Source organism: Corynebacterium kozikiae (assembly GCF_024580965.1).
Taxonomy (GTDB): domain Bacteria; phylum Actinomycetota; class Actinomycetes; order Mycobacteriales; family Mycobacteriaceae; genus Corynebacterium; species Corynebacterium kozikiae.
In genome coordinates this window covers 1-49338 of the sequence record NZ_JANIKJ010000014.1, presented here as the reverse complement: position 1 = coordinate 49338, position 49338 = coordinate 1, and the positions used below count along the sequence as shown (strand labels likewise).

The following is a 49338-nucleotide window of genomic DNA, read 5'->3' as shown; positions in this document are numbered from 1 at the left end:
CAGGTTCGCGGCCTCACGCCGGTACTCCGGCGTGTACTTCTTGCGCTGTTGACTCACAATGAACATCCTCTCCTACGGACACAAGATCCGTACAAATAGGGTGTCCACTAAACGAGGGTAACCTCAGGGGCAACTACGCCAAGCGTAGGTTGTGCAAGCGGTGCGACAAGTTATCCCCGAAGACCAGCCAACCATAAACTATTCAGGCCATCATTCCTATCACGGGGTGGTGGCCTTTTTGCTGCCTGAATCGCGACTAGACCTAGTGGGTGTCGAACCCGCGTCACCAGCGACACCACACTTAACACAAAAGTCTAAAAGAAATCTTTCTGACCAGGTCTTTTAGAGCTTCGTTGTGGGGTGAGATGCTGGAAATGAAAAAGGACTACCTTCGTGCATTTGTATCACAAAGGTAGTCCTAATAGTTGTTTGCACTCAATAAAGGATACAAAGCCCCTGGCAGCCATCGGGTGCTCGATACCCGTATTTTCCCTTGAAAACAAAGGTTTTAACGCAGTCGTTAACTGCCTGCATCTCACTTGTAGTTGCTTGCCATTCCGTTCGGCACCACGACGGCTTTATCGCACCTCGTGTTGAGTGAACCCACGCTTGTTAGACCACGCGAACATCGTGCAATGGTGAACCTTCAACTGTTTGATGCTCTGAACTCAAAATGGTACGAACCAGCTCATAACCAAATTTCCGAGTCCCACTGATATAAGCCTCAAATACATCTTTAGCAGGAATCATCCACTGACCGATCTTTGATGGCATCGGCGATGATTCATCAAACAGTCCGGGAAGTCGAACCTCAGCGGGGCGCTCCATACAATCACCGTAAGAAGGAAACACGAATACATTTGCAATTTGCTTAATTTTGTTCTCGTTAATAAATTTCGCAAACGCTCTTTGGTAGAGAAACTGTTTTGTAATGGATTCGATTCCCGGTGCATTCTCGACTGAATCTTCAAAAGTAGGAGCATAGTACTTTGCGTCCACAATCAGCATGTACCTTCCAAGTCCCTCAAACGCACCAATCTTCACCGTATCCGGAGTCAGCGTATGAGCAGCCTCGTTTTCGGAGCCGTCGGTAAGTACCCAGACAGGTTTAGGAATCTCGTCAATGAGCGTTTTGTTGTCTTTGCCTGAACTGGTGAACTGCTGCGCATCCTTGTTCGTAGGCAGATTGGTCTTGAGGTCATCACTAAAAACAAACTTGCATGCACGCTCCCACACCAAATTGAAAGCAGTGGTGCCGAGTGAAAAAATGGATGACACAGAAGATTCCAAACCTGAGCCCTCGACATATGCCAAAAGCAAGTTCAGAGTTTCTTGCTTCCAAGTTACGAATTCCAGCGAAAGCGAACGTTTAAGTGCTGAGATAAGGTACTCTCTGTCCCCAATCTCACTTAAACAGCGAGGAGCCTCAATCTTGTCATCGATTCCTACTATTTGACCGATAAATGACTTATCGACAATGTCAAGGCATTCTGCAACTACAGCTTTGTGAATATCACTGACCAAATCATCAGTTACCACAGTCGATTGATGGGTTACTACGTCCAAATACAAAGGACGTCCATTCTGAAAAATAGGTTCACAACGGCTAATAGTTTGTAGCCAATTGGTCACTCCATTGCCGTTTAGTGCAAGATAGTTTTGAGTTCTGGAAAGCAACCCATGCTCAAGATAGCTCTCAACAAGCGCCAGTACCAGAGCACTACGACTAGTGCCAGATTCCATAAGGTCTTCTGGTTCTCCAATCTGACTCAGATAAGCGTGCTCCTTTTGAAGCACCTTTAAGATCAGAGCAAAATGGTCTTCATCGAATCCGTATTCTTTGAGATACTTCGGCCCAAGCAAAAACACAAAGTCCTGAAAAGCTACGACACCACAAAAGTTGTAGTAAAACCTGTCTTGTTCACTAACCTTTGCCAGCAATCCGAAACCAGAGCTTTTATCGACTTTCCGGATTACATTCCTGATTGCCAGTTCCTTAATGACTTCTACAGTTTCACTAAATGGCAGATCGAGAACATTTGAAAGGTCAGAGACAGTGAACTGATTAAGCTCAAGTTCCTTGATTATCTTCACTAGCGGAATCCTCCACTTGAACGGCTAAAGTGTCGACATCAGTCTCATCGATTTCTTCAATCGAAGGGAGATCATTAAAAATCTTGTGCCCGAAGGCATCGAACTCCGCCTGCAACATAGCAAAAGTTTTCCGACCGCCATCGACGAATACCGCTTCTCTTCTAGACTTAGCGACATCTTCGAACAGATATAGCAGAACTTTGTTCTTGAAGGCTTTGTTGAAGACATCTGCATCTTCAAAAGTTCGAGGCGGTAGGAAGAATGTTCCAAGCAGCTTATCCTCATTGATTCGCAGATCAATAAGGCGCTGATTTATAGCCTTTCGCAGATCGTTCCAGCGTACACGCACCCGCTGAGCTCCAAGCTCCACCACATACTCAAGAATGTCTGATTCATTCTCGTTTACATTTAGATATTGAAAATCCCACCTTCGCCTAAACGCGGTATCCATGGGGAATACCCCCTGGTCTGCACTGTTCATCGTTGCCCAAAGATACAGATTTGAAGGTAACTTGAGCTCCCCACAGCTAAGTAGATTCTTCAAGAGAATTGAGTTCGTTTCAGCGCCGTAACGAGAACGCACATATTCAAGTACTTCAGCTGCTACACGAATGCTATAGGTGCTCTCTTGGGTAGGGCTTCGATCTAAGAGCTGGAAGACATCGCCAAACACCGAGGCGGGGTTAGAACGGTTGATCTCCTCTACTATTAGAAGAAAATCCTGCTCAGGGGTGGCCAATGCTTGTAGAGTCGCCTCGAAAAGCGGACCCGGAACAAAGCGGTATTGAATTTCTGTTGCTCCCGACGACGAATCATCGTTCGCGACGCTAATCGGCTTATATGACCCAAAAAATTGTGGATAGCCGTAGTCCGGATAGAACGTGATGCGGCGGATGTTCTCACTTGAGAAGTGGGTATTTGCCAGCTTTGACAGCGTCCTGGACTTACCGACACCTGGAGCGCCAAAATAAATCAGATTCCTACTTAGGCCACTAACTTGCGCTGCTGGAATAATGTCAATTTGCTCCTTTGCCCCAGTCAGTCTCTGCAAAAATGGTAGAGGATCAATACTCCCCGAGAATTCAGATGGATACTGCTGAGATAGCCCTTGCAATAGCTCCGTACGGGCCGTGTTTAGCTTCTCAAAGTCAAACTGATCCTCGCCTGCGAAGTACTTTTGAAACTTTATGATCGCATTTTTAGCGGATTCAGAGATTGCGAGTTGCTCAATATCCAAACTAAGCAAATCAGTGACACGAGCTTGGATATCAAGTTTAAAGAATCTAAATTCTTCTGCTGTTTCCCCTTGGAACTTCTTACCGGAGACAACAACATCGCGCACGAGAAACTGAAATGCATTAGCGGAAAGCTGATCGACGCCTAACCACATTGAACGAACCCAATAATTTTTGTGGGCAAGCGGCGAGTGTTCTACAAAACTACTTTTTCCGACTCCTGTTGGTTCCGGGAGCAGCAGCGCAACGCTCAACAATCGACTAGGGTTCGGTCTGCCATCGACCTCCAATTTTACAGATTGGCTCCCCTTACCTCTTGGCTTAATGAGGTAGTTGACGCCCGCGCTTCCGCCGAGACTGATGGTTTGAGACTTTCCATCCCCATCAGTGAATTGCAATGCAAACTGTGCGGTTGCACCGTCCAGCTCACGCGGCGAAGTTGCCTCACCGTCCAGCTCAAAAGTTCCGCCAAGAAACGCTTGACCCCCACCACTGTTTGCGTTGTAATCGAAGTGAAAATCAAAGTCTTTACCTTCATAGGTTTTATAGCTCTGAACTTCGGCGAAGTAGCCGTGTTTTACTGCCATAGTCGCACTACCTTTCCTGCTCGAAACTCAAAATAGATGACGCTACTGCTTTCGCGAGAAGCGGGGGAACGGCGTTCCCAATTGCAAGTTCAACGGAAGTTGTCGCTCCCTGCAATACAAAATCGTCAGGGAAACTCTGAATTTTTGCTCTTTCTCTTGTTGTCAGAGATCGAACACCTTCTTCAATCGAGGCAGCATCTGCTGTATGTTTACGATAGTTTTTTGGGATCGGCCGATTTATTCCCCTAATCGTTGCTGCGGGCTCATTCACAGAGAAGACAGCCCTACGGGCGTAACTTCGAGGATGCATGTAATAGAAGTCAGTATTTAGACTTTCGCCAAAGTACTCTGCCACCGTCATAGGCTCTTCGAAAGCGTATTTTTGAAAATAGGAATCGAAGAATCCGTCAGCTTCATCCATCCGACCTACAAGAAAGTACCTTTTCCGCTTTTGGGGAACACCAAAATAGCTTGCATCAAGTACTGTTTCACTCAACCCGTAGCCGGCATCTTTCAATACTTCTTTCAACCGGCTGAGAGTTTTAAATCGCTGAATGTTATACACGTTTTCGAACAAAACCCATGTCGGCTTAACGCTCGCTACGATTTCACCAAACCTGATTGTTAGGTTTGCCCGCTCCCCTTCTTGGCGCTTACCGGAAATAGAAAAGTCCTGGCAGGGGGGTCCACCAGCAACTATTTGTGGAGCAAATGAGGATAAAAACTCTTCAGACTCTGGTTGGGAAAGATCCAAGTCCAAGATGGGATGTTCAAAATTTGCTTCATAAATTTCTCGAGCTGCTTTCCAATGATCCACAGCAGCTACTACTTCAATGCCGGCTAGTTCTAGCCCTTTTGATAGGCCACCACATCCAGCAAAGAGATCAATTGCTTTCATGGCGAGTCACCTCCTGGACGCAGATGTGGTTACGAAGTGTTTCAGCTACGTAGGCGGCAAGATTAACAGGTACCGCATTTCCGATGAGTTGATTCTGATCGGATTTGCTACCGCAGAATTTAAATCCCTTGGGGAATGTTTGAACCCTACTTCTCTCGGAAACAGTCAGTGTTCGCACTGATGAGATCGGGGCGCTGTCGTTTGGGTGCCCTTTATACCCAGGAGGAATGGGGCGTTCTACACCGCGAATAGTCATTGAGGGTTCATCGACACTAAAAACACCTCGTCGCGAGTAGTTTGTCGGAACCCTGAAATAATGTTCGATTTCTAGCTCATTGCCGAAGTATTCCCTCATAGTGAGCGGCTTCGTATCCTGACCTTCAATTAGGGCTTTTTCTAGACGGGCATTCTCGCCGCCAAGTTCGCCAATAACAAACAAACGCTTTCGCTTCTGAGGGACGCCACACAAGGCTGCGTCTAGTGTGACTACTGAGAGGCCGTATCCGTTTGACGAAAACAGTTGTAGTGCATTTTGAAATGATTGGTAGCGATAAGCTGTCGCGACATTTTCCATGACAAACCATGCTGGTTTAATCGCTGCCACTGTTTCTGCGAAAGAGATCGACAGAGCCGCACGTCCACGAGTCTCATCTTGGTGACCTGCGGTTGAGAAGTCTTGACATGGTGGACCGCCGATAATCAGATCAATGTTGTAGTCTGCAAGAACGGACAGGGTGCCATCAACATCCGACAGGTCATGCTGAAGAACTACATGATCAAAGTTGGCTTTATATGTGTCTACAGCCGGTTGCCAATGGTCGATACCAAGCTGAATATCAAAACCTGCACGCTGGAACCCCAACGACATGCCTCCGCACCCAGCAAAGAGGTCGACTACCTTAAGACTTTGTCCATCTGAAATCCGACTCACACCCGATCTTTGAAGCTAATTCCGGCAATTGCCTAGTCAGCAATTTTACCTCAGGATGCCACCAAAGTCTGGCTTCGGCGCGGGCATGAAAAGCAGCATCGACATGTGCCTGATAGCGAGTCAACTATTTGCCGCGCAGTTCAAAAACTATTTGAAAAGCTAGACGGAGTCTCGCTCCATCTTTGCCCTAAGGCGAATCCTAAGATACACTTGTAAGCATGTTAGCGAACAAGAGTAATCGGAGCCGCCGCCATGGATAGTCACCTAAAGTTTGGGAAGTTCATAGAGACCAAGCGCAAGGCGGCACAGCTGACCATGCGTGCCTTTGCCGAAAAGGCAGACATGACTGCACCGTACCTCTCTGACATCGAGAAGGGCCGCCGCGCTGCCCCTGACAGCAAGCTCGAAACCATCGCTACCGCCCTGGCGCTCACCCCTGCCGAGCGGGAAGAAATGTACGATCTGGCGGCTCTGACCCGGGATGATCAGACTCCTACTGACCTAACTGAGTACATCCGGGAAACCGATAACGCTCGAGTCGCGCTTCGTCGCGCTAAGGATCGCAACTACTCTGACAAGGACTGGCAGAAGATCATCGACATCATCGAAGGCGACGGTGGCCGCCGTTGACCAATGTCCACATCCCTTACCTCGAGCGCTTCACCATCGAAGCAATGGCAATGAACCTGGTCAACGCAACTTTCGGTAAAGACGCAGTCCATGAGCCCTGCATCATCGACATCCATTACCTGGCCGAGTTTCAACTCAACGCCACCATCGACTACCACCGCCTCTCGACTGACGACACCATTCTTGGGCTATCCGTCTTGCGTGATGGCAAGGTGAACACTTTTGGGCCGCGTGGCGGCAAGCGTCGAGTGCAACTCTCTGAAAACACCATCGTTCTGGACAGCAAGGCGCTCGCGGACTCACCTGAATGCAGGGAGCGATTCACGGTGGCGCACGAGTGCGGGCATCTGCATTTACACAAGAAGTGCTTCGAGCATACAAACTCCGTGCTCGCTCCGATTCAGGAGCATCGTGTTGACCCGCTTGATGGGTGCGAGATGCCACAGAAGTATGCCAGTTCTGCTGAGTGGCAGGCTAACCAGTTTGGCGCAGCCCTACTGATGCCGCAGCCTGCGTTTCGCCTAGCGTTTAAAGACCTCGCCCCTGGTGGGTGGTTTTCCATTGAAGATCAATCAGAGAAGGAGGATATCGTGCAGGCACTTGCCGATTTGTTTGGCGTTTCGCGTCAGTCGGTTGCTATTCGTATTGACACGTTGAAGCTCGCCGCATAAAGGGTATGCCCACCTGAATGGTTGGCGTACCATTTTTTTACCCACTTTGTTCACAAGTTTGCTAACAAGTAAACACATGATGAAAGGACCGGTGACAATCGGAAGTTGAAAACCATCAAGAACGCAAAAGGCAAAACAATCTGCAAGGTCGACGAAGACTTGGAACTCATCGAAATACAAGTCAAAGGATGCCGCACCTACCTCTGGTTCGAACAAGGCCACGTCTTCAGCCTCAACGAACCCATCCCGCAAGACAGACTCCACAAACGAGCCTGACGAGCAAACACCTTTTTCATAACTGAATAACTAGATCACTTCATTCGATCCGTTAGAACCGCAAAGACGGGCAAGGATCACGCAAACCACTACCTCAGAGCAGGTAGATGCGTGATTCTGCCCGTCTTTCGCATTCTTGCGGACCGGCGCTTCTTTCGGATCCCTACCGAAAGGCACAAGCGCCATGGAAATCACCATCCGCGACAACGACAACCTCATCACCCTCGATATCCCAGAGGGCGACTTCACCGAAATGATTAGGCGCGACCAAGAAACCCGCGCCGCCGAAGCTGGCCACCCCGTTGAGCCACGCACAGCACAAGTCATCATCGATGAGCTGAACCGCAAGGAATACAACGGCTGGCACCAGCACAACCGTCAAGACCGACAAACCTCAAACATCAGCCTCGAGGCATACAACGAACACGGCAACCAGGCCGACATCGCCACCCATGGCGCAGACCGCTCCTGGGAGCTGATGGAACTAAGCCGCGCAATCAACCGTGTGGTCGCAGATCTCCCACCGCGCCAGCTGCAGGCTTACCAGCTTGTGGTCGAAGAAAACCACTCTGTCACCGAGGTCGCCCCAATCATGGGCATCTCTAAAGCTGCTGTCTCCACGCTGCTTGGAAAGATCCGCGAAAAAGTCGCACAAGAAATTTCAGAACAGGGGCTTAACAAATGAGCGCTCAGTGGCCTACTAGTGAGAACAATCCGGTTCTCACCTACAGATTCGACCGGAAGGAGCCCCACACGATGGGTTCACGACTCAAGCTCAAGGTCACCAAGACCCCCGCACCTGACGCCATGCTTGCGGCAAAGAAAACCAAAGTAACTGGCCGCATGATGCGCCGCATCTTCGGCACCACCACCCCACAGCACCAAATCGCTGTCCTGCTCCCAGGCAAAGACATTGATGCAGTCGAGGTGCAGGTAACCCGCAAAGATGATGACCTGATGGCGTTGGCTGACGCGATCAGCCGCCACCCCTCCACCGTTGCACGAAAGGCTGGTGAATAAACCATGGCGAACTTGATGGAACTCAACGCCCGCATTGATGCGTTAAACAAGCTGGCCGAAGCAGCCTGCGCAATCGCAAAGTCACTCGAGAACGAAGCCTGGGAACATTGCGACCACGGCTTTGCACCAACCAGCGCAGCAGAACTCTTAACCCCAGCAATCCTGGAACAGCTCACCCCTGAAAACCGCCCAGCACCCAAGCAGCCACCAGCACAACAGACACCTGCAGAAGAGGCAGCGCCTGAGCCTGTAGTGCCAGAGGTTTCTTTGGTTCAGTTGCGCACCGCTCTGGCGGCAGCTTCGCAGGCAGGTCACACCGATAAGGTGCGAGCACTGATCGAGCAGACTGGTGTCTCGAAACTCAGCGAGGTTGACCCTGCAAAGTACGGGTGGCTCCTTGAACAGGTTCAGGAGATCTCCTCATGAGCCCCACCCAGCATGCAACCTTGAGCGCGTCTGGGTCGCACCGATGGCTGAACTGCCCGCCCTCAGCTCTGCTTGAAGCTGCCTACCGTAGCGAGCACGGTGATGATTCATCACCTGCCGCCGCTGAAGGCACCGCCGCACACGCCTTGTCGGAGTGGAAAATCCGCACAGCACTCGACCACCTCAAGCAAGATGCCGGCAAACGCCCGGTCTCTGAGTGGGACGGCCCAGAGATGGAAACCCATACCGATGACTACGCCCAGTTCGTTTTAGAGCGCGCGAAGCACGCCTTTGGTGAGGATGCGTCTGCGGTGGTGGCAATTGAGCAGCGGCTGGATTTCAGCCACCTCGTCCCAGGCGGTTTTGGCACCGCAGATTGCTTGATTATCAGCGGTAACCGCATGGAGGTCATCGACTTCAAATACGGACAAGGCGTGCTGGTGGAAGTTGAGCACAACCCGCAGGCCATGCTCTATGGGCTTGGTGCGCTGAACGTGTTTGGGCAGCTCTACGACATCGACACCATCACGCAGACCATTCACCAGCCAAGGCGAGAAAACATCTCCTCTTGGACGCTCACCCGTGCTGAGCTCGAGCACTGGGGCGAGACCACGGTCAAGCCAGCCGCAGAGCTCGCCGCGAACGGTGAGGGTGAATTCCAGGCCGGCACCTGGTGCCAGTTCTGCCGTATCGCCGCAACATGTAAGAAACGAGCAGAAGCAAACCTTGCCCTTGCACGCCATGAGTTCAAACCCGCAGTAGAGCTCACTGATGCGGAAATCAGCGAGATACTCACCCAGATTCCGCTCCTGACGAAGTGGGCGTCCGATGTGGAGGCCTACGCGACTGGGATGGCGGTCAATCAAGGCAAGAAGTGGCCTGGCTTCAAAGTCGTGGAGGGTCGCTCGATCCGCAAATACAAGAGTGAAGCAGAAGTCGCTGCCGTTCTTGAAGCTGCCGGGCACACCGATATTTGGATGAAGAAGCTCGCGACCATCACCGCCCTGGAAAAGCTCCTGGGCAAGAAACAGTTCAACGAGCTGCTCGGTGACCTGGTCATCAAACCTGCAGGCAAACCTGCACTAGTGCCAGAGGCCGATAAGCGCCCGGCAATGAACATTCAAACCGTGAATGACGAATTCACACCAATCACTAACGAAGGGAAATAACACCCATGTCTGCAACCAAAGTAATCACCGGTGAAGTACGCCTGTCCTACGCTAACGTGTGGGAGCCAGCCTCTATCCAGGGCTCAAAGCCGAAATACTCGGTGTCGCTCATTATTCCGAAGACCGACACTGCAACCATCCAGGCAATTGAGAACGCTATCGATGCCGCCATCGAACAAGGCATCGCAAAGTTTGGTGGCAAGAAGCCAAACAAGGCAGCCCTCAAGCTCCCGTTGCGTGACGGTGACACCGAACGTGATGACGAGGCTTACGCAGGCAGCTTTTTCTTGAACGCGAATGCGAACGAGAACAAGCCGCCACAAATTGTGGACGCACAGGTGCGACCAATCCTTGACCGCGCAGAAGTGTACTCCGGCTGCTACGCCCGCGTCAGCCTGAACTTCTACGCGTTCAACACGAACGGCAACAAGGGCATCGCTGTCGGACTCGGCAATATCCAGAAAACCCGCGACGGCGAGGCTCTTGGTGGTGGTCAGGCTTCTGCTGAAAGCGAATTCACCGCATTCGGCACCACCGCCCAGGACGATTTTCTGAGCTAACCACTCACCGATTTGGGGGTGGCATCACAAATTCCTGTGGTGTCACCCCTGCTCTTTCTTTTTCTCTGACTTCGTTAGGTAGCTTCATGCATCAGCTCTCCATCGACATCGAATCCTACGGCCCAGAACCACTCTCCCGCACAGGCGTATACCGCTACGCAGAACACCCAGAATTCCAACTTCTCCTGTTCGCCTACTCGATTGATCACGCCCCGGTGCAGGTAGTTGATATTGCAAACGGCGAACAGCTCCCTTCTGAGGTGGTCGATGCGTTGTTTGATACGAGCGTGGTGAAGTCGGCTTTCAACGCGACTTTCGAGCGCATCTGCATCTCCGCCTACCTGCGCAAAACGCACCCAGAGCTTCTGGACGCTGGGTTTTTGGATCCTCGCGGGTGGCAGTGCTCGATGGTGTGGGCAGCAACCCTCGGCCTGCCACAGTCACTAGATCAGGTCGCTCAAGTGCTTGGTTTGCAGGCTCAGAAAATGGTTGAGGGCAAGAAACTCATCTCCAAGTTCTCAGTACCAAATCGCAAAGGCCAGCAAACCACAGCCGCAGACGACCCAACATCATGGCTCTTGTTCAAGCAATACTGCAGCAGAGATGTGGAAGTTGAACTGGAACTTCAAAGTGCTCTCTCCTCCCGCCCGGTACCGGCAAGTGAGTGGGAGACGTATTGGCTTGACCAAACCATCAACGACCGCGGCATTCTCATCGACCGCAATCTCGCAGATAACGCAGTCGTGGTTGATGATGCCTACCGCGAGCGCCGCCTACATCATGCTCGGAGGTTGACTGGTTTGGAGAATCCGAATTCGCCGATTCAGCTCAAAGAGTGGCTGGCTGAGAATGGGTGTGAGTTGGAGTCGCTGACGAAGGATGCTGTGGCTAAAGCCCAGGCTGAAGCGAGTGGTGTGGTGGCTGAGGTTTTGGAGTTACGCGGTGAGTTGTCGCGTTCATCAGTGAAGAAGTACCAGGCTATGCAGAACGTGGCAGGTGGTGATAATCGTGCGCGTGGGCTCATTCAGTTCTATGGCGCAGGGCGCACAGGCAGGTTTGCTGGCCGTCTTATTCAAGTGCAGAATCTGCCACGAAACTATCTGCCTGACCTGGCTGAAGCTCGGGCACTGGTTTCTGTTGGTGATGGTGATGCTTTGGAGCTGCTGTATCCCTCCGTGCCGGATACGCTCAGTCAGCTTGTGCGCACTGCTTTCATTCCGAAACGTGGGTGCAGGTTTGTGGTTGCAGACTTCAGTGCGATTGAAGCCAGGGTGATTGCGTGGCTTGCTGGTGAGGATTGGCGGCTAGAGCTCTTCGAGCAAGGCGGCGACATCTACTGCCAATCAGCATCAGAGATGTTTGGTGTGCCGGTTGAAAAACACGGCCCAAATGCGGAACTTAGGCAGAAAGGCAAAATTGCTGAACTAGCCTGTGGCTATGGCGGCTCAGTTGGTGCGTTGAAGGCTATGGGCGCTCTCGACATGGGACTCAAAGAAAATGAGTTGAAGCCGCTGGTTGACGCTTGGCGTTCCGCCAACCCTGCCATTGTGAAACTTTGGTGGGAGCTGGAAGCAAAAACTATCGAAGCGATCCAAACTCGCACCCCACAACACCACGCAGGACTCATCATCACCGCTACCCGCGAACTACTCACAATCCAGCTGCCCTCTGGTAGGAAACTCGCGTACCAACAGCCCAAGCTCGAGGTGAACCAGTTCGGCCGTGATGCGATCACCTACATGGGTCTCACCCCATCGCGAAAGTGGGGCAAGTTGGAGACCTACGGTGGAAAATTGACTGAGAATGTGGTGCAGGCAATCGCCCGCGATCTCCTCACCCATGCTCTCCACAATGTCAGCAGAGCTGGGCATGAAATCGTGATGCACGTACATGACGAAATCGTGGTCGAAACCGCAAGCGCCACCGTCACCGAGATTTGCGAGCTGATGAGCCAAACACCAAAGTGGGCAGTTGGGTTACCGCTTACCGCTGACGGGTACGAATGCGGTTTTTACCAGAAGGATTAGGTACCGAAGTCACCATTCTCTGCTTGTTTTGAGTTGCCGTCCGCCCGTTTTCGCATTTGCGATCTGAGTGATTTCTTCCTTGTTCAGTGGGGTGTATGAAAATCCCCGTCCATTGAGGCGGCGAGCTTCCATGACTGCGTTGTATTCTCCAAGCATTGCTTGATACATGGGTAGGCGCTGACCGTGAGAGTTTCCGCCCGTCTCTTTAATCATCTTGGCGTGCTCGACCCAGCGACCTTCTTCCACGAAGTATTTGACGAGATCCGCCATTGCTGCTTCCCGTTCAATTTGGAAGTCGAACCCGTCGAAGGTGAGCATGAACTTGTTGTCGATATCTAGGGTTTCGCCGTCTTCTTCAAGCGCTTTGAGCCCTGCATCGATCATGCGGAACATATCGAGGATATCCATTACAAGCGTGCAGTCGGCTTGGGAGAGTTCAGGTGAGATCCCGATGAACTCTTGACCGTATAGGCCAGTGAAACCACTTTCTAAGATTTTGGCTTGGCGTAGCTGGTATTCCTTGTCGCCGTCTTCCAAGTTATCGTCACCAACTAGGCGGGCAAGGATACGGTGCAAAGTAGCCAACGATTGACGCTCGTAAGCGGTCAGGGTTTTTGGTGCGAGCACTGTACCCGGTCGATCCACCTCACCTGGTGAGAGGAAATCTTCGATCAGTTCGCGTACTAGTTCGCTGACGTTTTGGTTTCGACCTGCTGCAACTGCCTCAAGGTCTTTCTTTAGTTCGTCCTCTAGACGAATGGTCACGGTAGCCATGACGCTCCTTTCAACAAAATCTTTGAACAAGTACAACGATAACACATTCTGTCTTACCGTATTACAGTTCGCAAGTTTGTCTTGCGCAGTCACCAAAATGCCATGCGCTTGAAAGCAATATTTGCAATCCCAAAAATCTTGCTGCCTGGGGGTTAACAAACCACGTGCAACTGGCCTACCTGTGAGCACCCATACCCAATTTCCTTTGTTCTCGACCCGGGTGCCCAGGAAGGCAAGAACCTACATGTCTCGTTCCAGTTTCTACAACAGTGAGGGCTACCCAGACCCCACCGCCTATATGGCAACCCGCCACCTAGACCACCCACTCCTAACTGTCCTGGATAAGCCGGTGGTCTACATTTGCTCACCCTACTCAGGTGACATCAAAACCAACGTGCGCCTAGCCCGCTCTTTCTCAGCAGTCGCCGTCGCCAAAAGCACCGTACCCATCGCCCCGCACCTGGTGTTTCCGCAGTTCATGGACGACGAAGACCCCTTGGATCGTGAACTTGCGATGCAGATGAACCACATTCTGCTTTCTCGCTGTGACGAAATCTGGGTCTACCAGCCACGCATCAGCGCCGGGATGAAACTGGAAATCACCTGGGCGAAAGACGCTGGATTGCCTGTTCGCTTTTTCGATATCGACTTCACCGAGGTGACCCGATGAACCAGACTGCATTCACTATCTATACCAGCCACCAGGCAGGCAACGCGCAAAACGTGCAGTACCCACACGACCACCACATAACCAGCGAAACCGACCTAAAACAGGCGGTCGCGTTCGACCATGTCGTTGCCGAATACCAAGGCGGCAGACGCAGCGCCACCGGGTTTATTGGCTCTACCTGTGTGGTCATGGATATTGATAACGACCATACTGACCGGCAGCTCGAATGGGTCACCCCAGCAAAACTCGCAGAACTCCTGCCAGACGTGGAGTTTTACACGGCCACCAGCCGCAACCACCTGAAAACCAAGGGTGCGAAGTCTGCCAGACCGCGATTTCACGTCTATTTCCCAATCCCACGCACCCCTGACGTCACCGGCTATGTGGAGCTAAAGAAAGAACTCGCAGGCCAATACGCCTTCTTTGACGCTAACGCGACCGACGCTGCCAGGTTCATTTACGGCAACCCGGATGCTGGGGTGCAGTACTTTGCTGGCAGCACGGATGTTGGGGCGTGGCTTTCCAAGCGAGACTTGTTCGCAGAGTTCGATGAGGCTAGTGAGCTGATTCAGGAAGGCTCCCGCAACGCGACCCTCTCTAGGTTCGCTGGCAGGGTTTTGATCCGTTACGGCAACAGCCCAGAAGCCCGTTCCCTTTTCGACCGCAAAGCTGACCGCTGCAACCCACCACTACCAGAAGATGAGGTGGAGCGGATCTGGCATTCAGCGCTCAGGTTCGCCCGTGAGGTAGCGAAAAACCCTAACTACATTAGCCCTGAAGAATACGCAGAACTATCTGGCTTAAAGCCTGATGACTACACCGATGTTGGGCAGGCAACTGTTTTCGCTACCGACTACCTCGGCCGTGTGCGCTACTCGCCAGCCACCGACTGGCTCGTTTACCGTGACGGGATTTGGGAAGAATCCGACCCGATGGCCCAGCTCATGACGCAGCAACTCACCACCCGCCAACTCGAACAAGCAAAACTTGAACTAGAAGACGCCCGCGAACGTTTAGACGAAACCGGAGCAACCACGCTCCTGCTCACTATGAGTCGCACGAAAGCACAGGGCATGTTCACCCCAGCACAGCGCCAAGCGTTCCAGGCGTTTGAGGAAGCAGAAGCCTTCCACAAATATGTACTCAAACGCCGCGAATCAAAAGCCATCAGTGCCTGCATGCGAGAATCCCGCACCCTTTTGCAGATTGATCCGACAGAGCTTGACGCAAACCCCTACCTGCTCAACACCCCAGGTACCACCTTCGATTTGCGTGAAGGCATCACCAGCGGCCGAGGAAATGAAGCAAGTGACCTGTTCACCAAGCAGACCGCTGTTACTCCTAGCGATGAAGGCGCACGGATTTGGGAGGACGCTTTGAATGTGTTCTTCCAAAACGACCCAGAACTCATCTCCTATGTGCAACGCATCGTAGGTCTCGCTGCTTTCGGGTATGTGCGGGTTGAAGCGATGATTATCGCCTACGGTGACGGCCGAAACGGCAAATCCACGTTCTGGAACACTCTCGCCCGAGTGCTCGGCACCTACTCGGGGAACATTTCAGCCGATGTCCTCACCGTTGGGATGCGCAGAAACGTGAAACCCGAACTCGCTGAAGCCAAAGGCAAACGGCTCTTGATTGCAGCCGAGCTTGAAGAAGGCGTAAGGCTCTCGACCAGTCACGTAAAGCAGCTCGCCAGCACGGATGAGATTTATGCGGAGAAGAAATACAAGGCTCCGTTTGCTTTCACCCCAAGCCACACGCTCGTGCTCTACACCAACCATTTACCAAGGGTGGGTGCGATGGATGCTGGTATTTGGCGGCGTCTGATCGTGATCCCGTTCGAAGCGAAAATCGAAGGTAACGCAGACATCAAGAACTATGCGGATTACCTGTTTGAGAACGCGGCCGGTGCGATCTTGACCTGGATTATCGATGGCGCGGAGCTCATCCACGCTGAAGGCTACAAACTGCGGCACCCACAAAAAGTAGCTGCCGCAATCGCCGCGTTTAGGGACAACAATGACTGGTTTAGCCGGTTCGTTGAAGAATGCTGCGACGTCGACCCATCACTCTCACAGCCCTCAGGGCAGCTTTACGAGGAATACCGAGCCTGGGCAGCACGTACTGGTGAATGGGCCAGGAATCAGTCAGACTTCTACGCCCAAATTGAGCAGGCAGGCTTCACCCGCTCTAGGACCGCGACCGCCAGGCTCGTCCATGGTCTTGCTCTCACTAGTGAGTTTTCTGCCTGACAGGGCTTCTAGTGACACCCTATGACTACTGATTGCAAAAGTCTCTATAAGAGTGAAAAAAATAAAGCCTATAGAGAGTATTGGGAACAGGCGTCAAAGGGTGTCACAACCAAAAAATTCAACCATTTCTTGATTGGACCCCAAATGCTTGAAAAACATTTAGAACAACAGCTGAAAAAAGCTGTCGAGGATGCTGGCGGCTGGTGCATCAAACTAGTCAGCCCAGGAAACGCTGGCATGCCAGACCGCTTATGCCTAAAAGCTGGACGAGCTGTCTTCGTTGAAGTCAAACAACCAGGCAAACACCCCAGACAATTACAACTCCACCGGATGAACCAACTGCGCCGCCACGGCTTCACCACCCTGGTAGTTGATGAACCAGTACGGATCAAGGAGGTGCTTGATGCGCTCAAAGATTAAATGCGACTGGTGCAACGCAGAACTGTTTCGAAGCCCATCAGGAATCAAAAAGCACAACTTTTGCTCGAAGAAATGCCAAGGGAAATTCAGCTCCAAGAAGCATAACCCGAAGCGCTACACAGAGATGAACGCGGTTGAAAAGCAGTCTGCTTGGATGAGCGAACTTAATCGCAGATTAAACCCGACTCGAATGAATCTCGAAACCCGAACCAAGATACGAGAGAAACGCTTAAGCAAATCTTCGTCAACTGGCTATCGCAAACAATTCGGCCGCCATGAACATCGAGTAGTCGCGGAAGAAAAGCTTGGAAGACCGCTCAGAGCTGACGAGGTTGTGCACCACATCGATTGCAACAAACGAAATAACCATCCCGACAATCTCATGGTTCTGACCCAATCAGAGCACGCCAAATTGCACATGAGGCTCAACAAATTCTTCGGCTTGAAAGGACTAAACAGTGAAATATAGCCCACACGCTTATCAGTCTTTTGCCGCTGACTTCATCCTCAAACACGATGAAGCGGCGATATTTCTAGACCTTGGCATGGGTAAGAGCGTAATTACCCTAACCGCCCTCTGGCAGCTCCTACTGGATGAGTTCAAAACCCACAGGGCCTTGGTGATCGCGCCACTCAGAGTCGCGAACTCAACCTGGGCGCAGGAACTTCAAAAATGGGATCACCTGGAAGGACTCACCATGGCGGTCGCCACCGGCACCAAGCAAGACCGCATTGACGCTCTCACACGGGGTGCGATGATCACCGTCATCAACCGCGAAAACGTGCCCTGGCTGGTCGACTACTACGGGGAAACATGGCCGTTCGACACCGTCATCATCGACGAGCTCAGCTCCTTTAAATCCCACACCGCTAAGCGGTTCAAGGCGCTGGTGAAAACCAGGCCACACATCCGCCGGATGGTAGGACTCACCGGCACCCCAGCATCCAACGGGCTCATGGATCTTTGGGCACAGTTCAAACTCCTGGACGGCGGCAATCGCCTGGGCTACTACATCAGCCACTACCGCAACCGCTACTTCACGCCAGATAAACGCAACGGTGCCCAGGTCTACTCCTACAAGCTACTGCCTGGCGCGGAAGAACAGATCTATCATGCAATCAGCGATATGACGGTGTCGATGAAAACCAGCGACCACCTGCAATTACCGGAACTCACCACCACCAACATCACCGTCGAACTAGATGCCAAGGAGCGCAAACTCTACGAGCAACTCCGTGACGAAATGGTTGTGGAACTCGGCGATGAAGTCATTGATGCGGCGAGTGCCGCCACGCTCTCAGGCAAGCTCCTGCAACTCGCCTCTGGCACGATCTACAACAGCGAGGGTGAAGCCCTGATGGTTCACGGCAGGAAACTCGACGCTCTAGAAGATCTTGTCGAGGCGGCGAACGGTCAGCCACTGCTTGTGGCGTATTGGTTCCAGCACGACCTCGAGCGAATCAGCCGCAGATTTCCAGAGGCTCGACAGCTCAAGACTGATGCTGATATTCAGGCGTGGAACCGTGGCGAGATCCCGCTGGCGCTCATTCACCCAGCCTCTGCTGGGCACGGCTTGAATCTGCAGGCTGGCGGGAATCTCTTGGTGTGGTTTTCACTGACCTGGTCGTTGGAGCTGTACCAGCAGACCAACGCCCGCCTATACCGCCAAGGGCAGGAAAAACCAGTAACCATCACGCACCTGGTAACTGGTGGGTCGATTGATGAGAACGTGCTCACCGCGCTTGAGAACAAGGACATGACGCAGGCCGCGTTGATTGAAGCGGTCAAAACCCAACTAACCGAAAGGACACCCCACTAATGATGCATCCGATGTTTGACTACCTGGACTACAAGAAAGCCGCCATCGCAGCGCTACAGGATTACGGCAACCAAGCCATCATCCTCGAACACGCAGACGACCTGACCGCCCACACCAGGATGCGGATGACCGCAATCCCCACGCCCTCCTACTCAGGGATGCCGAGCGCTCACAACCCTCGCTCTGCTGAGAACAAACTGGTTGGGGCGATCAGAAGGTTGGAGGAGCTTTCTGATCGTAAAGCTCGCGCGAAAGCCTACATGGATTGGTTCACCCCGATGTGGGAGCAACTAAGCGATGAGGACAAGTTCGTACTCGACGCTTTCTTCCTCGACAGCGCTACCAGTGAGGATGCGGCAACCAGGGTGGCTGAGCATTTCTATGTTGAGCGCAAGACCGCCTTCCAGAAAAAACAACGGGCAGTCGCCAGGCTCGCCAAGCTGCTTTACGCTCAGCCGGTTGGTTAGAGCTTCGTGCAAGGGGTGTAGAGATTTGGGTATGACTTTAGGGTTTTGGGCTTGAGATGATGTAAGTGGTTGAAATGTAGGTCCAACCACCTGGCCCCGCCACCAAGACTTAGTTCAGGTGTGCGGGGCTCACCCATACCCAGACCGAAAGAAGGGAGCCAAAGGCGATGCCGAGACGACCTGCATCTGCATGCTCCCACCCCGGCTGCCCGCAGCTTTCCACTGACCGCTACTGCCAGGTGCATGCGGCTGAACATGAGCGTAGCTACCGTCGCTACCAACGCGACCCGAAGATCAACAAGCGTTATGGTCATGCCTGGCGAAAGATCCGGGGCCGCTACATCGCCGCCCACCCACTCTGCGAACAATGCCAAGCAAACGGCAGAGTGACAGCGGCGCAGGAAGTGCACCACGTTCTACCGCTTGATCACGGCGGCACCCACGACGAGACCAATCTGCAAGCGCTCTGCAAGCCCTGCCACTCAAGGCAGACCGCTAGGGACGGCGACAGATGGAATAAGACCAAGGTCTACACCTACTAGCAAGGCCCCTCATGTAGGGCTGTGTGGCGTTCTAAGGCGACCTATTTCACGGTGGCAAAAGAAGCCAACCTACTCGAGTTAGGCGCGCACAGGGAAACTCGAACCCCCTAGGGGCGGTGTTATCTCTACGCTCTCGGTGGCCGCGAGCGGGCCTGGGGCTCCGTGTGCAACAAAGCCAAATCAAACACCCTATTGACCCCAGCCGCCCGATTCGCGGCCAAAACTAGACCCATATTGGAGGTGAAACTTGTGGCAAGAGACGGTACTAACCGTGGTGGCCGCCGCGTGAAAGCTGGCCGAAAACCAGACGCTTTGCATGAAAAACTCGCAGACGGCAGACCCGCCACCAGGCTCACCCCACCAGAGCCGCAAGATCTCGACCTCTACGACTTCACTGGCACTGATGTTGGCGACGGGGTTGAACTATCTGGTTCTTCGATGCCACCACCAGCTGACTACCTGTCGGCTGAGCAGCGCGACGGCAAACCACTCGGTGCAGACCTCGTCTATCGAGAGACCTGGGCGTGGCTTGATGAACGCGGCTGCACCGACTTCGTCTCCAAACGACTCATCGAGTCCTACGCGCAGGCGTTCGCCCGCTACGTCCAATGCGAAGAAGCCATCTCCAAGTTCGGCCTGCTCGGTAAGCACCCGACCACTGGCGCTGCTATCGCTTCTCCTTTTGTTGCCATGAGCCAGTCCTTCTCGAAGCAGGCGAATGTGTACTGGTACGAGATTTACGAGATCGTGCGCGCCACCTGCACCACCGACTTCACCGCCAGCACCTCACCACAAGATGACGTGATGGAAAAGCTCCTGAAAGCCAGAAGCTAACTCTTGCGTTTCTTCTTCGGTTTTGGAGCTGGTAGCGCTTCGGCTGTGAGTTCAAGCAGTTCGGTCAACCATTCTCGGTCTTCCCAAAGGTCTGCGGTGATGCGGTACCAGTCTTTTGCGCCTGGAAATGGCGGTGCAAGATCTAGTTCACCAATGAATTCGGCTCCGGGTTCTGTTGGTTTGACGAATAGCTCGTCGTCGCAGATGAGGGCGACGGTTTTGCCGTCCAGGTAGAGGCAGTATTCGCCAAACATTTTGCGGTGATTGATTCCTGGGTGGTCGTAGAGCTGGTCGAGCAGAAACTCCATGGTCTCGACGCTCGTCCCCACAGTTCACTCCCGTCTTAACAATTCGTTTTGGTGCTGGTTTCTACAGTACCTGCCGCACAGCCCCAATCGGCTGTGTTTACACACCCACCCCGACACGGTGGGTGTTTCTTTTTGCCCTGAAATTACACACCCTTTTTCTAGTTGGAAGGATCTACCGTTGACGATCAAAACTGCTGAAGCCGTCTGCATCGGCCACCCCGACAAACTCTGCGACCTGATCGCAGAAACCATCCTCGACGACATCACCCACGACGACCCCGCCGCCCGCGTAGCTGTCGAGGTCACAGCTAAGGGCAGGCATATTCATGTGTTTGGTGAAATCACCACCAAAGCCCGCCTGCGTATTCGCTCATCTGTGGCGTTTGCTTTAGAGCAGGCTGGCTATCAGCCGTGGCGGTTCCGCACCCACCTCAACATCAAGAAACAATCACCAGAAATCGGCGCAGGTGTCACCACCAGTCTTGAGGCACGCGCCGGTGATGATGATGCTTTCGTGCTGCTGGGGGCTGGTGATCAAGGCACCGTCTACGGGTACGCAACCTCTGAGAATGATGACATGCTGCCTACACCTTTGGTGGTGGCGCATGAGATTTGCCGCCGTATCGACCAAGCCCGCACCGACCACCTCATCACGGGGCTTAAGCCCGATGGCAAAGCCCAAGTCTCTATCCGCTACAACGGTGACGAGCCGGTTGAGGCTACCGCCATTGTGGTTTCCGTCCAGCACGACAAAAACAAAGACCTTGAGGTGCTGGAGCGTGAGCTGCGCTCCTTGGTGATTGAACCAGCCCTCGGCAACATCCCACTCGCCCCAAATGCGCTGGTGCTCATCAACCCTGCAGGCACCTTCATTAAGGGCGGCCCCGCAGCAGACGCTGGTCTTACCGGCCGTAAACTCGCTGTCGACACCTATGGCGGTCTTGGTGCGCATGGCGGTGGCGCGTTCGCTGGTAAGGACGTGTCTAAGGTTGATCGCACCGCAGCGCTCATGGCGCGCAGGATTGCGAAAACTATCATCGCCGCTGAACTCGCCACCGAAGCAACCGTTGCCATCTCCTACGCCATCGGTAAGGCAGACCCTGTCGCTTTCAGTGTTAACACTCACGGCACCGCAGTAGCCGATGATGAACTCATCACCCGTGCGTGTGAGCAGTTGTTCCCGCTGCGTCCTGCGGCGATGATCGACTTCCTGCATTTGCGAGGTACTCGTTTTGCCAGGTTTGCCACCTACGGGTATTTCGAGCTGCCAGCTAGGTGGGAGCACCACTATTCGAACGCCAGGGATTTGTTTAAGGCGGTGAAGAATCTTGAAATTGCAGAGACTCTCCGTCGATAAACTCACCCCCGCCACCTACAACCCCCGCAAAGAACTCAAACCAGGTGACGCAGAGTTCGAGAAACTCACCAGGTCACTGTCGGAGTTTGGGTATGTGGAGCCGGTGATCTGGAACAAAACCACCGGCAACATAGTCGGAGGCCACCAACGCCTCACGGCGCTTAAGCACCTGGGTCACACCGAGGTTGACTGTGTGGTCGTTGAGCTGGATGAAACCCGTGAGAAGGCGCTGAATGTTGCTTTGAACAAGATTAGTGGTGATTGGGATGAAGCAAAGCTCGCCCTAGTCATCGCCGATCTGGATATTGCTGATTTCGATGCGGAACTGACCGGTTTCGATGAAAAGGAAATCCAGCAACTCATCGGCTCCCTGGACGAAACAGAAATCGAGGATGACGGGTTTGACCTCACCGCAGCCCTTGAAGCAGCCGCCTTTGTGAAGCGTGGCGATGTCTGGATGGTTGGCCGTCACCGTCTGGTCTGTGGTGACGCTACGAATGCTGATGATGTGGCTGCGTTGATGGATGGCAAGCAAGCCAACCTGGTTTTGACTGACCCGCCCTATAACGTGGCGTTTGAGTCGAGCAGTGGCTTGTCGATTAAGAACGACAAAATGAACGGCGGTGCCTTCCGGCAGTTCCTGATCGATGCCTTCACCCAGATGGCAGCCCATAGCGAGAAGGGCGCGTCAGCCTATGTTTTCCATGCTGACACTGAGGGTTTGAATTTCCGGCAGGCCTTCCAGGACGCGGGCTTCTACCTCTCAGGCACCTGCATTTGGGTCAAAGACTCACTGGTGCTCGGGCGCTCTCCTTATCAGTGGCAGCATGAACCGGTTCTGTTTGGTTGGCTCAAGGGCGGCAAGCACTCCTGGTACGCGGATCGTAAGCAGACCACAGTGTGGAACTTTGCCAAACCCCGCAAAAACAGCGACCACCCAACCAGCAAACCCCTCGACTTGCTCGGGTATCCAATCACGAACTCCACGCAGGCCAACGCGATCGTGCTCGACACTTTCGCAGGCTCCGGCTCAACCCTGATGGCCTGCGAAGCCTTAAACCGGATCGCGTACTGCATGGAGCTGGACGAGAAATACGCCTCAGTGATTCTGCGCCGCTACGCCGATCACACAGGAGATGCCGCTGGTATCACCTGCCTGCGCGACGGAAAAGAGTATGCGTATTTGGATTTGGTGAAAGAGGTCGAACGATGAACCACCAGCCGCTCACACTCGGTTCGCTGTTTGATGGCTCAGGTGGATTCCCACTCGCCGCCAAGAACACTGGCATTTGGCCGGTGTGGGCAAGCGAGGTCGAGCCGTTCCCCATCCTGGTCACCAGCCGCCGGCTCAAGTACCTCACTCACGTTGGTGATGTGAGCAAGTTGGATGGTGGCCGGGTGGAGCCGGTGGACATTATTACTTTCGGCTCACCCTGCCAAGACCTCTCCATCGCAGGCAGGCGGGCAGGTTTAGAAGGCAACAAATCTAACCTGTTTTTCGAAGCGATCCGCGTCATCAAAGAAATGCGCGACGCAACCGGCGGCCAATACCCTCGGTTTGCGGTGTGGGAAAACGTGCCGGGTGCTTTCAGTTCTAACAAGGGAGATGATTTCCATGACGTCCTCAAACACCTCACCGCCATCATCGACGAGCAAGCAGCGGCTGAACTTCCTCGACCTCAGCGTTGGGAGCGAGCAGGAGCCATCGTGGGTGACGGCTACTCACTTGCCTGGCGAGTCCTCGACGCCCAATTTTTCGGAGTGCCCCAACGCCGCCGCAGGATCTTCCTTATCGCAGATTTTGGAAGCCAACGCGCACCCGAAATTCTCTTTGACCCCCACCAACTGTCAAACTCTGCTGGTCAAAGCGAAGAAGTACAACAAGCCACTACCACCCCTGCTGGAAACGGCGCTGAAGGCACAAGCAAGGCTTACTGTTTGAGGATGCGCCAGGGTAAACCTGGTGGCGGGAAAGGTCCGCTGATCCAAACAGAGCTGTCTGGCACGCTCGCTACCGGCAACGACCAGACGGTGTTTGCCCCGGTTGCTTACGGGTTTAACGCGATTCGCCCGAAATGGGGTCGTGTCGGCAAATACGGCTACCCGCTGGATATTGCCAAGACGCTGGACACGAAAGGCACCTGCCCTGATGGTGCTCAGGGCGGTATCGCCGTCGTCGATGAACATGAGCGCACGCATGTGGTGCGGCGTTTAACCCCTGTAGAGTGCGCGCGCCTGCAAGGGTTTCCTGACGAATGGGCTGAAAACCTCGGCTACAGCGACCCTACGGATGAGCAGCTGGTGTTTTGGCAGCAGGTCTTTGACACCTGGGGCACGATTTGTGGTTTGAAGACCCGGAAGACCAAGAAGCAGATCAGGGCATGGCTGGCTGACCCGTTCTCGAAGACTGCAGTGTTCAAACTTTGGGGCAACGGTGTCGCCCTGCCAGTGGTCGAGCATGTACTCACGGGGATCCGGGAACTCGTCGAAGCAGAGCAAGCAAGCACCTGAAAAATGGTGGGCGGAAGTAGTTGATAACCGTGTGGTTCTAGGGCTGTATGTACATGACCCAAACACCACAAAATGAAAGGAACGAGGAAGCCTTGAACAGCAACTACTTTCGCCCACTAGCCACCAAGTTTGATACCCGAACAAAGAAGCGCCTGCACACCCTGGCACAAACTATCGCGCATTTCGCTGAAGAACCCGCCATCCAAACCACAGGTGAAGCACACGCTTACAAGTGTCAGGGCACGCTCATCTACCCGGATGGCACAGTCATGTGGGGCGATGAACTCGACACCGGACTCATCAGCTACATCACCCGCTACCTCCAGCACGACGAGGACATTGAGGGCGAGGAAATCACCGGCTTCCCGGTGAGCATTACCGTTAAGGAGGAGCAGCTGGAACTGGAGCGTGAGTGGTGGGCACCGCGCCATGTGCGCAATATTGAACGAATCCTCACGGCCAAACAGCCACTGCTCGCAAAAACCCTCGGCATCCACGAAGAACAGGTACTCCCAGTACGCGATGGCAATAAGCTGATTTTCCGCTGGCTCACGGGCAACACAAGCGAGTCTTTGCGTGTGGCGCTGCCGATGCTGCTTGGCGCGATCCACGCTCATGCTGCTACCAGCCGTAAACTCCAAGCCACCTCAAGCGCTACAGGTAACGAAAAATACGTGATGCGCTGCTGGCTTCTACGACTGGGCTTCAACGGGAGAGAACACCACAGCCTGCGAGTGGCACTGGGTGCGAATCTTTCGGGCTCTGCCGCACACCGCATCACCCCAACTGATGGCGAGGTGGCATAAATGGTTAGGCCTGGAACCTGGATCAAACTCAAGCGCATGAGCGACCCGTATGCGCCGGTGCCTGCTGGCACCTATGGCATCGTGACCTTTATTGACTCGATGGGCACGATTCATGTGGCGTGGAATAACGGCTCCAGCCTGGGGCTGATCCCCGAAGTTGACGAGTTTGAAATAGTGGCGGATTTGGCTGAAATAAAGGGCAAACCGACTGGATAGTGTGCCAAAGCTATGGCTGTATGTAAGTAAGCAAACAAGCACACAAGCCAAGGAGAAGGCCCAATGTTTACCACCCTCGAGCAGATCCAGATGGAACACCCAATCGCGATGCGCCACGGCGACCGAGTAATCGTCGCAGCCCACACCTGGAAGAAAGACCAAGGCCTGGGAGTGCAGGGCCGGATCTACGAATTCATTGACGAGCCCAGCGTTGAATTCAGCGCACTTGAATGCCGCCTCGAGCTGGTAGCTGAAAGCGACGAGCTTTTCTCAGACGAGGGAACCGCAATCGCATGGACCATGAACAACTAACCTACAGCCCCAAAAGGGCTGAAGCCACCCCGCCAGATAGTGCGGGGTGCACCTCGTAGAAACCCGCCTCATTCAAGAGATGTAAATCGCTGAAAAATAGTTTCTGATCTGGGCAAATACGACTGGATAGTGTGCACAGCGTATGGCTATATAGACATAACAAAACAGCACAAACCGAAAGGATCCAAGCCATGAACCTAGATCAAATCTTCCGCGAAGAAAACACTGCCCGCCTCGTAGCCCGCGGCAAGAAACTCGGCTACGACATCTACCGCATCGCGTATACCTTCGACCGTATGGAAATCAGCATCGCCAACGACCGCACCTGGGACTACACCCCAGAGATCTACTTCGAACGTGGCACCGGCTGGGTTATCCAAACCACCGCCTACGGCATGAAGAGCATTGAAGAAATCGAGAAGGTCACCGACGGCTACCAACGAGCCATCGCCATGGTGAAAGAACTGAATTCTTACAACAATGGCGACCTGAAAGAGCTCAACGCCTAACAAGTCCAAACAGCTTCAAGCTCGAATAGAAAGTGGAGTTTATGACAGTTATCAAACCGCTCGATTTTCAAGTGACGGTAAGCAATAAAAATAGCTCCCGATCTGGGCAAAAACCGCCTTCAACACGAGATGAGCCAGTACCGAGCAACTATCCTCTTCCACGAACTGTAAATCCTCAAAGCCGAATTCACCGAGTTCGACAATGACATCAAACCCCAAAGCAACCCGACAGATGCGGAGCGCTGTTCTATACACCCCGCACCCAGCACCCATCACTCCGGGTGTTTTTCTTTTACAAATTGGAAGGAGCCAGCGTTGCGCAAACTTGAGACCTACACGCCCAGCACCTTCATGGCTCCCACCTCCCACTACGACAAGAAACGCGCCGACTATGCCGTGGCCTTCATCCAGGCCCTCAAACACACTAAAGGCCGCTGGTCCGGCAAAAACTTCGAACTGATCGACTGGCAAGAACAAATCGTGCGAGACATCTTCGGCACGATCAAACCCGACGGCTACCGCCAATTCACTACCGCCTACGTCGAAATTCCCAAGAAACAAGGCAAAAGCGAACTGGCCGCCGCCATCGCCCTCCTGTTGACATGTGGCGACGGTGAAGAGCGAGCCGAAGTCTACGGCTGTGCAGCCGACCGCCAGCAAGCCTCCATCGTCTTCGAAGTCGCAGCAGACATGATCCGCATGTGCCCGCCACTGGCCAAGCGAGTCAAAATCCAAGCCTCACAAAAACGCATCATCTACACCCCAACCAACAGCTTCTACCAGGTTCTTTCCGCAGAGGCCTACTCCAAGCACGGCTTCAACATCTCCGGGGTGGTCTTTGATGAGCTGCACACCCAACCCAATCGCGCCTTGGTTGATGTTATGACCAAAGGCTCCGGTGATGCACGCACCCAGCCCTTGTATTTCTTCATCACCACCGCCGGCACCGACACCCACAGCATTTGCTACGAGTACCATCAAAAAGCCCTCGATTTGATCGCCGGCAAAAAGCACGACCCGACCTTCTACCCGGTCGTTTATGGTGCTGCCCCTGAGGATGACTGGACCGCAGAGGAAACCTGGCTGAAAGCAAACCCGTCGCTTGGGATCACGGTGCCGATTGCGAAAGTGCAGGAGGCTTGCAACTCGGCCAAGCAGAACCCGGCTGAGGAGAACGCTTTCAGGCAGCTACGGTTGAACCAATGGGTAAAGCAGTCGGTGCGGTGGATGCCTATGCACGTCTGGGACACCAATAGCCATCCCGTTGATTTGAGTGCTTTGGAGGGCAGGGTTTGTTACGGCGGACTCGACCTCGCCAGCACTACTGACATCACGGCTTTCGTGCTGGTTTTCCCACCCGAAGATGAGGATGACAAGTATGTGGTGGTGCCGTGGTTTTGGATCCCCGAAGACAACCTCAAACTTAGGGTCGCCCGCGACCACGTCCCCTACGACACCTGGGCAGCCCAAGGCCACCTCAACACGACCGAGGGCAATGTGGTGCACTACGCCGCTATCGAAGCCTTCATCGAAGAACTAGGTGCCCGGTTCGATATCCGCCAGATCGCCTACGACCGTTGGGGCGCTGTGCAAATGAGTCAGAACCTCGAAGCCTTGGGGTTTACGGTGGTGCCGTTTGGTCAGGGCTTCAAAGACATGAGCCCGCCATCCAAAGAGTTCATGAAGCTCGCCCTGGAAGGAAAGCTCGCCCACGGTGGTCACCCGGTCCTCAGTTGGATGGTGGACAACATTCATATCCGGCAGGATCCGGCTGGCAACATCAAGCCCGACAAGCAGAAAAGCACGGAGAAGATTGACGGCGTGGTCGCCACCATCATGGCCTTAGATCGCGCCATCCGCTGCGGCAACGTTTCGACGAGTACCTCGGTGTATGACGAGCGCGGGCTATTGGTCTTGTAAATCTTCGTTTGAGACAATAGGAAAAGCCAAAATTCCTAGGAGAACAATGGATTTACCACTTACGACGCAACGGCTAAAACTGCGTGCCCACACTCCAGAAGATGTGATTGCCCTACAGAGGTTCTACTCTCAACCTGAAGTGGCGCGGTTCCTGCTTGATGAACCCTGGAGCCAAGAGGATGCCACTGCGAAAGTCGAAGAAAGACTGCCCAAAACTGACCTAAACGGACCAACTAACTCATTGGCTCTTGTTATTGAGGTTGAAGGTCAGGCCATTGGTGATGTTGCACTGTGGTTTACAGACGTTGAAAACCGGGTTGCTGAAATCGGCTGGGTTCTCGACCCCGCTTACGGCGGCAAGGGGTATGCAACGGAAGCCGTCAAAACAGTACTGGATCTCGCCTTTGACCGCTACAGCTGCCGCAGAGTTGTGGCCCAAATGGATGCTCGCAACAACGCGTCAGCCAAACTTGCTGAGCGCCTAGGCATGGTTAAGGAAGCCCATCACCGTCAGGATTGGTTCTCCAAGGGTGAGTGGACAGACACCCTCATTTACGCGATGCTCACCTCAGACCGGTAACTACTGAAGCACCATCCTTCGAAAGCACTTCTTGCTCAAGCGAGAGGTGCTTTTCTCATTTCTTGAAAGGAGAACCCTGATGGGATTCTTTGACTGGCTCAGGCCACGCCCAGCCGAAAACACGGCCTTCACCACGGGGCATTCTTTCTTCTTCGGCAACACCACCAGCGGCAAACCCGTCAACGAACGAACCGCCATGCAAATGACCGCCGTCTACTCCTGCGTGCGCATCCTCGCTGAAGCCATCGCGGGACTGCCATTGCACGTCTACGAAACCCGAGAAGATGGTGGCAAAGAGAAAGCACTGACGCACCCGCTTTACCGTTTGTTGCATGATGAGCCGAACCCGGAGATGACCAGCTTTGTCTTCCGTGAAACCCTCATGACCCACCTGCTTTTGTGGGGTAACGCCTACGCGCAGGTGATCCGCAACGGCAAGGGCGAAGTCCTCGCCCTCTACCCACTAATGCCAAACCGCATCAAAGCCGGGCGGGATAAGAACGGCGCGATCTACTACGACTATCAAACCACCAGCAATGACCCAGGCAACCCCAGCGGCATCGTCACCCTCAGCGCCGCAGACGTGCTCCATATTCCAGGGCTGGGCTTTGACGGGCTAGTTGGCTACTCGCCGATTGCGATGGCGAAAAACGCTATCGGTCTAGCCCAAGCTACTGAAGAATACGGAGCTTCGTTTTTTGCTAATGGGGCTGCTCCTGGTGGTGTGCTCGAGCACCCAGGCACAATCAAAGACCCATCACGGGTGCGGGAGTCCTGGCAGAAAACCTTCGGTGGAGCAAGGAACGGCAACAAGGTCGCTGTGCTCGAAGAAGGCATGAAGTACACGCCGATCGCAGTGTCGCCGGAGCAGGCGCAGTTTTTGGAGACGCGGAAGTTTCAGCTCAACGAAATAGCCCGCATCTTCCGTATACCACCGCACATGATCGGCGACCTCGAAAAATCGAGCTTCTCCAACATCGAGCAGCAGTCCCTGGAGTTCGTGAAATACACCCTGGATCCCTGGGTGATCCGCTGGGAACAAGCAATCACCAAAACCCTGCTCACTGCCCGCGAGAAGCCGCAGGTGTTTGTGAAGTTCAACCTCGAAGGACTCCTGCGAGGCGACTACGTGTCTCGCATGAACGGGTACGCGGTCGCGCGGCAGAACGGGTGGATGAGCGCCAACGACATCCGCGAACTTGAAAACCTCGACCGCATCGAACCAGAACGCGGCGGGGATGAGTATCTGGTGAACGGCAACATGCTGCCACTGAACCTTGCTGGCGCTTACGCCACCCACGCTGACCAACACACTACTGACCCGCCTAGGGAGGAACATTGAGTCGAAGATTTTGGAACTGGACAAACCCCGACCCGGACGCAGAACAAGGCGTTCGGGTTTTGCATATTCACGGCCCCATTGCTGAGGAGTCTTGGTTTGACGACGAAACCACACCAGCACTCTTCGCCAGCGAGCTCGAAGCCGGCACTGGTGATGTGACGGTGTGGATTAACAGCCCTGGCGGTGACTGCATTGCCGCGGCGCAAATCTACAACATGCTCATGGAATACACCGGGCACGTCACCGTCATCATCGACGGCCTAGCCGCCAGTGCAGCGTCCGTGATCGCGATGGCTGCATCGACGGTGAAAATGACGCCGGTGTCCATGATGATGATCCACAACCCAGCAACCCTCGCCATCGGCGACAAGGCTGAGCTGGGTAAAGCCATCGAGATGCTCGATGCGGTCAAGGAATCCATCATCAACGCCTACGAGCTCAAGACCGGGATGCAGCGAGCCAAGCTCGCCCGGCTCATGGATGCAGAAACCTGGATGGACGCCAGGGCTGCTATCGACATGGGTTTTGCCGACGAACTCCACCACCCAACAGGAGCAGAGGAAGCCACCCCAGCAACTGAGGCGTTGGTGTTTAACCGCCTCACAGCCGAGCTTGCTCTGGTTAACAAACTCGCAGGTACCCCACCAACCAAACCAACATCAGCAGCACAGCCTGCCGGTCGCTCTATCGCTGAGGCTCTCTCAGCGCTGGAGAACCTGAAAACCCGTATTCGCCTCTAACAAATAGGAGAACCAACTCATGACCACCACCAACACCCACGACCTGATCCAGCGCCGCGCCAAGGCATGGCACGAAGCCAAAGACTTCCTGGACAACCGCCGCGAAGACGGCGTGCTCTCTGCTGAGGATGAGCAGATCTACCAGCGCATGGAAGAAGACATCCAAAAGCTCACCAACGAAATCGAACGCAGTGAGCGAGCAGAACGCATAGAACGCGAAATGGCCCGCGCCACCGCACAGCCACTGACCGCCATGCCGGGCATGACCCCAACCGATGCCATGGACGAAGGCAAAGGCCGCGGCACCGCACACTACAAGCAGTCCTTTTGGAACATGATGCGACTGCAGGGCGACCCAGTAGCTCTCCGCAATGCCCTGAGTGAGGGTGTTGATTCTGACGGCGGCTACCTGGTGCCTGACGAGTTCGAACAGACCCTGATCACCGCCCTGGCCGATGAATCAACGATTCGTGGCCTTGCTACCGTCATTCAGACCACCAGCGGAGATCGCAAGATTCCAGTCGTTGCATCGACCGGTGCGGCTTCGTGGATTGGTGAAGGTAAGAACTTCACCGAAGGAAACGACACTTTTGATCAGAAAGCCCTCAACGCGCATAAGCTTGGTGCTTTCATCAAGATCAGCGACGAGTTGATCAACGATTCGGCTTTCAACCTTGAGGCGTATTTGGCTGCTGATTTTGCTCGCCGCATCAACGCCACCGAAGAAGAAGCCTTCGTCAACGGCACCGGCCAAGGCCAGCCAACTGGCATCTTCCACCCAACCGAAGGTGGCACCAGCGCTAACACCACTGCCAAGGCAGCCGAGATCACCGCTGATGAGCTAATCGACCTGCACTACGCTCTGCGTGCTCCGTATCGGAAGAACGCGACCTGGCTGATGAATGACACCACCGTCAAGCAGGTACGAAAGCTCAAGGACTCAACCGGCCAGTACCTGTGGCAGCCAGCTTTGACCGTCGGCACCCCAGACACCATCCTCGGCCGACCAGTAGCAACTTCTGTGTTTGCTCCTGAGATCAAGGCGGGTGCCCGCACCGTGGCCTTCGGTGACTTCTCCTACTACTGGATTGCGGATCGTCAGGGTCGTGCCTTTAAGCGTCTGAACGAAATGTTCGCGCTCTCTGGTCAGGTTGGTTTCCTTGCCAGCCAGCGCGTGGACGGCCGTCTGATGCTGCCTGAAGCAGTCCAGGTGCTCACCCAAAAAGCCAGCTAACCACTAGCCCCTGAATGAATGAGAGGAGGTGGCAGCATGACCACCAGTTTGCTTGACCGCGTAAAACACAACTTAATCCTTACCCACAGTGAGGATGACGAGCTGATTGCGCACATGGTGGCTGCTGCCACCTCCTACGCCGCGTCCTACCAGCACCTACCTGACGGGCACTACACCCAGCATCCGATGAGCGGTGCGACCCAGCAGGCCGTCATCATGCTCGCCAGCCATTTCTACGAGTCACGGGATGGCTCAACCGCTGGCTTCTGGAACGACAAGACCCAGGCCGCATCTTCGGTGTGGGATGCGGTGAACCGGCTGTTGGTGATGGATCGCGAATGGAAAATCTAGAAGGGAGCATCGCTGATGTCTTTCGGGCTGATGCGCCACACCATCAAGATTTACGCTCCGGGTCACGCAACAGATACTGCTGGCTTCCACACAGATACGCCAATCCTCAAAGCTACGGTTCGGGCTGCGGTTGAGCACCGCCACGCAACCAGTGCCTGGGTGAACCGCGCCTCCTTTTATAAGGCCACCGCCATGTTTCGCTTCCGCCTGCACCCTGAGTGGAGGGTGGATGAGCGCGACCTCATCAAACACGATGGCCGCACCTATTTCATCGACTCCGTTGAAATCATCGGAAACAGATATGTGGAGGTGCTGGCTCACCACACCACCCCTGAAGGAGAAGGCCGGGATGGCTAGAGCTGAAATCAAAATTCCCACCAAGTTCATCGACGCCCTGGAAGCAGCATCCACGCAGATCGATTCCATTGCAGGTGATGCTCTAAAAGCCGGAGCCGCAGTAGTGGAACCAAGGATGCGCACCAACCTCACCGGCGCGATTGGTAAAACCATCCGCCCCAGCGAATCCACCGGCCAGCTCCTTGCAGCCCTCGGCACAACCCCAGTCGGTGCAACCAGCCGGGGCACATTGAATGTGAAGGTGGGGTTTGCTGAAAACCGCCGCGATGGCATCTCACACGCCAAGATCGCCACCGTTCTCGAATACGGCTCCTCCCGTCAAGCAGCCAGGCCGTTTCTTGCACCCACCAGAGCACAAACCCGAAGTAGCGCGGTGGCCGCGATGAAAGAAACCCTCACCACGAAGCTGGAAGGACTAACCAAGTGACAAAACCACTGCTCGAACTACTGACCGGCCTGTGCAAGAAACTCAACCTGCCCAGCGCTACCGGCACCTTCAATAAAGCCCCCGCACCTGAAACGTTCGTGGTGTTCACCCCGAATGCTGACGTGTTTGACCTGTACGCGGCCAACCAGCCCGGAGTCGACATCGAACATGTTCGGCTCTCGCTTTTTACCCGCGGCAATTACCTTCACCTGCGGGATCTGCTCTGTCACGGGATCCTGCAAGCAGGCATCACTGTTGAAGCCAGAACCTATGTCGGGTTCGAAGCCGATACCGGCTACCACCATTACGCAATCGACTGCGTCACCTACCGCGCCGTCTAGAAAGGACACACCACCATGGCAACTATTGGTCTCGACAAGCTCTACTACGCCACCATCACAGAAAACGAAAAGGGCGAAGAAACCTACGCCACCCCCGAACCCCTAGCTAAGGCCATCAGTGCCGAACTCTCGGTCGAAGTTGCCGAAGCTATCTTGTATGCCGATGACGGACCGAGTGAAGTAGTCAAAGAATTCAAGTCAGGCACCCTCACCCTCGGGGTGGATGATATCGGGCCGAGCGTAGCAGCAGCCTTGACCGGTGCCCGAGTTGATGCCAACGGGGTACTTATTTCGGCCTCTGAAGACGGCGGTAAGCCAGTGGCGATTGGATTCCGCGCCGCTAAGGCTAACGGCAAGTACAAGTATTTCTGGCTCTACAAGGTCAAGTTCGCCCTGCCTACCTCCAGCCTGGCAACCAAGGGCGACTCGATTACGTTCCAAACCCCAAGTATTGAAGGCACCATCATGCGCCGCAACAAGCCAGATACCACCGGCAAACACCCTTGGAAGGCAGAAGTCACCGAAGGAGATACCGGTGTGGCCGCCAAGACCATTACTGACTGGTACACCAAGGTCTACGAGCCTGGCGCTGACGCGTCTACTGCTGTAAGTGGAGGTTCTCGATAATGTCTGATCAAAGAAGCGCAACAATAACCATTGCCGGACGCGAGTTGGAACTCATCCTCACCACCCGCGCCACCCGCGAAATAGCGCAGCGTTACGGTGGGCTTGAAAACCTCGGTAAAGCCTTAGAAGAGTCGAATGACATCGCCCATAGCCTCACCGAAGTGATCTGGCTGATCGCGCTGCTTGCTAACCAGTCAGTGCTAATTCACAACCTGAAGAACCCTGACAACAAACAGCCAGAGCTCACCACTGACGAACTCGAGATTCTCACTATCCCAAGTGATCTGGCTGGCTACAAGGACGCAATTAGTGCCGCAATGGTGAAAGGCACCAAGCGTGAAATCGTCTCTGACCCAAAAGCACCAGTGCCAGCAACAGCCAGGTAGATTCTGACGCTGCGATCTTCACCAGGCTTTTGTATATCGGTCTCAGCCAACTCGCACTGACCCAGGATGAGGTGTGGTTGATGCCTTTTGGTCTGTTGCTTGATTTGGTGGAGTGCTGGAAACAGGAAACTGGCCGCGCTAAACCGTTCAAGCAAGTGACGATCGATGACGTGATCCCGCCAGGGATTTAGACAATGGTGGGTGGTTTTTGCTGTTTGCCACGCGGGTTAGTAAACGCCAGAGTACCAAACCATCCAATTCGGGTATCCGCCCACCATTGCAGCAGCTCTCCCGCTGTTTCACCATGCCGGTACAAATCGAACGCGTCTGTTTCCCCAGCCAGCCGACCATCTACTTGTTCAGCTATCGCTGCCGCCACTAGGCCGCTGATGATGATCGCGGCTGGGGTTTCGTCTGGCTCCACCCAGTATTCGTGACCGATCAGGTTCATCGCATCGAAGTGCTCGTCACTGAGTTCTTGTTTGAACTCGTACCGCACAAACGGGTACGGGACTCCAACCATTTCTGGCGGGTAACCGTGCGGGTGACCAAACCGCTCGAATTCTTCAACCTCGTCCTCACTGATGCGGGAGCGATCCTTTCGTTCAACCACTATCTGGCCAACCCAAAACCCGCAAGCAGTGACTTCAACCGTGAAAGCTGCATCGGTTTCACCCGCCGAAACCACAGCATGCACTGCTGTATTTAACCCGTACTTGGCTGCCATTTCGTCCACCAACTCTTGCACCCGTTCTTGTAGGGCCGTCAGGTCTGGCTGGGTGCTGGTGAGGGGGTGGACGGTTAATGCGGCAGTCATGTTTTCAACTTTATTGGCCTATCCCGTGAGCCTTGCTAGGAGGTGCTTGTGCGATGAGTGATTCAACTTTTGGTTTGAAGATCGGTGTTGAGGGTGAACGCGAGTTCAAGAAAGCCCTCACTGAGATCAACCGTGAAATGCGGGTGCTTGGTTCTGAAATGAAACTGGTGGCTTCCCAGTTCGGCAAGAACGAAACCAGCGCCGCCGCTCTGACTGCCAAAAACGCACAATTGGCAAAAGAAGTTGATGCTCACCGCAACAAGGTCGAAACTCTCAAAGCCGCGTTAGAGAATTCCGCCCAGTCGTTTGGTGAGAATGATGCCCGCACCAAGAACTGGCAGATCCAACTCAACAACGCCACCGCCACCCTCAACGATCTTGAAAAAGAACTAGCCGAGGGCACTAAAGCACTCGATGCGCTCACTGACGAAACCGGTGACACTGAAGGCGAACTCAAAGACGCTGCCTCGGGTGCTGACAAGCTCACCAGCGAAGTCGACCAGCTCGGTGACGAACTCGATGATGGCACGAAGAAAACCAGCATCTTCGGTGACGTCCTCAAAGCAAACCTTGCCAGCGAGTTCATTATCGGTGGGATCAAAGCGATCGGGACCGCTATCTCTGGGATCTCTAAAGGTTTCGTGGGTGTCCTCAAAGACGGTATCGAATACAACGCTCAAATGGAGCAGTACACCACCAGCTTCACCACTATGCTTGGTGATCAGGCGAAGGCGCAGGAGCTGGTTAACAACCTGAAGAAAGAAGCCGCCTCCACACCGTTTGGTATGGAGCATTTGGCGAAAAACACCCAAACCATGATGGCTTTCGGTATTAGTGCCGAAGAAGCCCAGGTGCGGTTGCGTCAACTCGGTGATATCTCCCAAGGAGATGCTGGCAAGCTCGAATCCCTGACCCTGGCCTTCGCCCAGATGTCATCCACCGGTAAGCTAACCGGCCAAGACTTGAACCAGATGATTAACGCTGGCTTCAACCCGCTGGAAGAAATCAGCCGCCAGACCGGTAAAAGCATCGGCGAGCTCAAAGAAGAAATGAGCAAAGGCGCAATCACCGCTGACATGGTGGCTGACGCTTTTGCCTCTGCAACCGCTGAAGGTGGCCGTTTCCATGGCGCGATGGAGGCACAATCCAAAACGTTCTCCGGCCAAATGGCCACGCTAGAAGATGGGGTCAACAACCTCAAAGGCTTACTGGCTGGCGGAGTGACCGCAGCGCTGGCTGAATCAGTTTTGCCGATGGTCAACGGCTGGGTCGATACCCTCACCGTTGCGTTCGAAGAAAACGGCATACCCGGTGTTATCGCGGCTTTTGACACCATCATCGCACAGGCACTGTCCTTCATCACCGAACAGCTACCAGTAGTACTAGAGACAGGGGTACAGATCATCTCAGCCCTGCTCGAAGGGCTAATCTCTGTGCTTCCGTCAGTGGCTGAATCAGCTCTACTTCTAGTCACCACCTTGCTGACCGCCCTGCTTGAAGCCCTGCCACTCTTCTTAGAAGCTGCCGCCCAGGTGATAACCACCCTCGTGACAGGCATAGGTGAGGCCCTACCGCAGCTTCTTCCTGTCATGGTGGCAACAGTGATGGCACTGGTACAGGGGCTCATTGAGAATCTGCCCATGATTCTTGAAGCTGCCCTAACCCTCATCTTGGGTCTAGCCCAAGGGCTACTGGAAGCTATCCCGGTACTCATTGAGGCTCTACCTGCCATCATCACCGCCATCGTTGAATTCCTGGCTACCGGAATCCCGGCCTTGATCCAGGCAGGAATCGACCTGCTCACCGCGCTCATCTCAGCACTGCCGGTCATTATCGAGACCATAGTGGCTGTCTTACCGCAGATTATCGACTCGATTATCACCAACTTGCTGGGCATGATTCCGCAGATTATCCAGGCGGGCATTGACCTTCTGGTGGCCCTGATTAGGGCCCTACCACAGATTATCCAAACCATCGTGGCCGCCCTGCCACAGATCATCTCGGCCATCATCACCGCCATTGCTTCGGCTATTCCGCAGATTATCCAGGCAGGTATACAGCTGTTGACCTCGCTGGTCTCTGCTCTGCCGCAGATTATTGGAGCGGTGGTGGCTGCGATTCCACAAATCATCATGGCGATCGTGAACGCGGTCATCGATGGTGTGCCACGCATGATTTCAGCTGGCGCTGACCTGATTCGTGGCCTGTGGCAAGGTATCCAGCAGCTGTCCGACTGGCTGTGGAATCAGGTGACGAGTTTCTGCCAAGGCATCTGGGACTCAATCACCGGGTTCTTCGGCATCCACTCACCATCACGCGAAATGGCGTGGATCGGTGACATGCTCACCCGTGGCTTGGCAGGCGGTATCGAGGACACCGGGCAGCGGGCGATCGACGCCGCAACCGAACTAGCTGAAGACACCCTCGACACATTCAGCGACCTGAACGCCGGCATCGATATTCCACTGACCCCCATCCCAGCAAATGCCACCACTCTCACCCCAGCCACTAACGAGTTTGGTGGAGCCACGGGGTTTGACGCTGGCGCGTTGATTGAGGCCACTAGCCGGACAGTGCTCGAGGGCTTAAACATTCAGGTTGTTTTAGATGACGGCACTTTGGTTGGAAAACTCGCACCACGCATTGATACCCACCTTGGCCGCATGAACCAACATGCGGCACTACTTTCAGGAGGCTACTAATGCACTCATTCCTACTCGATAACGAAAACAGCCTCGAATTTTTCGTCCTCATCACCGGCCCTGTCACACCACCCGTCTCAACCCGCATTGTTGAGGATATTGAAGTGGCTGGCAGGGCCGGCACCCTCACCAGACTCGGCGGCTGGCATGATGTCACCTTCACCATCCCGCTCCTGTTCGCTGGCGAGAACAAGCGCGATGACTATCGGAGGCTGGCAGCAAAAATCCAAACCGCACGCACCATCACACTCAGCCATGAGGGCGGCAGGTTCAGGAAACTCAAACACGCCACCCTTAGCCCGCTGGTTTATGACGGAGCGAGCTGGATGCGTGCGGAACTAACCGTCACCTGCCAACCTTTCACGTACCACCCGACCTACCAGCAAACCCTCAATCTTTCGGGGCAGAGCATTATCCAAAACCCTAGCCTGCTGCCGGCTGCTCCACGTCTTTGGATTAACGGGCACGGCACGGTGCAATTCAACCTGAACGATCAAACATTTATTGTGAAAAACCCGGTCGGGCAGATCCTGCTCGATTCTGAAAACCTCACCGCCTCAAGCGGCAACACTGCACAGCTTGACGCCCTCACCGGCGACTTCCCAATCCTCAAACCCGGCCAGAACTCTTTCTTCCTGCAAACCGGGCACGGCATCACGTCCTGGCGGCTGGAAGTGAACTGGCAAGACCCATAAACCACACATTTGGAGGCAAATCTCGTGATCACCATTCACCCTGAAAACACCACCAGCTTCACCCACACGGGATTTGGCCACCTCACAAATGACCTAATCGAACCAGTCGTAACCGAAGAAATCAGTGGCGAATACTCACTCACCTTCACCTACCCAGCAGACGCGATCCTGGCAGAGCACGTAAAAGTTGGTGCTTTAGTTGCTTGCCATGTGCCGACCGTGAATCAGCGGCAAGCGTTTCGCATCGTCACCGTTGAGCATGCTTTGAACGGGCTGCTGCGGGTGAAGGCACTGCATTTAAGTTACGACTTAGCGAAAGTGCTGATTGCTGACACCAACATCGTGAACAAGGACGCTAACCAAGCCCTCCTGCAGCTGCGTGGCGCAACCAACCCACCGAACGCGTTCACCGCTCTCAGCTCCTTCAACACCACCCCCAGAACAGTGCGGGTAGTGCGGCAAAGCGTCCTTGAATGCTTGATGGATACTGGCGGTGACAATACATTCGCTGCCCGCTATGGCGGTGAAATGCTCCGCAACAACCTGCATTTCGAGCATCGTACCCGGCTCGGCTCAGATCAGGGTGTGACGATTCGGGACCGCAAAAACCTCACCGGCTATCAAGCCACCATCGACTACACTCACACCCTCACCAGGATCCTGCCGGTGGGCTACGACGGCCTGTTGTTGCCAGAAAAATATGTTGATTCACCCCGCCTGAACGACTATCCGAAACCACTCGTCGGGGTCGTGAAATTCGATCACATAAAAGCCCAAAAACCGGGTGAAGAACCACGCGAAGGTGAACTGCCACTCGAACAAGCCCACGCTGCACTCAGGCAAGCAGCACAGGCAGCGTTCAATGACGGCCTGGATTTACCGGCGGCATCGTTCGAGGTGAATTTCATAGACCTGACCAGCACCCGCGAATACCAAAACACGGCACAGCTGGAAAAAGTGGTGCTCGGTGATACCGTCACCGTAATCCACACCGACTACAAGGCCCACTTAAAAGCCCGCATCGTCGGATACACCTACAACCCAGCCACCCGCCAATATATTGCGTTAAAGCTCGGCACCGTCACACCGTCTTTCACCTCAACCACCCGCACACTCACTCGCAGCATGGACGCCGTGAAAGCCGATGCCCAAACCGCTGTTGAGACGGCTTTGGCAGCACAAGTGTCGGCGAATGGGAAAAACACGATCCACTACGGACCAACCCAGCCGGCCACTGCCCAGATTGGTGACACCTGGTTCAAAGAAAACGGCGACCAAACCGAAATCTGGGTGTACAAGATCGGCAGCAACGGTGAGGCTACCTGGGTGTCGATCGCCAGCAACCTCAACACCTCACTCATGCAAGCAGAACTGGACGAACTGCAAAGTGTGCTCGCCGGCGTGAACACGAAAGTTGCTGCCGTAGAAGGCTTGGCTGACGAGTTCGATACCAGGCTGTTTCAAACCCAGCGGGAGTTTAAAAGCCTAGAAGAAGGACTGGTGTTTTTCGCCCAAAAAGTCATGGAAGTTGAGGACACCACAAACCAGCAAGTAAGCGCTGCAATGCAAAAGGCTGACCAAACCGCGCAAGCCCATGACGCACTGCGGTTGGAGTTCAACAGCAATATGCAATCCAATGAGCAGGCTTTGGTTGCAATCCGCAATGATGTACTGCTTAGAGCCACCAAAGGTGACTTGATTGCACAAATCAACGTTTCCCCCGAGACAATCCTGATTGACAGCAAACGCATCCACATCACTGGCACCACCACGATCGATGACGCGGTCATCAAAACCGCCATGATCCAAGATGCTGCCATCAACAACGCCAAAATCATAAACCTGGACGCCTCCAAAATCACCACCGGCTACCTCGCGGCAGCACGCATCCAAACCGGAGCGATCACCAGTGACAAGCTCACGGTCGCCAACGGTTTCATCAAAACCGCGATGATCGCTGACTCTGCCATCACCAATGCGAAAATCGCGACCTTGGATGCTGCCAAGATCACCACCGGCACATTGAGTGCTGGCCGGATCGCGGCAAATTCGATTACTGCAGACAAGCTGGCAACCAACGCAATCCAAGTGGGGCTTGCTGGCTGGACACAGTCCATTCGCATTAGTCCAACCCAGATTTCTTGGTACGACGGCACCACCCTGGAAGGCACCATCACCTCAAGCGGGATGAAGTTCTATTACGGCACCCGCCATATCGGTGATGTGGGTCGCCGACAGAAAAAGGATGCCCCCACTGTTCAAGGCATCATCAACCACCTCGCCCCAGGTGGTGACTACACAGCATGGACATTCCAAGAAACCACCACCAGCGACAGCTACACCTATTTCACCTTCGACCCCAAGGGAAAATTCTACGGGCAGCGCGGCATCCACATGGGTGCTGACCTGCGCACCCACGGCTTCAAGTTCTACACCAACGGACATCGCTTCGTAACTCTAGAGGACGTTACTTTGGGCACACGTGGCACCTTCCCAGGCTGGTCAGGTTCTGGTGGTCGCGCCCAGGTGGTGTTTACCAGTAACGATTTGATGATCGTCACCAACAACACCTACTACTCAATGACCTCCATCGGTGCCCGCATCAGCGATCTAATCATGCGGGTCAACTCGCTGATTTCCACCTTCAACCGTGGTTGGGTGCAATCCATCCGCGATAACGGTGGCGGCACCGTGGCCTGGCAGTCATATTCCAACACCGGCCTATCAGCCATGTCGACTACCGTCTCCTAAATTCGAAAAGAGGACACCCCATGATTCAGGTTCAAAACCGCTACCTACCTACCCTGATCCCCTTCCTTGAAGGAATGAAGCTTGCAGGCACAGCCTCTCGTGCCCGCTCCAAACTGCTCGCCTTAGTCATCGATGCTTACAGCGCTTTGGCCATCAGCGAGCGTGAACTAGTCAAAGAACACGCAGTGCTCAACGAGAAAGGCGAACCGCACATAGCTGAGGATGGAACTTTCGAGCTAAAAGACCCTCAACTGGCAGATGACTACCTGACTGCTCGTGAAGCACTCATTAGCGAACATGCCATCCTCACCCCAGCCTATGCAGAACACCCAGCTCAGTTGCTTGAACTCCTCGAGAACTACACGGTGGAGTTGTCAGGTGATGAAGCTGCCGTCTATGACCACCTCTACGACCAAATCCTCAAGGCGGTAGACCGTGAACAGTGATGCCAGCCAATGGGTGGAAGAGCTCACCGAACTTCTCGAAGCCCCACCGATTATCGACCCAGAACCGGAAAGTACTGAACCAGCCTTGCCACCACCGGTCATAACACCGCCACCACTACCGAAGGCAAAGACAACGGTGGTTGACCTTGCCACCGAAGTACTCGACGCACTGACCAGCCCTGAAGCAAGCTAAACCAGCTGGCTTCTTCACTTTTCAGGCCACCCACACAGGGTGGCTTTTTGCATCTAAGGAGCCATCTCTTGTTCATGAAAACTTTATGGGCCAGCACCCAATCAGTTGTCACCGCCGCAGGTGGCATAGCTGGCTGGCTGTTCGGAGGAATCGATGGGCTAGTGATTGCCCTGGTTGCTTTCGTCGTTGCCGATTACCTCACTGGCGTGATGGCTGCAATCAGCGAAGGTCAACTCTCTAGCGCTGTGGGCTTTCGTGGAATCTTCCGCAAAATCCTCATCTTCACCCTGGTCGGTCTTGCCAACCTGCTCGATGTTCACGTGCTCGGGGATACCAGTGTTCTACGCACAGCAACCATCTTTTTCTACATCTCAAACGAAGGCATCAGCCTGCTCGAAAACACCACAAGGCTAGGCCTACCAGTACCAGAACGCATCCGTAACGCCCTGGATCTCATCGGCCACAAACACAACCCAACCCACTCTGAAGGAGAAAACCAATGAGCCATTCTTACACTCTGAATCACCGTCAGGCAGCCTGCTTCACCCCAGGCCGCGGCGGCAACCGCATCACCACCATCGTCATCCACCACTGGGACGACCCAGCCAAAAACCCGAGCTTCAACGGCACCGTAGACTGGTTTGTCACTGGACGTGGCCGCAACAGCGCCCACTACGTCGTTGAAGCAGGACGCGTCACCCGCCTGGTTGCCGAGTCCGATACCGCTTGGCATGCAGGAAACTGGCCAGTCAACCAGAGAAGTATCGGCATCGAATGTAACCCACGCGCTAGTGAGGCTGATAAGCAGACTGTTGCCGCGCTGATCCGCGATATTCAGTCTCGTCACGGCAAGCTCCGCATCATCGGCCACAAAGACGCGTCTTCTACTGCGTGCCCTGGACGCTACTACCCACCAGCACAGGTACTCGCACCATACCTCGGTGGCAACAGTGGTGTGCCGGCCGCACCAAAGCCACCTGCCGTGTCTGCTCCTGGTGGCAGCGTGGATGAGCTGGCACGAGCAGTACTCGCAGGCAAGTACGGCAACGGTGAAGAACGCAAGCGCCGCCTAGGCTCTCGCTACGCAGAAGTGCAGCGTCGGGTGAACGAGCTGATCGCCGGCAAAGCACCAGCACCAGATAGCCCGAACCTGGATGCACTAGCAAACGCGGTACTTCGTGGTGAATACGGTAACGGTGAGGAGCGCCGCCGCCGTCTGGGTCACCTGTATCAGCCGGTGCAGGATCTGGTGAACCGTAAGCTCGGCATCCGCTAAACACCACACCCTTGCTATGTTTTTGGTCCCGCATTAGCCCCCAGTTGGGTTGGTGCGGGACCTTTTCTCATTTTTGGGGCTTAACAAAACGGCTCTGTCTGGCCTACCTGTGACCCGTTTCTTTTCTACCCATCACAGGAGCACCAAGGATTATGGCGCTGACAGAGCATCAAAAACAAGTGGCCATACGCATCAAAGAACAAGGCGGCACACCCAAACAAGTAGCCGACCTGCTGTGCGCAAGCCTTTCTGATGTGAAGAATTTTCTCGCCCGAGCAAAAATCACCCCTACCCAAACTATTGAGGATGGACTGTGGTGCGCCTGGTGCGGAGAACACCTTGAAGCATCAAAGTTCAATCCTCGTAAACGCTTCTGCAATGATGCTCACCGGCTGAAATGGTGGGCTGAAAACCGCCAGCACATCACACCCCGTAACCGAGAAACACAGCACTGCCTGAATTGCGGCACTGTGTTTGTTGCGTGGAGTTCGGCTACACGAAAGTACTGCGATCACGCCTGCTACATCCAGCACCGCTACGGCACTAAAGGCGGTAAACAATGAGCCTCCTCAACGCTGAAACAAGGTGCCGCACCACCCTTAATGTTGCTCGCCAAATGCTGGATAAGAACCTCATCACCATCGATGAATACCGATTGTTGGAGGAGCGTCTAGTGGTGAAGTATTCAGCGAAAATTAGCGGCCTGAATCTGCCCACATCTGCTTGATACAAACCCGCTTCTAGGGCTGTATGTACATGACCCAAAGACCTACGAGTTTTCAGGAGAAAACACCTGATGAGCACCATCATTGAACTACCCGCCAGGCAAATCAAACCTGCCGTTGTGCGGGTAGCAGCCTATGCGCGAGTGAGCACAGCAAGCGACAGGCAGTTACATTCGTATGCGGCGCAGGTTTCCCACTACCAACAAATGATTAGTTCTCGTGCTGGGTGGGTGTTTGCAGGCATCTACACTGACCACGGCATCACAGGCACAAGCACTGCAGCGCGTGAAGGCTTCCAGCGCATGATGGCTGCAGCCCGCGCTGGTGATATCGACCTGATCTTGACTAAGAGCATTAGCCGTTTCGCCCGTAACACCGTTGACCTGCTCGAGTATGTGCGCGAACTCAAGATCCTCGGTGTGGCAGTGCTGTTTGAGCGGGAGAATATCGACACCTCCACGATGGATGGTGAAATCCTGCTTACCCTGCTCGCGTCCTTTGCGCAGGCAGAGAGCGAGTCGAATAGTCAGGCTGTGAAGTGGGCGGTGAGGAAGAAATACGAGGAGGGCTACGCGCACTCCATCACTGCACTCGGCTACCAAACAGTTGGCCGCGAAATACGTATCGTGCCGGATGAAGCAGAGCTCGTGCGCCGTCTCTTTCACGGCTACCTCGCTGGCATTAGCCCTGAGAAGATTGCTCAGCAGTTTCGGGATGAGGGGCTTACCCCAACGAGCCGTGGCCTGGTGGTGAATCCAAACCGTGCCCGCACAGTCCTAGACAACCCGATCTACATCGGCACCATCATCGGCCAGAAATACATCATGCCCACCGTTGGTGGCACAGCCTGCCTAAACCAAGGTGAAGAGCCAATGTATGTAATCGAGGAGCATCATGAGCCCATCATCGACCGCGCAACTTTCGATGCCGTACAAGCAGAGCTGAAACGTCGTAAGCGGGCAGGCCACCTCACCCTTGCACCATCAGTTGGCTCAAGCGCGTTGACGCATCGGGTCATTTGTACTGTGTGCGGCCGCAGGTATCACCGCAAAACCAAGCACCGCACGAACTGGAGCTACAAATTCTGGTGGTGCGAAACCGCCACCCGCGGCAACGGCAACCCCTGCAAAGCCAAACAAATCAAAGAACCACAACTCCATCAAACAGTGCTCGAAACCCTCGGGCTAGAGCTGTGGGATGACGAGAAAATCCTCAGCCTCATCGACCACATCGAAATCAGCCCCAGCCTGAAAATACGTGTCGTGCTTACAACCGGGGACACCATGACCCGCACCCTGGCAGGAGGTAAATAATGGCTCGCAAAGTCACCACCATCCCAGCAACCCGCACTATCACGGGCAGGCCAGTCACCACCGCATCTAAACGCAAAGTCGCAGGCTACGCCCGCGTCTCAACAAACGAAGAAGACCAAGCCAACTCCTATCAGGCACAGATTGACTACTACACCCAGTACATCAACGGCCGCACAGACTGGGAAATGGTCGAGGTCTACACCGACGAAGGCATCTCCGGCACCAGCACCGCCAAACGCCAAGGCTTCCAGCGCATGATCACTGACGCGCTGGCAGGCGGCATTGATTTGATTGTCACCAAAAGCGTGTCCCGTTTCGCCCGCAACACCGTCGACAGCCTAACCACCGTGCGGGCGCTCAAGGAGAAAGGTGTCGAGGTCTATTTCGAGAAAGAAAATATCTGGACGCTCGACTCCAAAGGCGAACTACTCATCACCATCATGTCGAGCCTTGCCCAGGAAGAATCACGTTCCATTAGCGAGAACGTCACCTGGGGTAAACGCAAAGCCTTCAAAGACGGCAAAGTCCACATCCCCTTCAGCTCAGTATTAGGCTTTTGCAAAGGCACAGACGGCGGCATCGAAATCGACCCAGAAACAGCACCAATCGTGGAACGCATCTACCGCGACTTCCTTGAGGGCGCATCACCTTTACAGATTGCTAAAGGCTTAACAGCTGATGGCATCCCGACCCCGCGCGGAGCCAAGGAGTGGCAGACCTCAACCGTCCGCTCAATCCTCACTAACGAAAAATACAAAGGCGATGCACTCCTGCAGAAGCGCTTCACCGCTGACTTCCTGACCAAGAAGCTGGTGAAGAACGAAGGGCAAGTACCCCAGTACTACGTGGAGGGCAGCCACCCTGCGATCATTGACCCTGATGTGTGGGAACTTGCCCAGCACATCATGAAAACCAGTAGCGGGGCTGGCAGGCACGACCGCACATTCTCACGCATGGTGTTTTGTGAGCATTGCGGTGGTTTGTATGGTGCGAAGACCTGGCACTCAACCAGCAAATATAAGCGGGTGGTGTGGAAATGCAATCGCCGCTACGAGGTAGACCACCCAGGCAAAACCCCGACCATCACGGATGAGATGTTGCAGGCAGCATGGGTTGAAGCGGTAACCGAGATGGTGAAGCGACGCAGCCTGATCGACTGGGAAGAACTCCACGCAGTGCTGGCCGACACTGCTGAGGTTGAAGCCGACATCCAAGTACTGCAGGGTGAGCTTGAGGTTGTCACTGAGCTGATGAACCGGGCGATTGAAGAAAACAAAACTGCAGCTCAAAACCAAGACGATTATTGGGTGCGTTTCAACCAGTTGGAAGAACGCTACACCAAGACCACCACGAAACTCACCGCAGCACAGGAACTACTAACTCGCAGGCAGGCGTGCGGGATTGAACTTGGTCGGATGCGCAAAGCCATCAAGGGGCTAAATCCTGACGCGCTCGAATGGGACGAAGCCTTGTTCCACCTCATTACCGAAAAGATTGTGATCACGACTCGCGGCCAGATCAAGGTTGACTTAAAGCTAGAATCCTAGGCTGGATTTCTCTCCTCAGCTAGAGCTGGATACCTCTACTCAAGAACCCCAAACTTTGGGAGGTTTAGTTTCTTGAGTACTTCTGTGAGTGCAGCATCAATCGCAACGAATGCAGAGCTAACGCGAACACTAAGCTGCTTATCTGTTGCACCGGCACGCATGATGATGCCGAAATCGCCAGTGAGTTTCAGGTCGCCTTCGCTGGTTTCCCAGATTACGAGTTTGGGCCAATATCTACCTTGGTGAACTTCAGATACATGCAGTTCAAGTTCTATACGGCGATCCTTAGGAATGGTGACGCCAAGGTCGCCACGAACCACGAAGATTCCGCTGTTTCCAGTAGTGAAGAAAACACGGTAGACGAAGCCATTAGCCATCAGTGCGATGTCGCCGTCATGGTCGAGATCAAAAACTATACCCTCTGAGTTTAGATATTCGATGACTCGTTCCTTGTTGACCGTCTGGACTACGCTTCCTTTTTGTTCGCGCACTGCTTGTAGCTTCACTGCCATCATTTCGGGTGAGCTTTGCTTGAGGGCAGCACTCAATGTGCCCGGCTGAGGCCGTTTGTTCACTACCTCTGTCAAGATTTGGTTGTGTTTTTCTAACTCTGCTTTTTCTTTTGCAAGTTTGTCTGCACGTTTACGCTCGCGTCCAACAAAAAAGGAAATAAGTACACCAATCACAAGTGAAAATGCGAGAATGCCAATCGCAATGAACCACTCAAATGCTGTCGAACCCATTGACTTCATTCGCTCCTCGTAAGCGCACCGAGAAGTTGCTGCATGAACATTCTCGTGCTGGTAACAGCAAACGCCATCTGGTCGGTGAGTTGAGCACGAGTAACACCCCTACCCAGATTAACCGCGAGTTCGGAGACGATACGGACCTCACCGTCATCGGTGATGTGGGAAATAATCTTCGGCGCAACCGTGTTTTGATGCCATGACTCGATGAACGAGCTGATTTCTTCACTGTTGTTCGCTGAAAAGTGCCGGACGGGGAAGCCGTAGATACACAGGATATGTTCGTGTTCGCCGTCGAGGATGAATTTGAAGTGGGTATCGTCAAGATAAGCTCTGACATCACCGCTGTCATCAACAAAGCAGGTAATGCCGTCAGATTGTAGTTGCTGCGCTATCAGCTCGCGGGTGATTGGCAGTAATTCTTGATCCAGATTAGAGTCTTCATTCAATGTGCAAACCTACAATCAAACGGATATAATTAGACCCATGTTGATTTCAGGTACCGCTTTCTTGCGGTTGCGCACCAACCGCTAAGGCGGTTTCCTACCCCGTAGGTTAAAAACCGCTCCGGTCCTTTAGCCGGGCGGCTATTTGTCACGCCCGGCTCCCTTTCAACTCCAAGGAGCACACCTGATGTCTGCATACGGACACGGCCGTCACGAGCATGGCCAAAATTTTCTCACCAACCACAAGATCATCAACTCCATCATCGACCTTGTGAAACAAACCTCCGGCCCCATCATTGAGATCGGACCAGGAAGCGGTGCCCTCACTCACCCGATGGCCCACTTGGGGAGGGCGATAACGGCAGTTGAAGTGGACGCAAAACTAGCTGCCAAAATCACACAAGAAACCTCCTCGGCGGCGGTCGAAGTGGTCCATGATGATTTCCTTAACTTCCGGTTACCCGCCACTCCCTGCGTCATTGTGGGAAACATTCCCTTTCACCTCACCACTGCCATTCTTCGAAAGTTGCTGCATGCGCCAGCATGGACTGACGCTGTACTCCTCATGCAGTGGGAAGTCGCTCGCCGCCGGGCCGGGGTAGGCGCAAGCACGATGATGACGGCTCAGTGGTCCCCATGGTTCACATTTCACCTGGGTTCTCGGGTACCAAGGACTGCTTTCCGGCCACAGCCAAACGTTGACGGGGGGATCTTAGTGATCCGCCGGGTGGGTGACCCGAAGATTCCGATAGAGCAGCGCAAAGCCTTTCAGGCGATGGTGCACACCGTTTTCACTGCCCGGGGACGCGGGATAAGGGAAATTCTCCGAAGGGCAGGGTTGTTTTCATCACGTTCAGAAACACAATCATGGTTGCACTCGCGAGGAATCGACCCCGCGACCCTACCTCCCAGATTGCACACCAGCGACTGGATCGATCTCTTCCAGGTGACTGGTTCCTCTCTACCTCACCATCGACCCATTTCACCATCGGGAAGTAGTCAACGACCTCCTCAACGGAAAAACCGAAGCCGGCGGCGTTAATCCCCACCA

At 54.1% G+C, this 49338-nt stretch carries 56 protein-coding genes; 47 read left to right on the top strand and 9 right to left on the bottom strand.

Going from position 1 to position 49338, the window contains the following annotated elements; genetic code table 11:
- Window positions 1-612: 612 nt before the first annotated feature.
- From NQ018_RS08800 to NQ018_RS11635, 4 genes are read right to left on the bottom strand one after another with little or no spacing between them, the layout of a single operon-like run.
- Window positions 613-2094: an LlaJI family restriction endonuclease gene (locus tag NQ018_RS08800; RefSeq protein WP_257060425.1), complete on the bottom strand. Its 1482-nt coding sequence runs from the start codon at window positions 2092-2094 to the stop codon at window positions 613-615.
- Entirely contained in the window at window positions 2072-3916 is a 1845-nt protein-coding gene (locus NQ018_RS08795) for an AAA family ATPase (RefSeq protein WP_257060424.1), read from the bottom strand. Before NQ018_RS08795 ends, NQ018_RS08800 begins: the two co-directional genes overlap by 23 nt.
- A gap of 7 nt (window positions 3917-3923) precedes the next feature.
- Complete coding sequence (locus NQ018_RS08790; protein ID WP_257060423.1) at window positions 3924-4814, bottom strand: DNA cytosine methyltransferase; 891 nt, start codon at window positions 4812-4814, stop codon at window positions 3924-3926.
- A complete protein-coding gene (locus NQ018_RS11635) occupies window positions 4801-5745 on the bottom strand; it encodes a DNA cytosine methyltransferase (protein ID WP_257060422.1) in 945 nt (314 codons plus the stop codon). Before NQ018_RS11635 ends, NQ018_RS08790 begins: the two co-directional genes overlap by 14 nt.
- A 252-nt stretch (window positions 5746-5997) precedes the next feature.
- On the opposite strand from NQ018_RS11635, the gene NQ018_RS08780 reads away from it, so the two are divergent.
- The 8 genes from NQ018_RS08780 to NQ018_RS08745 all read left to right on the top strand — a co-directional run bounded on the left by NQ018_RS08780 (window position 5998) and on the right by NQ018_RS08745 (window position 12524).
- Window positions 5998-6375: a helix-turn-helix domain-containing protein gene (locus NQ018_RS08780; protein WP_257060421.1), complete on the top strand. Its 378-nt coding sequence runs from the start codon at window positions 5998-6000 to the stop codon at window positions 6373-6375.
- Window positions 6372-7046 (top strand): ImmA/IrrE family metallo-endopeptidase, encoded by a 675-nt coding sequence (locus NQ018_RS08775; RefSeq protein WP_257060419.1) that lies wholly within the window; start codon window positions 6372-6374, stop codon window positions 7044-7046. The genes NQ018_RS08780 and NQ018_RS08775 overlap by 4 nt, the downstream gene beginning before the upstream one ends.
- Before the next feature lie 460 nt (window positions 7047-7506).
- Window positions 7507-8007 carry an RNA polymerase sigma factor gene (locus NQ018_RS08770; RefSeq protein ID WP_257060418.1) on the top strand — a complete coding sequence of 167 codons (501 nt, stop codon included), beginning with the start codon at window positions 7507-7509 and terminating at the stop codon, window positions 8005-8007.
- Between the two features lie 71 nt (window positions 8008-8078).
- Complete coding sequence (locus NQ018_RS08765) at window positions 8079-8342, top strand: hypothetical protein (protein WP_257060417.1); 264 nt, start codon at window positions 8079-8081, stop codon at window positions 8340-8342.
- A 3-nt stretch (window positions 8343-8345) separates the two neighbouring features.
- Window positions 8346-8768 carry a hypothetical protein gene (locus NQ018_RS08760; RefSeq protein ID WP_257060416.1) on the top strand — a complete coding sequence of 141 codons (423 nt, stop codon included), beginning with the start codon at window positions 8346-8348 and terminating at the stop codon, window positions 8766-8768.
- Entirely contained in the window at window positions 8765-9937 is a 1173-nt protein-coding gene (locus NQ018_RS08755) for a DUF2800 domain-containing protein (RefSeq protein WP_257060415.1), read from the top strand. The genes NQ018_RS08760 and NQ018_RS08755 overlap by 4 nt, the downstream gene beginning before the upstream one ends.
- A complete protein-coding gene (locus NQ018_RS08750; protein WP_257060428.1) occupies window positions 9934-10497 on the top strand; it encodes a DUF2815 family protein in 564 nt (187 codons plus the stop codon). Before NQ018_RS08755 ends, NQ018_RS08750 begins: the two co-directional genes overlap by 4 nt.
- An 86-nt stretch (window positions 10498-10583) precedes the next feature.
- On the top strand, window positions 10584-12524 hold the full coding sequence (locus tag NQ018_RS08745; protein ID WP_257060414.1) for a DNA polymerase: 1941 nt from the start codon (window positions 10584-10586) through the stop codon (window positions 12522-12524).
- A gap of 9 nt (window positions 12525-12533) precedes the next feature.
- Here the strand turns inward: NQ018_RS08745 and NQ018_RS08740 are convergent, their stop codons facing one another.
- Window positions 12534-13298, bottom strand: a complete 765-nt coding sequence (locus NQ018_RS08740; RefSeq protein WP_257060413.1) for a YfbU family protein — start codon at window positions 13296-13298, stop codon at window positions 12534-12536.
- A 244-nt stretch (window positions 13299-13542) separates the two neighbouring features.
- Between NQ018_RS08740 and NQ018_RS08735 the strand changes: the two genes are divergently transcribed.
- The 8 genes from NQ018_RS08735 (at window position 13543) to NQ018_RS08700 (ending at window position 20306) form a co-directional block, all read left to right on the top strand.
- Entirely contained in the window at window positions 13543-13968 is a 426-nt protein-coding gene (locus NQ018_RS08735) for a DUF7768 domain-containing protein (RefSeq protein WP_257060412.1), read from the top strand.
- Complete coding sequence (locus tag NQ018_RS08730; RefSeq protein ID WP_257060410.1) at window positions 13965-16223, top strand: phage/plasmid primase, P4 family; 2259 nt, start codon at window positions 13965-13967, stop codon at window positions 16221-16223. Before NQ018_RS08735 ends, NQ018_RS08730 begins: the two co-directional genes overlap by 4 nt.
- A gap of 21 nt (window positions 16224-16244) precedes the next feature.
- Complete coding sequence (locus NQ018_RS08725) at window positions 16245-16643, top strand: VRR-NUC domain-containing protein (protein WP_257060409.1); 399 nt, start codon at window positions 16245-16247, stop codon at window positions 16641-16643.
- Complete coding sequence (locus tag NQ018_RS08720; protein WP_108726211.1) at window positions 16627-17112, top strand: HNH endonuclease signature motif containing protein; 486 nt, start codon at window positions 16627-16629, stop codon at window positions 17110-17112. Before NQ018_RS08725 ends, NQ018_RS08720 begins: the two co-directional genes overlap by 17 nt.
- Window positions 17102-18463, top strand: a complete 1362-nt coding sequence (locus tag NQ018_RS08715) for an SNF2-related protein (protein ID WP_257060408.1) — start codon at window positions 17102-17104, stop codon at window positions 18461-18463. Before NQ018_RS08720 ends, NQ018_RS08715 begins: the two co-directional genes overlap by 11 nt.
- A complete protein-coding gene (locus NQ018_RS08710) occupies window positions 18463-18930 on the top strand; it encodes a hypothetical protein (protein WP_257060407.1) in 468 nt (155 codons plus the stop codon). Before NQ018_RS08715 ends, NQ018_RS08710 begins: the two co-directional genes overlap by 1 nt.
- 167 nt (window positions 18931-19097) lie before the next feature.
- Complete coding sequence (locus NQ018_RS08705; protein ID WP_257060406.1) at window positions 19098-19472, top strand: HNH endonuclease; 375 nt, start codon at window positions 19098-19100, stop codon at window positions 19470-19472.
- Window positions 19473-19721: 249 nt separating this feature from the next.
- Window positions 19722-20306 carry a P27 family phage terminase small subunit gene (locus tag NQ018_RS08700; RefSeq protein WP_108726215.1) on the top strand — a complete coding sequence of 195 codons (585 nt, stop codon included), beginning with the start codon at window positions 19722-19724 and terminating at the stop codon, window positions 20304-20306.
- Here the strand turns inward: NQ018_RS08700 and NQ018_RS08695 are convergent.
- Complete coding sequence (locus NQ018_RS08695; RefSeq protein WP_257060401.1) at window positions 20303-20614, bottom strand: TfoX/Sxy family protein; 312 nt, start codon at window positions 20612-20614, stop codon at window positions 20303-20305. The two genes, NQ018_RS08700 and NQ018_RS08695, sit on opposite strands and share 4 nt — an antisense overlap.
- Before the next feature lie 178 nt (window positions 20615-20792).
- On the opposite strand from NQ018_RS08695, the gene metK reads away from it, so the two are divergent.
- From metK to NQ018_RS08605, 18 genes are all read left to right on the top strand, one after another.
- Window positions 20793-21971 (top strand): methionine adenosyltransferase, encoded by a 1179-nt coding sequence (metK, locus tag NQ018_RS08690; protein ID WP_257060400.1) that lies wholly within the window; start codon window positions 20793-20795, stop codon window positions 21969-21971.
- On the top strand, window positions 21943-23184 hold the full coding sequence (locus tag NQ018_RS08685) for a site-specific DNA-methyltransferase (RefSeq protein ID WP_257060398.1): 1242 nt from the start codon (window positions 21943-21945) through the stop codon (window positions 23182-23184). Before metK ends, NQ018_RS08685 begins: the two co-directional genes overlap by 29 nt.
- The gene (locus NQ018_RS08680; protein WP_257060397.1) at window positions 23181-24482 is read left to right on the top strand and encodes a DNA cytosine methyltransferase; all 1302 of its coding nucleotides are present in this window, start codon (window positions 23181-23183) and stop codon (window positions 24480-24482) included. Before NQ018_RS08685 ends, NQ018_RS08680 begins: the two co-directional genes overlap by 4 nt.
- 92 nt (window positions 24483-24574) lie before the next feature.
- Window positions 24575-25288: a hypothetical protein gene (locus NQ018_RS08675; RefSeq protein ID WP_257060396.1), complete on the top strand. Its 714-nt coding sequence runs from the start codon at window positions 24575-24577 to the stop codon at window positions 25286-25288.
- A complete protein-coding gene (locus NQ018_RS08670) occupies window positions 25289-25504 on the top strand; it encodes a DUF4314 domain-containing protein (protein WP_257060395.1) in 216 nt (71 codons plus the stop codon).
- Window positions 25505-25567: 63 nt separating this feature from the next.
- Window positions 25568-25816, top strand: a complete 249-nt coding sequence (locus tag NQ018_RS08665) for an Nmad4 family putative nucleotide modification protein (protein ID WP_257060390.1) — start codon at window positions 25568-25570, stop codon at window positions 25814-25816.
- 191 nt (window positions 25817-26007) lie between these two features.
- Window positions 26008-26325: a hypothetical protein gene (locus NQ018_RS08660; protein ID WP_065415504.1), complete on the top strand. Its 318-nt coding sequence runs from the start codon at window positions 26008-26010 to the stop codon at window positions 26323-26325.
- 315 nt (window positions 26326-26640) lie between these two features.
- Window positions 26641-28245: a terminase large subunit gene (locus NQ018_RS08655; RefSeq protein WP_257060387.1), complete on the top strand. Its 1605-nt coding sequence runs from the start codon at window positions 26641-26643 to the stop codon at window positions 28243-28245.
- Between the two features lie 46 nt (window positions 28246-28291).
- The gene (locus tag NQ018_RS08650) at window positions 28292-28825 is read left to right on the top strand and encodes a GNAT family N-acetyltransferase (protein WP_257060386.1); all 534 of its coding nucleotides are present in this window, start codon (window positions 28292-28294) and stop codon (window positions 28823-28825) included.
- 79 nt (window positions 28826-28904) lie between these two features.
- Entirely contained in the window at window positions 28905-30167 is a 1263-nt protein-coding gene (locus NQ018_RS08645; protein WP_257060385.1) for a phage portal protein, read from the top strand.
- A 59-nt stretch (window positions 30168-30226) separates the two neighbouring features.
- Window positions 30227-30907 carry a head maturation protease, ClpP-related gene (locus tag NQ018_RS08640; protein ID WP_257060384.1) on the top strand — a complete coding sequence of 227 codons (681 nt, stop codon included), beginning with the start codon at window positions 30227-30229 and terminating at the stop codon, window positions 30905-30907.
- 19 nt (window positions 30908-30926) lie between these two features.
- Entirely contained in the window at window positions 30927-32141 is a 1215-nt protein-coding gene (locus tag NQ018_RS08635; RefSeq protein WP_257060382.1) for a phage major capsid protein, read from the top strand.
- Window positions 32142-32177: 36 nt separating this feature from the next.
- Window positions 32178-32492, top strand: a complete 315-nt coding sequence (locus tag NQ018_RS08630) for a head-tail connector protein (protein WP_257060380.1) — start codon at window positions 32178-32180, stop codon at window positions 32490-32492.
- A 15-nt stretch (window positions 32493-32507) separates the two neighbouring features.
- Complete coding sequence (locus NQ018_RS08625) at window positions 32508-32849, top strand: head-tail adaptor protein (protein WP_257060379.1); 342 nt, start codon at window positions 32508-32510, stop codon at window positions 32847-32849.
- The gene (locus NQ018_RS08620) at window positions 32842-33276 is read left to right on the top strand and encodes an HK97-gp10 family putative phage morphogenesis protein (RefSeq protein WP_257060378.1); all 435 of its coding nucleotides are present in this window, start codon (window positions 32842-32844) and stop codon (window positions 33274-33276) included. Before NQ018_RS08625 ends, NQ018_RS08620 begins: the two co-directional genes overlap by 8 nt.
- Window positions 33273-33617: a hypothetical protein gene (locus NQ018_RS08615; RefSeq protein WP_257060377.1), complete on the top strand. Its 345-nt coding sequence runs from the start codon at window positions 33273-33275 to the stop codon at window positions 33615-33617. Before NQ018_RS08620 ends, NQ018_RS08615 begins: the two co-directional genes overlap by 4 nt.
- Before the next feature lie 15 nt (window positions 33618-33632).
- Complete coding sequence (locus NQ018_RS08610; RefSeq protein WP_257060376.1) at window positions 33633-34244, top strand: major tail protein; 612 nt, start codon at window positions 33633-33635, stop codon at window positions 34242-34244.
- Window positions 34244-34630 carry a hypothetical protein gene (locus NQ018_RS08605; RefSeq protein WP_257060374.1) on the top strand — a complete coding sequence of 129 codons (387 nt, stop codon included), beginning with the start codon at window positions 34244-34246 and terminating at the stop codon, window positions 34628-34630. Before NQ018_RS08610 ends, NQ018_RS08605 begins: the two co-directional genes overlap by 1 nt.
- A 187-nt stretch (window positions 34631-34817) precedes the next feature.
- Here NQ018_RS08605 and NQ018_RS08600 read toward each other — a convergent pair whose 3' ends face one another.
- Window positions 34818-35447: a hypothetical protein gene (locus NQ018_RS08600; protein WP_257060372.1), complete on the bottom strand. Its 630-nt coding sequence runs from the start codon at window positions 35445-35447 to the stop codon at window positions 34818-34820.
- Between the two features lie 53 nt (window positions 35448-35500).
- On the opposite strand from NQ018_RS08600, the gene NQ018_RS08595 reads away from it, so the two are divergent.
- The 11 genes from NQ018_RS08595 to NQ018_RS08545 all read left to right on the top strand — a co-directional run bounded on the left by NQ018_RS08595 (window position 35501) and on the right by NQ018_RS08545 (window position 47095).
- Window positions 35501-38149, top strand: coding sequence for a phage tail protein (locus NQ018_RS08595; RefSeq protein WP_257060370.1), 2649 nt, complete (start codon window positions 35501-35503; stop codon window positions 38147-38149).
- The gene (locus NQ018_RS08590) at window positions 38149-38844 is read left to right on the top strand and encodes a hypothetical protein (protein ID WP_257060368.1); all 696 of its coding nucleotides are present in this window, start codon (window positions 38149-38151) and stop codon (window positions 38842-38844) included. Before NQ018_RS08595 ends, NQ018_RS08590 begins: the two co-directional genes overlap by 1 nt.
- Before the next feature lie 24 nt (window positions 38845-38868).
- Complete coding sequence (locus tag NQ018_RS08585; RefSeq protein ID WP_257060367.1) at window positions 38869-41595, top strand: phage tail spike protein; 2727 nt, start codon at window positions 38869-38871, stop codon at window positions 41593-41595.
- Between the two features lie 20 nt (window positions 41596-41615).
- Window positions 41616-42041, top strand: a complete 426-nt coding sequence (locus NQ018_RS08580; RefSeq protein WP_257060366.1) for a DUF1617 family protein — start codon at window positions 41616-41618, stop codon at window positions 42039-42041.
- On the top strand, window positions 42031-42234 hold the full coding sequence (locus NQ018_RS08575) for a hypothetical protein (RefSeq protein ID WP_126720530.1): 204 nt from the start codon (window positions 42031-42033) through the stop codon (window positions 42232-42234). Before NQ018_RS08580 ends, NQ018_RS08575 begins: the two co-directional genes overlap by 11 nt.
- A gap of 74 nt (window positions 42235-42308) precedes the next feature.
- The gene (locus NQ018_RS08570; protein WP_257060427.1) at window positions 42309-42737 is read left to right on the top strand and encodes a phage holin family protein; all 429 of its coding nucleotides are present in this window, start codon (window positions 42309-42311) and stop codon (window positions 42735-42737) included.
- Window positions 42734-43510 (top strand): N-acetylmuramoyl-L-alanine amidase, encoded by a 777-nt coding sequence (locus NQ018_RS08565; protein ID WP_257060362.1) that lies wholly within the window; start codon window positions 42734-42736, stop codon window positions 43508-43510. Before NQ018_RS08570 ends, NQ018_RS08565 begins: the two co-directional genes overlap by 4 nt.
- 152 nt (window positions 43511-43662) lie before the next feature.
- Window positions 43663-44073 (top strand): hypothetical protein, encoded by a 411-nt coding sequence (locus NQ018_RS08560; RefSeq protein ID WP_257060360.1) that lies wholly within the window; start codon window positions 43663-43665, stop codon window positions 44071-44073.
- A complete protein-coding gene (locus NQ018_RS08555) occupies window positions 44070-44237 on the top strand; it encodes an SHOCT domain-containing protein (RefSeq protein WP_257060359.1) in 168 nt (55 codons plus the stop codon). Before NQ018_RS08560 ends, NQ018_RS08555 begins: the two co-directional genes overlap by 4 nt.
- A 69-nt stretch (window positions 44238-44306) precedes the next feature.
- Window positions 44307-45548 (top strand): recombinase family protein, encoded by a 1242-nt coding sequence (locus NQ018_RS08550; protein WP_257060357.1) that lies wholly within the window; start codon window positions 44307-44309, stop codon window positions 45546-45548.
- Between the two features lie 38 nt (window positions 45549-45586).
- Entirely contained in the window at window positions 45587-47095 is a 1509-nt protein-coding gene (locus tag NQ018_RS08545) for a recombinase family protein (protein ID WP_444861403.1), read from the top strand.
- Window positions 47096-47130: 35 nt separating this feature from the next.
- On the opposite strand, the gene NQ018_RS08540 is transcribed toward NQ018_RS08545, so the two are convergent.
- Both NQ018_RS08540 and NQ018_RS08535 read right to left on the bottom strand, forming a co-directional pair.
- Window positions 47131-47838, bottom strand: coding sequence for a YbjN domain-containing protein (locus tag NQ018_RS08540; RefSeq protein ID WP_159081064.1), 708 nt, complete (start codon window positions 47836-47838; stop codon window positions 47131-47133).
- Between the two features lie 5 nt (window positions 47839-47843).
- Window positions 47844-48290 carry a YbjN domain-containing protein gene (locus NQ018_RS08535; RefSeq protein ID WP_114950150.1) on the bottom strand — a complete coding sequence of 149 codons (447 nt, stop codon included), beginning with the start codon at window positions 48288-48290 and terminating at the stop codon, window positions 47844-47846.
- 37 nt (window positions 48291-48327) lie between these two features.
- On the opposite strand from NQ018_RS08535, the gene NQ018_RS11630 reads away from it, so the two are divergent.
- Together NQ018_RS11630 and erm are read left to right on the top strand one after the other, a co-directional pair.
- Window positions 48328-48375 (top strand): erythromycin resistance leader peptide, encoded by a 48-nt coding sequence (locus NQ018_RS11630; RefSeq protein WP_011116968.1) that lies wholly within the window; start codon window positions 48328-48330, stop codon window positions 48373-48375.
- Window positions 48376-48474: 99 nt separating this feature from the next.
- Window positions 48475-49329 (top strand): 23S ribosomal RNA methyltransferase Erm, encoded by an 855-nt coding sequence (gene erm, locus NQ018_RS08530; protein WP_257060351.1) that lies wholly within the window; start codon window positions 48475-48477, stop codon window positions 49327-49329.
- Window positions 49330-49338 lie beyond the last annotated feature (9 nt).

Bases quoted from the DNA above. Each gene is read 5' to 3' on its own strand.
- NQ018_RS08600 (WP_257060372.1), bottom strand. From the start codon at position 35,447: ATGACTGCCGCATTAACCGTCCACCCCCTCACCAGCACCCAGCCAGAC.
- NQ018_RS08770 (WP_257060418.1), top strand. From the start codon at position 7,507: ATGGAAATCACCATCCGCGACAACGACAACCTCATCACCCTCGATATC.
- NQ018_RS08660 (WP_065415504.1), top strand. From the start codon at position 26,008: ATGAACCTAGATCAAATCTTCCGCGAAGAAAACACTGCCCGCCTCGTA.
- NQ018_RS08625 (WP_257060379.1), top strand. From the start codon at position 32,508: ATGTCTTTCGGGCTGATGCGCCACACCATCAAGATTTACGCTCCGGGT.
- NQ018_RS08580 (WP_257060366.1), top strand. From the start codon at position 41,616: ATGATTCAGGTTCAAAACCGCTACCTACCTACCCTGATCCCCTTCCTT.
- NQ018_RS08590 (WP_257060368.1), top strand. From the start codon at position 38,149: ATGCACTCATTCCTACTCGATAACGAAAACAGCCTCGAATTTTTCGTC.
- NQ018_RS08760 (WP_257060416.1), top strand. From the start codon at position 8,346: ATGGCGAACTTGATGGAACTCAACGCCCGCATTGATGCGTTAAACAAG.
- NQ018_RS08735 (WP_257060412.1), top strand. From the start codon at position 13,543: ATGTCTCGTTCCAGTTTCTACAACAGTGAGGGCTACCCAGACCCCACC.
- NQ018_RS08610 (WP_257060376.1), top strand. From the start codon at position 33,633: ATGGCAACTATTGGTCTCGACAAGCTCTACTACGCCACCATCACAGAA.
- NQ018_RS08555 (WP_257060359.1), top strand. From the start codon at position 44,070: ATGAGCCTCCTCAACGCTGAAACAAGGTGCCGCACCACCCTTAATGTT.
- NQ018_RS08740 (WP_257060413.1), bottom strand. From the start codon at position 13,298: ATGGCTACCGTGACCATTCGTCTAGAGGACGAACTAAAGAAAGACCTT.
- NQ018_RS08540 (WP_159081064.1), bottom strand. From the start codon at position 47,838: ATGGGTTCGACAGCATTTGAGTGGTTCATTGCGATTGGCATTCTCGCA.
- NQ018_RS08635 (WP_257060382.1), top strand. From the start codon at position 30,927: ATGACCACCACCAACACCCACGACCTGATCCAGCGCCGCGCCAAGGCA.
- NQ018_RS08670 (WP_257060395.1), top strand. From the start codon at position 25,289: ATGGTTAGGCCTGGAACCTGGATCAAACTCAAGCGCATGAGCGACCCG.
- NQ018_RS08550 (WP_257060357.1), top strand. From the start codon at position 44,307: ATGAGCACCATCATTGAACTACCCGCCAGGCAAATCAAACCTGCCGTT.
- NQ018_RS08650 (WP_257060386.1), top strand. From the start codon at position 28,292: ATGGATTTACCACTTACGACGCAACGGCTAAAACTGCGTGCCCACACT.
- erm (WP_257060351.1), top strand. From the start codon at position 48,475: ATGTCTGCATACGGACACGGCCGTCACGAGCATGGCCAAAATTTTCTC.
- NQ018_RS08680 (WP_257060397.1), top strand. From the start codon at position 23,181: ATGAACCACCAGCCGCTCACACTCGGTTCGCTGTTTGATGGCTCAGGT.
- NQ018_RS08720 (WP_108726211.1), top strand. From the start codon at position 16,627: ATGCGCTCAAAGATTAAATGCGACTGGTGCAACGCAGAACTGTTTCGA.
- NQ018_RS08620 (WP_257060378.1), top strand. From the start codon at position 32,842: ATGGCTAGAGCTGAAATCAAAATTCCCACCAAGTTCATCGACGCCCTG.
- NQ018_RS08725 (WP_257060409.1), top strand. From the start codon at position 16,245: ATGACTACTGATTGCAAAAGTCTCTATAAGAGTGAAAAAAATAAAGCC.
- NQ018_RS08780 (WP_257060421.1), top strand. From the start codon at position 5,998: ATGGATAGTCACCTAAAGTTTGGGAAGTTCATAGAGACCAAGCGCAAG.
- NQ018_RS08565 (WP_257060362.1), top strand. From the start codon at position 42,734: ATGAGCCATTCTTACACTCTGAATCACCGTCAGGCAGCCTGCTTCACC.
- NQ018_RS08730 (WP_257060410.1), top strand. From the start codon at position 13,965: ATGAACCAGACTGCATTCACTATCTATACCAGCCACCAGGCAGGCAAC.
- NQ018_RS08790 (WP_257060423.1), bottom strand. From the start codon at position 4,814: ATGAAAGCAATTGATCTCTTTGCTGGATGTGGTGGCCTATCAAAAGGG.
- NQ018_RS08595 (WP_257060370.1), top strand. From the start codon at position 35,501: ATGAGTGATTCAACTTTTGGTTTGAAGATCGGTGTTGAGGGTGAACGC.
- NQ018_RS08560 (WP_257060360.1), top strand. From the start codon at position 43,663: ATGGCGCTGACAGAGCATCAAAAACAAGTGGCCATACGCATCAAAGAA.
- NQ018_RS08665 (WP_257060390.1), top strand. From the start codon at position 25,568: ATGTTTACCACCCTCGAGCAGATCCAGATGGAACACCCAATCGCGATG.
- NQ018_RS08605 (WP_257060374.1), top strand. From the start codon at position 34,244: ATGTCTGATCAAAGAAGCGCAACAATAACCATTGCCGGACGCGAGTTG.
- NQ018_RS08745 (WP_257060414.1), top strand. From the start codon at position 10,584: ATGCATCAGCTCTCCATCGACATCGAATCCTACGGCCCAGAACCACTC.
- NQ018_RS08570 (WP_257060427.1), top strand. From the start codon at position 42,309: ATGAAAACTTTATGGGCCAGCACCCAATCAGTTGTCACCGCCGCAGGT.
- NQ018_RS08630 (WP_257060380.1), top strand. From the start codon at position 32,178: ATGACCACCAGTTTGCTTGACCGCGTAAAACACAACTTAATCCTTACC.
- NQ018_RS08645 (WP_257060385.1), top strand. From the start codon at position 28,905: ATGGGATTCTTTGACTGGCTCAGGCCACGCCCAGCCGAAAACACGGCC.
- NQ018_RS08705 (WP_257060406.1), top strand. From the start codon at position 19,098: ATGCCGAGACGACCTGCATCTGCATGCTCCCACCCCGGCTGCCCGCAG.
- NQ018_RS08795 (WP_257060424.1), bottom strand. From the start codon at position 3,916: ATGGCAGTAAAACACGGCTACTTCGCCGAAGTTCAGAGCTATAAAACC.
- NQ018_RS08765 (WP_257060417.1), top strand. From the start codon at position 8,079: ATGGGTTCACGACTCAAGCTCAAGGTCACCAAGACCCCCGCACCTGAC.
- NQ018_RS08710 (WP_257060407.1), top strand. From the start codon at position 18,463: ATGATGCATCCGATGTTTGACTACCTGGACTACAAGAAAGCCGCCATC.
- NQ018_RS08695 (WP_257060401.1), bottom strand. From the start codon at position 20,614: ATGGAGTTTCTGCTCGACCAGCTCTACGACCACCCAGGAATCAATCAC.
- NQ018_RS08755 (WP_257060415.1), top strand. From the start codon at position 8,765: ATGAGCCCCACCCAGCATGCAACCTTGAGCGCGTCTGGGTCGCACCGA.